A 50,730-nucleotide genomic window follows, 5' to 3' on the forward strand; every position below is an offset into this window, starting at 1 on the left:
GTCAGGCTGCCATTGAAGATATCATTGGCCAGCCGGATCCCGGTTTCGAAGGTTGTCGCCTTCTGCGGCCTAAGATCCCGAACATAGGCCGTGGAAGACCCCCCAAGGCCCCAGGTCGACGAAGGATCGATGGAGCGGCTGATGTTGCCTACCAGCTGCAGATCCCGCGACAGCTGATACCGCAGACCCACCCGGGGTGCGAGCAGTGTGTCTGTCCGGTCCACTGCGCGCCCGAACGGCGTCCTGTTGGGGTTTTCGGGTGCGGAATAGATGACCCGGACATTCCGGCGTGCCTGTACCACCGCCAGCCCGGTGGAGAGCCAGAGGTCATTGGGACCCTTTACCAGTTCCAGGTCGTTGCTGGCGCTCCACACCCGATCGAACGAATGATTGTAGGCCACATGGTTGAACAGATAATCCGTCCCTCGATTGTAGGTCCGCGCTTCCCCGCTGGTGTTGGTGGTGTTGCTGAAGCTGAAGGCCGTGTTGCTCTCGAGCCCGAACCATGTGTCGGATCGGTTGTAGCGCAACGACAGCGTGAGGTCCTTCCACGTCCAATAGGCCGGACGGGCCGAATATCGCCAAGCATTGATGTGCGGGAAGTAGCTGAAACCGAACCCGATTTCGAGGCGGGAATCGTCTTCGAAATTGAAGCCGTTGGTCAGCCCAATCAGGAAGGACCCCTTCTTCTTGCGCGCGGAGATCACCGTCAGCTGCCGCGGATCGGCTTCCAGTTGCGCCAGCGTCAACGTCGTGCCGTTGACATATTGCTCGTTGCGATAGCGGAAGTTGAGGCGGACATCATAAACCGGGCTGAAGCGATAACCGACATTGGCGATGATATTGTTGCCCCGTCCCCAGTTGGTGATCGGTTCTCCGCCGTAGGTGCCTTCACGATAGCCGTCGCGGCGCTCATGCTTCACGGCCAGAAAATAGTCGCCATTCTCGGTGGTCAGCCCGACGCTCGCCTGCGCCTGCACATTGCCGAAGCTGCCGCCTGACACGCTGACCCGGAAGCCCGGCGCGGTCGCACCGGTGTGGGTGGAGTAGTTGATGGCCCCACCCAGCGTCGCCGCCGAGTAGCGGAAGGCGTTCGCGCCATAAAGCACTTCGGTGTAGTTCACCGCCGCGCCGTCCAGCATTTCATCAGGCGTCCCCCCGGGGCCGGTCAGCGGCAGGCCATCGTAGAGGAACTTGATCCCTTCGCGGAAATAGCCCGGCGACGTCTGGATGCCGGAGCCTCGAATTGAGATTTTGACTGCGCCGGTGCCGTCGGCCGCCTGCGCGAAGACGCCGGGCTGGAAGGCGAGAAGGTCTTCCAGATTGCCGGAGCGGCCCTTCTCCACCTCGGAACTGTCGATGATCGAAACAGCCCCGGCGGTATCTCGGGCGGCCTTTTTCGCTTCCGCCAGCCGCTCGCGGTCGCCAATCACCAGAATGTCCTGATCGGAGGAAGCAGCATTGTCAGCCGCTTCGAGCGCACCGGCCGCATCGCCGCCGTCCGTATCGGGCGCCGCATCTCCACGCGCCAGCACAGGGCCGGCCCAGGCAAGAGAAAGTGCGGTGGTCACCAGCATCGGCGATAGGGATGTGGAAAAGCGGCTGCGGGCGGTCGGGTGGCGTCGAATGCTGGACATTTTGGCAATATTCCCCCTGAGGACGCGCACGCCCCCCATGGTTGGACCCAATGGTTGAACTGGTCGTTTTGAACGCAGCGCGGCCGTTGTCGGGATACGCATGGGGCGGCGGCTCGCCGCGCCGCAGAGAGGTCTTATAATCTATCAAAACAGTCGATAATAAATTCCTATTATGCGCTGATAGATTTTGTTTTCTGTCGCTTATGTTTTAAAATTATGATGTATATCAATATATTGAATAATATTTTCCGCAATTCGAACCTGCGCGTCCGGCTGAACAGTATCTCGGAATAATATATTAATTCGAAAACCTGGCATGATGCGACATCGTTTGTGCGTCTATCTGAGAAGGCTTCAGTCCCTGGATTTTGGCAAGCGCGGTACTGGCCGCCGCGGTCAAGCGGCCTGGGTGATCGGTCGATCCGATGGTTCCCGGTTCCGCGCCATAAGTTCACCCAATCGGGATGCGCGACACGCTCAGCACGGCCCGCCGGATCTGCGTCAGGTCCATGTCCGGCTTAAGCTCAATGACGTCCGCGTCGATAACCGGGAAATCCGCATCAGCGGCTCCCAAGCGGCGCTGGCCAGAAGTGCCGCAGGAAGAGTAGCCAAAACCACGCCTGCGGCTCTCTTCATTTCTTCGGGAATGGCCGCCTCGTCCAATGCATTGTCCGAAACTTGCCATTGGTTCAGGCGCCAAACCAATTGAAGATGACAGGAACAGATTAGTGGACTCGCCTGAGCCCGATGGCACTGCCGCGCCCGATCGTCAGCCGGCCAGGATGGTGGCGCCGGTATGGATTACCACGTCGTCCTCGATGATCGGATGCCAGGCCAGCCGCGAGCCGGGATGGGTACTGCGCCAGCGCTCACGCGCTTCGCCGAGATCCGCGACGGCGAGATCGATTGTGGACGCGGGCATCAGACAGCTTCCGACCTGCGCTGCCGAGTTGGCGCGCGCGTGACGGCGGGCCGGGCGAGCCCCAGATGATCACGCAGCGTCCGCCCTTCATAGTCGGTGCGAAACAGCCCTCGCCGCTGCAGCTCGGGGGTAACAAGATCGGCAAAATCCTCGAGCCCGCCCGGCAGCGTCGGCGGCAGCACGTTGAAGCCGTCTGCTGCACCGGCCCGGAACCAGTCCTCGATCTGGTCCGCCACTTGCGTCGCATTGCCGACAACCACCCAATGCCCGCGCGCCGCCGTGATCCGGCCGACCAGCTGGCGGACCGTCAGATTGTCGGCCCGGGCGATGTCGGCGAACAATTGCTGGCGGCTTTGCCACCCTTGTGTCTTTGGCGCTTCGGGCAAGGGCCCGTCGAGGTCCGCGCCCGACAGATCCCAGCCGATCATCGCCGAAAGCAGGCCGACGCCGACTCGTGGGTCGACCAGCGCCTGCAGTTCCTCATAGCGCTCACGCGCCTCTGCCTCGGTCGGCGCGACATAGGCGGTGATGCCGGGCATCACCAGCACATCGTCGCGCCGGCGCCCCAGGGCCTCGGCCTGGTCCTTCAGCCCTTGCGCGAAGGCGATCGCATCCGGCTTCAGCTGCTGCGCGGTGAACACCACATCGGCCGTTTCGGCTGCCAGCGCCTGCCCGTCCGCCGAGGAGCCCGCCTGCACCAGCACCGGGTGCCCCTGCACCGAACGCGCCCACTGCGCCGGGCCGGCAACGTCGAAATACGTGCCATGGTGGGCGACGGGCTGCACCTTGCGCGTGTCGAAGAAGCGCTGGTTCTGCTGGTCGAGCAGTATGGCGTCGTCGTCGAAACTGTCCCACAGCTTGCGCACCACTTCCACATACTCCGCCGCCCGTTCGTAGCGGTGGGCATGCCCCAGCTGTTCTTTCAGGCCGAAATTGCGCGCCTCCACGTCGGTGCCGGAGGTGACGAGGTTCCACCCGGCCCTTCCGCCGCTCAGATTGTCGAGCGAGGCAAATTTTCGCGCGGCGTGATAGGGGGCGAGGTAGGTCGCGGACACCGTCGCCACCAGCCCGATGTGCCGGGTGACGGGGATCAGCGCCCCCAGCAGCGTCAGCGGCTCGAAATGATAGACAAGGGCTGACTTCTCCGCGAGCGGGTGCAGGCCGGCCAGCAGCCCCACGTTGTCGGCGAAGAAAAGCGCGTCGAACTTCGCGCGCTCCGCCGTGCAGGCGACCTGCTGGTAATGCTCCAGCCGGAACAGTTGCGCCGGATCGACCGAAGGGTGCGCCCAGGAGGCGAGGTGGTGCCCCACCCCCTGGATGAACGCGCCGAGGCGGAGCTTGCCGTCTGCTGCGGGCATCAGAAGCTGACCTTTGCGGCGACGCGATTGCTGCGCGGATCGCCCGGCAAGTCGATAGAAGGGGAAACCGCGTTCACGGTGCCGACGCCCACGAAATAGCTCTTGTCGAACAGGTTCCGCCCCCAGAAGCTGGGGGGCCAGCAGCCATCTGCCGCGCGCACGCCTTTTTCCGACACCTTGAACTGCATTCCCTGGCCCTTTGTTTTTGACGGCTATCGCTATTTGTTCGGGTGAATTATCGGCCGCGCCTGCCCCGGCCGAGCGGGCTGTTTCAGCATCAGATGCTCTCGGTTCGCCTCCTGCTGCGGATCGCCAGCACGGGCTTGCCCTGGCTGACGCTGCTCTCGGGAGGCACGTCCTGCATCAGCCAGACATTGCCGCCGATCACCGAGCCCGCCCCGATGACGACCCGCCCCAGGACCGTGGCGCCGGCGTAGATGATCACATTGTCCTCCACGATCGGGTGCCGGGCCTGTCCCTTGCGCAGCGCCCCGTCCGGCCCGGCGGTGAAACTGCGCGCGCCCAGCGTGACGCCTTGGTAGATGCGCACCCGGTTGCCGATAACCGCGGTCTCGCCGATCACCACACCGGTGCCATGGTCTATGAAGAAGCTGGCGCCGATGGTAGCACCCGGATGAATGTCTATTCCCGTGCGGCTATGGGCGATTTCCGAAATGATGCGCGCCACAAGAGTCGCTCCCAGCCGGTAGATGAGGTGCGCCAGCCGGTGGTGGATGATGGCGATGAGGCTGGGATAGCAGAGCAGCACCTCGTCCACGCTGCGCGCGGCGGGGTCGCCATCGAACGCGGCCTCCACGTCGGTGTCGAGCAGGCCGCGAAGTGCTGGCAGTTCGGCAGCGAAGCTGGCCACCAGCTGAGCGGCGTCCGGCCCGGTCGTGCCTTCCGACCAGTAGGCGAACTCCAGCGCAGTCTGCTGCTCCAGTCTCCGCAATGCGAAGGCCAGCGTGTCCGCGACGAAGCGGTCCTCATTTTCCGCCAGAAGGTCCGGCGGGCCCAGGCGCAGCGGGAACAGCGCCGCCACGAGCGCGTCCATCGCTGGCTCGATCACGCGGCGCGACGGGAAGGCGATGGCGCCCACCTCGCGGTGCTGGAGCTGCGAGGCGCGCCAGCGCGCACGCGCAGCCTTCAGGCGATCGGCGATGCCGGTGATATCGAGCGGCGGGGCGACCCCGCCCTCGCCATCCGCCAGCGCGGAGCTTTCCATTTTCAGGCCGCCCACCCTCAGGCCGTCGCCACGTCGGGGTCGATCAGCCGCAGGTGGACATTGCCCGGCTCGCTACGTGCGGGGCTCGCCGGCGCCAGTTCCACGCCCAGTGCCTTCAGCAATTCCCAGCGAAGCTCCTGAAAGGCCTGCAAGTCCGTCCGGCGCGGGCGTTCGAGGCCGATCGGCAGGTCCAGCGTGATGCGGCCCGCCTCCAGCACCAGCGCGCGATCCGCCAGCAGCAACGCTTCATCGACATCGTGGGTGACGAGCAGCACGGCCGGGCGATGCTCCTTCCAAAGCGCCTCGACGAGCCCGTGCGCGCGCATGCGGGTGAGCGCGTCGAGGGCAGCGAAGGGCTCGTCCAGCAGCAGCAGATCCGGTTCGCGAACGAGGGCGCGGGCCAGTGCCACGCGCTGTCCCTCGCCCCCAGACAGGGTGGCCGGCCAGGCGTCCAGCCGGTGCGCCAGCCCCACTTCGCGGAGCGCGGCCTCCGCCCGATGTCTGGGCGCCGCGCCCTTCAGACCCAGCGCGACATTTTCCCAGACGCGCTTCCACGGCAGCAGGCGCGCCTCCTGAAAGGCGATGGCGCGGGCCGTCGGCGCGCTCAACTCCCCGCTGTAATCCTGGTCGAGGTCGCCGAGCGCCCGCAGCAGCGTGGTCTTGCCGCTGCCCGAACGCCCGAGCAGCGCGACGAACTCGCCCGGCCGGATATCGAGATCGAGGCCGTTCAGAACAGGCGAAGGGCCGAAGCTGCGCGTGAGGCCGCGCAGCCTGACGACGGGCGGTTCGGCAGCAGGGATTTGCTCGCGCATCGGATCAGCCTTTCACGAAACTGGGGCGCCAGCTGAGCAGGCGGGATTCCAGCAGACGGACGACGCCGTCGGCGGCAAGGCCGATCGCCGCATAGACCAGCAGGCAGACGACGATCACATCGGTCTGCAAGAAGTCCCGGGCGTTGTTGATGAGGTATCCGAGGCCGGCCGACGCGTTGATCTGCTCGGCGATGACGAGGCTGAGCCAGGAGATCGTCAGCGCCATGCGGAAGCCCAGCAACAGGCCGGGCATCGCACCGGGCAGGATGATGTGGCGGATGAGCCCCCATTGCGAGAGCCCGAAGCTGCGCCCCGCCTCGACGAGCTTCGCATCCACCCCGCGAATGCCGCTGTAGAGGTTGAGATAGACCGGGAAGGTGACGCCGAGCGCGATCAGCGCGATTTTAGCGACTTCTCCGATGCCGAACCAGACGATGAACAGCGGAACCAGCGCCAGAAACGGAAGGGTGCGCAGCATCTGCACGGGCGGGTCTATGGCGACTTCGCCGCGCTTCGAAAGCCCGGCGACGAGCGCCAGCGCGATGCCGACGGCGGTGCCGATCGCAAGGCCCGTCAGCGCACGGCCTAACGACACCATCAGGTTGTTGAGAAGCTCGCCGGACGCCAGCAGCTCCAGGAAGGTGGAGAGCACCGCGCTCGGCGCGGCGAGGATGCGGGGCGGGATCACGCCGGTCCGGCTGCCGAGTTCCCAGAGCAGCAGCAGCACGATCGGCGAAATCGCCCGCGGCGGGATTCGCCAGCTGCTGCCTAGCGGCTCGACGCCGACCGGAGTGACCGGTTGGGATGCCATGCCCGTCTCCTTCGCTACGGCCGAGCGACGGCGGCCCGCCGCTCGGCATCCGCCAGCACGCGCAGCAGGTTTTCGCTCCACAATTTCCGGATGTCTGCGGCCGAATAGCCGCGCTTCAGCAGCTCGGCGGTGACGGCCGGCGCCTGCGAGACATCCGCCCAGCCGATGACGCCGCCGCCGTGGTTGAAGTCCGACGACAGCGCGACATGGTCGATGCCGATGCGGCGGACGGCGTGATCGACGTGATCGATCAGTTGCGCCAGCGTCGCCTTCGGCTCCTCGCCGCGGATGGCGTAGTAGGCCCTCGTGTATTCCGCCTGCCGTTCCGCCGAAAGCACTGGCCCGCCGGCCGCGTTCAGGCCGAACGAGCGTTGCAGCTCGGCGATCTTCCGCGTGGTGCTCGCGCCGTCGGGCCGCAGATAGGCGCTGAAGGCATTGATCGCGACGACGCCGCCATTGGCTTTCAGCAAATCCAGCTCCGCGTCACCGAGGTTGCGGCCGACGTCGACCAGCGCGCGTGCCGAACTGTGGCTGGCGAGGACGGGCGCGCCTGAGGCCGCGACCGCCTGCGCGAAGGCCTTCGATGAAAGCTGGCTGACGTCGACGACGACGCCCAGCCGGTTCAGCTCCGCGATCGCTGCCTTGCCGGCCGGAGAAAGCCCGCCCCAGCGCTCCGGTGCCTCTCCGCGCGGAAGAGAAGGACGGCTGCTGTCGGCCAGCGCATTGTGGCCGGCGTGCACCAACCCGAAGATGCGGACGCCGCGCTGCTGCCAGGCGGCGATCTCGCCCGGCGTGGTGGCGAAGGCGCCGCCGTTCACGATCGTCTTCACCACCGCCAGTTCGCGGCCGGCGTTGATCGCGCGGACGTCTCCGGCGCTCCGCGCCAGCCGGGCGCCGCCGGAAGCGACCAGTCGATCGATCGCGGCCTCGCGCGCCAGCGCCTCGGCCTCGGCTTTCTGCCGTTCCTCGGCCGTGTCGGGCCCTTGCGCCGCGAATATGGCGAGGCCGGCAGTGCGCAGACCGCCGCGCCGGGCCAGGTCCAGTGAAAACTGGCTCTCGGCGGGCGGCAGTGCGGAGAGGCCGAGGGACGGTGGAATGTCGATGTGCGGATCGAAAGGCTGGGCCGCGGCATGAACTTCGGCAACTTTCGCCGGGCTGAGCGCAGGATCGGGCGCTCCATAGGCTTTGCCTGTCGCCAGCAGAAGCAGCGCGAAAGCCGCCGTCCACGAGAAGCGCGGCGGGCGGACGGGAGGGGGGCCGCCCTCGTCCCTCGCACGGGCCAGCGGTGCGATCGGAAGGGCTGCGTCTGAGGAGGAGACTTCCCGGAGGATGGTCGCCATGCACATCTCCATCGGCTCGAGGGCCTTGCGGGGTGCCTGACGATGTCGTCTCAGCGGGAGCGGCTTTTCCGGCCGTGGGTGGAAGCTAGATCGGGGCGCGAAGCAAGGTAAAGAAAACTAATCTATTCAGTAGACAATAACCGCTACGGGGACTGTCGTCGGTCGATTTGCGATGCAGGCATCTTCTTGTGGGAGGCAGGGCGCATGATGGAAAGCCGTCGACGGTTTCTGGGAATTCTAGGCGGCCTGTCCGCTCTGCCTGCGCTTGCCGCCTGCACGCGCCAGGCGGAAAAGCTGGCGATCGGCTTCCAGCGCAACGGCATCCTCTTTATTGCCCGGCTTCGCGGAGAGCTGGACAAGCGGTTGCAGGCCCGCATCGGCGTGACGCCCCAATGGGTGGAGTTTCCCTCCGGCCCACCGCTCATCGAGGCGATGAGTGCCGGGGCCGTCGATTTCGGCGCGGTCGGGGACACGCCGGTGGTCTATGCGCAGGCCGCAGGGCTCAGCCTGAATCTGGTGGCCGGAAAGGTCTATGAAGGCGGCATCGCCAACTCATTCCTGACCGGGCCGCAGAGCGGCATCCGCTCCGCCGCGGATCTGAAGGGCCGCCGCATAGGCTACACCCGCGGCTCCTCCGCCGAGGTGACCGCGCTGGTGGCTCTGGAGGACGCCGGACTGAGCGCGAACGACGTGGAGCGGGTGTTCCTGGCGCCAGGAGACGGGGTGAGCGCGCTGGAGCGCGGATCGATCGACGCCCTCTTCACCTGGGACCCGTTCTTCAGCATCGCCGAAAAGCGCTTCGGCGCGAGGGAAGTCCGCTTCGATCGGGCGGGCCTGCTCGCAACGATCCTCTATATCGCGCGCACGAAGCTGGTCGAGCAGCAGGCGCCGCTTCTCTTCGCCTTTCTGGACGAACTGGAAGGAGAGGCGGACTGGGCCAATGCCAACCAGCCAGAGGCGCGCAAACTGCTGGCTACGGCCTCCCGAATGCCGGACGCGGACATTGCCGCGATGCTCGCCCGCACCGGGGCGAATCCGTTCGGGCTGGAACCACCTTCCGAAAGGCTGGTGAAGAACCAACAGCGCGTCGCCGACACCCTGCTGAAAGGCAGCTCCATCCAGCAGCCAGTCGATGTGCGGCAGATCGTCTGGCACGGCTGGAAGCCCGCGCAGCCCTGATCCGAAGGCATGTCCGCGGGCGAGGATGGGTCAAAAATGGGGAAAGGCCGGCAGCGGCCCGGACATCAGGGCCAGCAGGCCGTGGACGCTGACGACCGAAAGCAGCACGCCGACTGCAGGCACAAGGGCTGGCAGCCACTTCCGCGTCGGCTCGGCGATGACGATCCCGGCCATGGGTTCGGCGCTCGGGGCCGCCGCCATCTGGCGCCAGCGCACCGGGCAGGCACAGGATCTGACGGTGGACCTGCGGGAATCCATCTACAATGTGAATCCGCTGATCGGCGCCATCAAGCTGCTGGCACAGCGCGACGGGCTGGTCGCGGCCGCGAGCGACATCCCGCGCGACTTCGTGATCCCGACGGTGAACGGCCTGATGCTGCAAGCGCCGCTCGGGCTTGGAAACCCGGTCTCCTTCGTCCCCTTCGAAACGAAGGACGGCCGCTTCTTCAACCTCACCGGCATTTACCCGCACCTGATGGATCGCGCCCTCAACACGCTGAAGTCGCAGCCGGGTCAGGAGAATATCCGCAAGGCCTTCAAGCAGGTGAACGCCTTCGAGTTCGAGGAGGAACTGGCGGCCAATGGCGGCGTCGACGTCGTCCACCGCACGCGCGCCGAATGGCTGGCGCATCCCGAAGGCAAGGTGCTGGCGGCCACGCCGCTCATCGAGATCGTCAAGATCGCCGACGGCGCCCCCGTGCCCTGGAGCGCCGACCCGACGCAGCCCCTCTCCGGCCTCAAGATGCTGTCGAACACCCATGTCATCGCCGGCACCTGTTCGTCGCGTACGCTCGCCGAATATGGCGCGGAGGTGCTGCACATCGCGCGCGACCAGGCGTCGAGCATGAAGCGCTGGTGATCGACGTCAACGTCGGCATGCGCTCCACCTTCGTCGACCTGCGCAACGCGGAGCAGAACAAGCGGCTGAAGTCGCTGGTGCCCGAAACCGATGTGTTCGTGGAGAACTATCGGCTCGGCACGCTCGACCGTCTCGGCTTAGGCGCGCAGGAACTGGCGAACGGCCACAAGGGCATCATCTACCTGTCCTGCAACGCCAACAGCATGACCAGCCCCTGGGCCAATCGCGGCGGCTTCGACATGGAGGGGCTTTCCACCTCCGGCTTCACCGTCGAGGAAGGCGCCGGCGGCCCGCCGCGCTTCCCGCCGACGCTGGTGATGAACGACTATATCGCCGGCTATCTGGGCGCCGCCGGCGTCATCGCCGCGCTCCGCCGCCGGGCGAGGGAGGGCGGCAGCTACCATGTCCGCGTCAGCCTCACCCGTGCCGCCATGTGGTATGCAAGCCTCGGCCGCTTCCCGAACACAGGCTTCGACCTTTCCGGCGCGGACAATCGGCTGATCTCGCCCGAAATCCTCGTGGCGCAGACACCCTATGGCGAAGTCCGGCGGCTGGGGCCGCAGGTGAAGCTTTTCCGCACGCCGGGGCGCTGGCGCACGCCGCTGGTGGCCGTGCGCGGCGGCGACAAGGTGGCCTGGGCCTAAGGGAACCGACATGACCCGTATATTGCTGCTCTCCGCCGCTCTGGCGGCCGCCCCGGCGCTCGCACAGCAGGCCCCCTCGCCCGCCGTCACCGCAGACGCGACTTCGGACGCCGCCGCCGAGGCTCTGCCGCCACTTCTGGATGGCTCGCTTTCCGTCGAAGGCGATCTGCAAGAGGATTCCACACCGCAGACCAGCCTCACCAACGCCCACCCGACGCTGCCACCGTGGTTCGCCTTCAAGAAACGGTTCGAGCAGCGCACCGGCATCAGCTTCGGCGGCTCCTACGGCGTATTGGTGCAGAACTATTCCGACAGTCTGGTCGACGAGAAAACGGCGGTCGGCCACAAATTCACCTTCAACGCCTCCGCCGCGCTGCTGAACCGGGGCAAGCCGAACCAGCTCAGCTTCGACATCGCCATAGAAGACAGGCCGCCGATCTTCGGGTCGGACAATGCGCCTCTCGCCGGGGGCGTCCTCGCCGGCTCGGGCGTGCCTCTGGCCGCCACCTGGGGTGACTTCTCGCTGGGGATCACCCAGGCCTATATCCGCCAGACGGTGGCGGGCGGGCGGCTGCAATATACCGTCGGCAAGATCTTCGCGCCGAACTTCGTCAACGCCTATCCCTTCTTTGACGACAACCGCCAGTTCCTCAGCATGGCCTTTTCCACCAGCCCCACCATCGCCAGCCCGCTTCGCGGCGCCGGCTTCGTGGTGGCCGCCTATCCGGGCAGCGGCAGTCTTGGAAACCTCTATGTGAAGACCGGGATGTTCACCGCCAATTCCAGCGACACGGGCTGGACGGTGGACGACTTCTTCAGCCGCAACGAGCATTTCTACTTCGTGGAACTGGGAAGCAGCAGCTTCGCCCGACGCCCGGCGCCGATCCACGCGCGCGGCCCGATGGACCGCAACAACCTCCACGTCACGCTCTGGTACCGCGACCCGCTGAAACCGCGCGGCCCCGGCGACATCACCCGCCCGCAGGACAAGGCCTATGGCCTAGCGTTCAATATCAACCAGATGGCGAACGACAATCTGATGTGATTCGTGCGCGGCGGCCTCGGCACCGGCGGCTTCGCGGAAATCAACCTGACGGGCGGCTTCGGCTGGCGCCCCGCCAGCCGCACGGCGGACCTGCTGGGCGTCGGCATCGGCTGGTCGAAGCCGAACGACGCGCAGATCCCCCTGCCGCTCCCCTTCGACCTGCGCGACCAGGGCACGGCGGAAGTCTTCTATCGTCTGGCCATCACCCCGAATTTCGCCGTCACCCCGGTCTATAAACTGGTCGTCAACCCCAGCCTCAATCCCACGACGGATACGCTGTGGTGCTCAGCTTCCGGGCTCGTGTCGCCTTCTAAAGGCGAACGAACCCCGCAGTGGAGCCACGGCGAGGGGGCATGGAAGCGGTTGGCGCGCCGCCCGGAGGGGCTGGTGGCGATCGCCATCGCCGGGCAGGCGCTGGGGCTCCTCGTCACGCTGGTCGCGGCGCGGGCGTTCGGCGTCGAGGCGTTCGACGCCTATGCCCTTGCCGCTTCGCTGTTCATCCTGCTTGCGACCATGGCGCCGCTCGGCGGCGAAAAGCACGCTCTGCGCCATCTCCCCGCGCTGTTCGGCGAAGGCCCGCTCGGCAGGGCGCGAGGGCTGCTGCGCTTCGGCGCCGCCCAGGCCGGAATCGCCGCGCTCCGAGGGGAGCTCCTGCGGTGGCTGCTGCCGCTGGTCTTCACCCTGCTGTTGCTTTTCATCGGCTTTGCCGGCCCGATCCTCGCCCTGTTCCGGCCGAGCTTCGCCAACGGCGGCCAATAGCCGCTGCGGTTGCTCGCGCTTGCGAACGCCGTGACGGTGCTGCTGGCTCTCACCCCCACCCTGCTGAAGTTCCAGTCGCAAAGCCGCGCCACCTACCGCATCCTCGTCACCGCCGCCTGCGCGGAACTGCTGTTGCTGCTGTTCATGATCCCGCGTCTCGGCGCGACGGGTGCCGCCCTCGCCTATCTCCTCGCCATGAGCGGCATGTATGCCGCCTTCTGGGTGAAAGCCCGGCCAGCCTGACCAACCCCACGCGCCCGAACCCATGGCAAGGGTGCAAGCCGCCGCTTTTCAACGCCAACCAGCCGCCGCTAGATGAGGACCATGATGCAGCCACCCCCCGTCCAGCTTTCCGAAGAGTCGGATTGCCATGCGATGACGCTCTCCCTCGCGGAGGCGCGTTATCTCTTCGAGGCCCCCGCCCTCGACCCGATGGCCGGCAGCCATCTCGGCCAGTCGGGCGTGGACATGGTCCTGCAACGGCTGAAGCGCCAGAAGCTGCCGCGCGAAACGCCGCTTGCTCTCAGTATCCGCCTGCCCACCGCGCAGGCCGGCGCGGACAGCGAAGCCCAGTTGCAGGCGGCGCTCAGCGCCTATACCGCCGCGCAGATCGCCAGCGAGGAGGACGGGCTGAAGCTGCTGCGCCGGGAAACCGGGCAGTCCCTGCGGGTGGGCGGCCTGTTTCTGGCCGTCTGCCTCACATTGTCGGCGCTGGTCGATCTCTTCACCTTCCTGCCGCCTTTCGCGCAGACGCTGCTGCGCGAAAGCCTGGTCATCGCCGGCTGGGTCGGGCTCTGGCATCCGCTGGACCTGCTTCTCTATTCCTGGTGGCCCGCCCGCTTCCGCATCGGGCTGCTGAACCGCCTGAAGACGGCCCGCGTGCAGCTCCAGCCGGATTGACCCCGCCAAGCCCCGCCGCAACGGAAGCGACACGGATTTTACTCCACCGAAATATTATTACTCCATGCTGTTGCGAATGAGTTGCACTTATTCCCGGCAGGCGATAGCAGGCCATCATGCACGGCACTGCTGCCCCTCCCCCGGACAAGACCGCCAAGGCCAAGCGCGCCTTCTGGCTGAAGCAGTTGCACACATGGCACTGGATCAGCTCGGCCGTCAGCCTGGTCGGCCTGCTGCTGTTCACCGTCACCGGGATCACGCTGAACCACGCCGGCCAGATCGAAGGCAAGCCCGTCACAGTCGAACGGGAAGCGCAACTCCCCGAAACCCTGCGCCCTCTCGTCGCCGCGCGCGAAAGCGAAGGCGCGGACAAGCAGGAACGGCCGCTGCCGCCCGAAATCGCCGCCTGGCTGCGCAGCGAACTGGATGTGAAGCCGCGCGCCACCGCCGAATGGTCGGCCGATGAAATCTACGTCCCCCTCCCCCGCCCCGGCGGCGACGGCTGGGTGGCGATCGACCGGGAAAGCGGCGAGGTGCTGGCCGAAACCAGCTCGCGCGGGGCGATCTCCTATCTGAACGACCTGCACAAGGGCCGCAACACCGGCACCGCCTGGTCCTGGTTCATCGACATCTTCGCGGTCGCCTCGCTGGTGTTCGCGATCACCGGCCTCGTGCTGCTGTGGCTCCACGCCCACCGCCGCCCGTCCACCTGGCCGCTGGTGGGCCTGGGCCTGCTGTTGCCGCTCCTCCTCGCCATGTTCTTCATCCACTAGGAACAGCCATGCGTTCAGACCTGCTTGCCGCCCCCATCCTGCTGTTCGCGACTTCGCCGGCGCTGGCCGCCGGGCTGGATGTCTCGCTCACCATCCCCACGCTGAAGGTGGCGGAATACCACCGCCCCTATATCGCCATTTGGATCGAGCCGGAGGGCGGCGAAGCGAAGACGCTCGCCGTCTGGTACGACACCAAGCTGGCGGACAAGGAGGGCGAGAAGTGGCTGCGCGACATCCGCACCTGGTGGCGCAAGTCCGGCCGCACGCTCAGCTTCCCGGTCGATGGCGTCACCGGCGCCACCCGCGCGCCCGGCACGCACAAGATCAGCTTCACCGCCGGAAAGGGGCCGCTCGGCAACCTCGCGCCCGGCAAATATGAACTGCTGATCGAAGCCTCGCGCGAAGTGGGCGGCCGCGAGATCCTCCGCCTGCCCTTCCAGTGGCCGCCCAAGGGCGTCGCCACCGCCAAGGCCGCCGGCACCACCGAACTCGGCGCCGCCACCCTCACCGTGAAACCCTAAGCAAAACAGGGAGAAACAGATGTTCCGCAAGAGCCTTCTCGTCGCCGCGCTGCTCGCCGGCCTTTCCGCCACCCCGGCGCTGGCGCACCGCCAGTGGCTGCTGCCGTCCGCCACCGTGCTGTCCGGCGACAAGGCCTGGGTGACGGTCGACGCCGCCATCTCCAACGACCTCTTCTATTTCGAGCATTTCCCGATGCAGCTCGCCAATATGAAGGTGTGGCAGCCCGACGGCAGCGAGGGCAAGCTGCAGAACCCGGCGACCGGCCGCTACCGCTCGGTCTTCGACGTGGAGCTGAACCGGCCCGGCACCTGGAAGATCGGCACGAGCATGACCGGGGTGATGGGCAGCTACAAGGAAAATGGCGAGGAGAAGCGCCTGCCGCGCGGCACCGCCGCCGCCGACCTGCCCAAGCTGATCCCCGCCGGCGCCACCGACGTGAAGATCAGCGAGAACAGCTTCCGCAACGAAATCTTCGTGACCGCCGGCGCCCCCACCACCACCGTGCTGAAGCCCAGCGGCAAGGGGCTGGAAGTGGAATGGCTGACGCACCCGAACGACCTCGTCGCCGGGGAGAGCGCGAAGGTCCGCTTCCTGGCCGACGGCAAGCCGGCCGCCGGAATCGAAGTGGAACTGGTGCCCGGCGGAATCCGCTACCGCGACAAGCTGAACGACAAGGCGCTGAAGACCGATGCCAACGGCGTGCTGACGCTCGATTTCGCCACCCCCGGCATGTACTGGATGGAAGCCCAGCTTCAGGACGACAAGCCGAGCGTCCCCGGCGCCAGCCAGCGCCGCCTCGTCTACATCAGCACCATGGAAGTGCTGGCCCCCTGACGCTGGCCTTCGAACCGCGCGTCGCCATTCCGGCCACGCTGGCGCCGGATCTGTTCGCGGGTCTGGCGCCGGACGCGCCCGTCCGCCGGCTGGCCGGCGAAACGATGGGCACGAGCTGGTCGCTGGCGCTGGCGGGCGACCGTCAGGCGGGTGGAAGCGACGACGCGCGCGAACGGGTGCGGGCAACCCTGCGCCAGGTCGTCGCCGAATCCAGCTTGTGGGAAGGCGGCTCCGAAATCAGCCGCTTCAACCGCGCCGCCGCCGGAACCCGCCAGCCGCTGTCCGAAGGCTTCCGCACGGTCGTAGAGGCGGCGCTGCACCTCGCCGAGGCAAGCGAGGGCGCCTTCGACCCGACGCTGGGCGCCCTCAGCGAGCATTGGGGTTTCGGCCCGGCGGGCGAGCGCCCCTTCCCCACCGAAACCGCCCCACACGCCGCCGGCCGCTGGCGCGAACTGCGACTGACGGACGGCGCCCTGCTGCAACCGGGCGGAGTCCGGCTCGACCTGAACGGCATCGCCAAGGGCCAGGCGGTCGATCGGGTGGCGGAATCCCTGCTCGAAGCCGGCCACCGGCATTTCCTGATCGGCATCGGCGGCGAGTATCGCGGCGAAGGCGTCCGCCCGGACGGGCAGCCCTGGTGGGTGGATGTGGAGCAGCCCCCCGGCAGCGCCTTCCCACCGCTCCGCCTCGCGCTTGCCGGCCTCGCCGTTGCCACTTCGGGCGACTATCGCCGCGCGCAATTCCACGGCGGCCGGCGCTTCTCCCACAGCCTCGACCCCGCCACCGGCCGCCCGATCGAAAACCGCGTCGCCTCGGTCGCGGTGCTGGGCGCAAGCGCCATGATCGCCGACGCGGAAGCGACCGCCATCACCGTCCTGGGGCCGGACAAGGGGCTGCGCTGGGCAAGCGGGCGGGGCCTCGCCGCGCACCTCATCCTGCGCGAGGAAAGCGGCTTCCGCGAAAGGCTCACCCCCGCGCTCACCGCCATGCTCGGCTGAGGCACGCCCTGCGCCATGGTGGCGCAGGCGCGAAGCCGGCGGTTTACACGCCCGTAAACCTGCCCCATGGTCTGGCACGATTCCGCAAACCGGGGACCAATTCGTGCCGCAAACGACCGCCCAACTCAGCGCCCGGCCGTCCGGAGACCGGCATTGCGAGCATTGCGTGGTGAAAGGCCGCGCCATCTGCGCCGCGCTGGAACCCGATGTGCGCGACGCGCTCGGCCGCGAAGGCCGCATCCAGACGGTGCCGCGCGGCCGCACGCTGGTGTGGGAAGGGGAGGACGCCCTCCTCGTCGCCAATGTCATCGAAGGCGTGCTGAAGCTCTCCACCTCCACCAGCGACGGGCGGGAGCAGATCGTCGGCGTCGTCTACCCGTCCGACTTCATCGGCCGCCCCTTCGGCGAGCGCAGCCAGCACAGCGTCACCGCCCTCATCGATTCGCGCGTCTGCCTGTTCCCGCGCGGCGCCTTCGACCGTTTCGCCCACAGCCATCCCGAGCTGGAGCACCGCCTGCTGGAACGCGCGCTGGACGAGCTCGACCGCGCGCGGCGCTGGATGCTGCTGCTCGGCCGCAAGTCGGCGACGGAGAAGGTGGCGAGCTTCCTCCTCGAAATGTCGTCGCGCCTCGCCGAAGCCGGCTGCCAGCCCAACCAGCCGCTCGACACCTTCGAGCTTCCGCTGGACCGGCAGCAGATCGCCGACGTGCTCGGCCTCACGATCGAAACCGTCAGCCGCCAGCTTTCCGCCATGCGCGCCTCGGGCGTCATCGAGCTTCCGGGCCGCCGCGCCCTGCACATCGTCGACCGCTCCCGGCTGGTGGCCCTGGCCGGCGACTAGCCTTGCACGCAGAGGGCGAGGCAGAGCCCAATCCCGCTTGAACCGAACCAATCGTCACCCCGGGCTTGACCCGGGGTCCAGCTTTTTCACCGCCCGGCGCTCCGGGAGGAAAGCCGGCCCCGAGCCAGGCCCGTGGAGACGAGGTTCCGGAATTCCGCACCGACCCGCTGAAGCGAAGGGGTGGGGAAAACACCCCACCCCCCAACCTCAGAACCGCACACCGATCCCGAAGCCGATCACCAGCGGATCGATATTGATCCGAACCCGCTGCTGGCCGATCGCGGTGGTGTTCAGCCGCGCGGTCGTGTCGATGTCGATATATTTGATATCGAAGTTCAGGAAGATCTTCTCGTTGATCGGCACGTCCGCGCCGGCCTGCAACGCCCAGCCGAAGCTGTTCGACAGGCTGACGTCCGTCTCGCCGACGGCATCCTCCAGGCTGCCCGACGCGCGCGAATTGTAGAAGATGGTGTAGTTCACCCCGGCGCCGACATAGGGGCGGAACTTCGCTTCGGGCATGAAGTGATATTGCAGCGTCAGCGTCGGCGGCAGCACCCAGGTGTCGACCAGCTTGCCGATGGAGCCGGTGGTGCCGGTCTTGCCGAAAGCCGAATGCTTGGTGGTGGCGGCGATCAGCTCCAGCCCCAGATTGTTGGTCACCATATAGGTGATGTCCACTTCCGGCGCATAGGCGGTCTTCACCGTCACGCCTTCGTTCGGAAAGGCCGGCTGGATCTTCCCCGAGCTGTCCTGCGGGGCGACGGCGATGGCGCGGGCGCGCAGGATCCAGTCCCCGGCGGCGGCGTTCGCGGGCACCGCGACGGCGGCGGCAACAACCCCCATGGCGAGAATGGCGTGTGGCTTCATGGCTTTTCTGTCTCCTTGGCGTTGGGCCATCTGCTTTTTCGACAAGCCCGCTGGTGCGCCCTCCAGCGGCGGCCGTCGTTGATTGGGGCCAAGAAACGGCTTGACTTCGATCAACGAGGAAAATGCGCCGATGCGCCAGTCTCACGCCCATGTGGCCCTATCACCCCGAACTGCTCGAACGTGCCGTGCCGCGCTACACCAGCTACCCGACGGCGGCGGAGTTCCGGGACGAGGTGGGCGCCCCGCAGCAGGTGCAGGCGCTGCACGCCCTCGCCTCCGGCACCCCCGTCTCGCTCTATGCGCACATCCCCTTCTGCAAGGAGATCTGCTGGTATTGCGGCTGCAACACCAACCGCTCCAACCGCGTCGAGCGGGTGCAATCCTATCTGGAAGCGCTGGAGGCGGAGATCGACTGGCTCGCCCGGCAGGTGGCGGGCAAGGTGCGGCTCGGTCGCCTCAGCCTCGGCGGCGGCAGCCCCAACGCGCTTGACCCGCTGGGCTTCGTGCGGCTGATCGGCCAGATCCTCACCCTCTTCGGCAGCGAAGGCCCGGAAATCTCCGTGGAGCTCGACCCGCGCACCCTCGACCGGGAATGGGCGGGCCTGCTGGGCAAGGTCCGCGCCAGCCGCGCCAGCCTCGGCGTGCAGACGCTGGAACCGCATGTGATGCAGCGCATCGGTCGGGTGCAGCCGCGGGCGATGATCGCGGACTCGGTGGCGATGCTGCGCGACAGCGGTGTCACCTCCCTCAACTTCGACCTGATGTACGGCCTCCCCGGCCAGTCGATGGACGACCTGCTGCGCACGCTCGACTCGGCGCTGGAGCTGGCGCCAGACCGCATCGCGCTATTCGGCTACGCCCATGTCCCCGCGCTCATTCCCCGGCAGAGGCGGATAGACGCCAGCGACCTGCCGGACGTGGAACTGCGCTTCTGGCAGGCGGCGCGCGGGCACCAGAGGCTGCTGGCCGCCGGCCTCGAACCCGTCGGCTTCGACCATTTCGCGCAAGCCGCGGACCCGCTCGCCGCCGCCGCCCGCGAGGGCCGGCTCCGCCGCAACTTCCAGGGCTTCACCGACGATCCGGCGGAGGCGCTGCTGGGCGTCGGCGCCACCGCCATCACCTCGCTCCCCGAACGCATCGTGCAGAACGAGAAGAACCCCGGCCGCTACCGCATGCGCGTGCTCGGCGGGCAGCCGGCCGGCACATTGGGGGTCGAACGCAGCGCCGACGACCGCGAGCGGGCGCTGGTGATCGAAGACCTCCTTTGCGGCCGCGCCGCCGACCTTTCCGGCCTTCCCGGAGACAGGCTCTCCGAACTCCGCCTCACCCCGTTCCTCGAAGCCGGCCTCTGCCGGCTGGAGGACGACCGGCTGCAGATCCTGCCCGACGGCCTGCCCTATTCCCGCGCCATCGCCGCCTGCTTCGACCGCCACCGCGCGGCCACCGCCGGCCGCTTCTCCTCCGCCGTCTGAGGGCACCGGCCGCGAACCCCACGTCGGGCGGGGTCAGGAACTCATACCCCCTACGTCACCCCGGGCTTGACCGGGGTCCAGCTTTCCCGCCGGCGGCTGAAAGAAGCGGGCCCCCGGGTCAGGCCCGAAATGGCGGAAAACATATCAATTGCTTGTATGATTTCTCAACCTAGACTGCTTCCGATGGAGACGGTGCCCCTCCTTCAGCCGCTGGGCCATGCGCTGGCGATCGGGCTTCTGGTCGGCCTGGAACGCGGGTGGCAGGCGCGCGACGCGCCTTCGGGCCACCGCGTCGCCGGCTTCCGCACCTTCGGCCTGCTGGGCCTTGCCGGCGGCCTCGCCGCTCTCCTCGCCCCGCTCTTCGGCGCCATCCTGTTCGCTGCGGCGATGGTCGCCCTCCTCATCGGCTATGTCCGCGAAAGCAACCCGGAGGATCTCAGCGTCACCGGCACCGTTGCCGGCCTGCTGACGCTCGGCCTCGGCGGGCTCGCCGCCTCCGGCCAGCATGTGGCGGCCTATGCCGCCACCGCCGTCGTCGTGCTGCTGCTGGCCATGCGCCGGCCGCTCCACCGCTTCCTGCGCGGCATAGCCCGGGCGGAAATCGACGCCGCCAGCCGCTTCGCCATCGTCGCGCTCGTCATCCTGCCGCTGATGCCGGACCGGATGATGGGGCCTTACGACGCCTGGAACCCCCGCAGCCTCTGGACGGTGGTGGTGCTGGTCTCGGGCTTCAGCTTCCTCGGCTATGTCACCGCCCGGCGCGTCGGCGCCGAAAAGGGGCTGCTGGCGACGGCCGCCGCCGGCGCCCTCGTCTCCTCCACCGCCGTCAGCGTCAGCTACGCCCGCCGCCTGCGGCAGGAAAGCCCGGCCGAGGGCGCGCTCGTCGCCGGAATCTCGCTGGCCTCGGCGGTGATGTTCGCGCGGGCGCTGGTGCTGACGGCCATTCTCATCCGCCCGGCCCTCCCCTCGCTCGCGCTGCTGCTGGCGCCGGCGCTCGCCGTGCAGCTGGCGCTCGCCTGGCGCGCCGTCCGCAAAAGCCCCTCCGACCTCAAGGACGGCGACGTGGAACTCGGCAACCCGCTCGACTTCGGTCCGGCCCTCCTCCTCGCCGGCTTCGTCGCCCTGCTCGCCGTCGCCTCGCGCTGGGCGCTCGACGAATTCGGAAACATGGGGATCGGCCTCGTCATGCTGATCACCGGCCTCGCCGATGTCGACGCCGCCATCATCACGCTCGCGCAATTCCCCGAAGACCTGCTCACGCCGCGGCGCGCAGGCGCCCTCCTGCTCCTGCCGGCGCTCGCCAACACCGCCGTCAAGGCGATCCTCATCCTCTCCATCGCCCCCAACGCCCGGGGCTGGCGCGCCGCCTGGCCGCTCCTCGCCAGCCTCGCCGCTTCGGCCGCCGCCCTTCCCTTCCTGCTCGGCCTCTGACGCCCCGAATCGGGGGGTGTTGCATTCTGCCGCCCACAGGCCCAATCCACCGCCCGATGACCGAGACGGAAACCCCCCCGGCGATCGCCGACGACCGGCTGCGGCCGGAGCTGGTGCGCGCCGTCGAAACCGCGCTCGATCTCAGCGACGAAGGCGAAGTCCGGGCGCTGGTGAAGCCGCTGCACCCGGCCGACATCGCCGACCTGTTCGAGCAGATCGACAGCGACCACCGCAGCCGGCTCGCCAACGCGCTCGGCACCGACCTCAACGCCGACGTCCTCGCCGAACTCAACGACTGGGTGCGCGACGAGGTGGTGGGCGAACTCCCCGCCGCGCAGGTCGCCGAAGCCGTTTCCGAGATGGACACGGACGACGCCGTCGCCCTCATCGAGGAGCTGGAGCCGGCGGAACAGGAAGCCGTCCTCGACGAGCTCTCCGCCGACGACCGCGAGGCGATCGAAACCGCGCTTTCCTACCCGGAGGATTCCGCCGGCCGGCTGATGCAGCGCGAGCTGATCGCCGTGCCGGAGCATTGGACGGTCGGCGAAGTGATCGACCATCTGCGCGCCGAACAGAATGAAATCACCGATTTCTGGGAGATTTTCGTCGTCTCCGCCGACGACAGGCCGGTCGGCACCCTGCGGCTGTCCTGGATATTGACGGCGCCGCGCTGGATATCGGTCACCGACGTGATGCAGCGCCAGCAGACGCTGATCCCGGTCGACATGGACCAGGAGGAAGTGGCCCTGCGCTTCCAGAAATACGCCCTGATCTCGGCCGCCGTCGTCGGCCGCGACGGCCGGCTGGAAGGTGTGATCACCGCCGACGACATCGTCCACATCGTGGCGGAAGAAGCCGGCGAGGACATATTGAAGCTGTCCGGCGCCGGCGACGGCGACATCTTCGAGCCGGTGATCGACAGCTACAAGGCCCGCATCCGCTGGCTGGTCGCCAATCTCTTGACCGCCATCGTCTCCGCCAGCGTCATCGCCAGCTTCGGCGCCACCATCGAGAAGATGGTGGTGCTGGCCGCCCTCTCCCCCATCGTCGCCTCGATCGGCGGCAACACCGGCAACCAGACGATGGCCGTCATCGTCCGCGCGCTGGCCACCGGGCAGATGACGGACGCCAACACCCGGCGCACCATCGGCCGCGAAGCGGCGATCGCGCTGATGAACGGAGTCACCATCGCCCTGCTGCTCGGCGCCGGCGTGGCGCTGATCTTCAGCCATCCGCAACTGGGCCTGGTGATCGCCGCCGCCACGCTCTTCAACCTGCTGATCGCCGGCTTCGCCGGCGTGCTGGTGCCGCTCGGCCTGAAGCGCCTCGGAGTCGATCCGGCCGTCGCCTCCTCAGTGTTCGTGACGATGATCACCGATTCGATGGGCTTCCTGCTGTTCCTCGGGCTGGCGACCGCATCCGGCCTCGTGAAGTGACATGATTTGAGCCGCCTCGGCCTCACCCGCGTCGCCTATGCCTGCCAGTCCTTCGAGGACCTGCTCGCCCGGCAGGCGCTGTTCACCCATGGGGCGGGCGCGGAAGCGCATGTGCGCCTCACCTCCGCCCGAATTCCGCGCCGCGACCTCACGGGCGGCTCGCTTTTCTGGATTCTGAAGCACAGCCTCATCGCCCGCCAGCCTATCCTCGGCGTCGAGGAAGCGGCGGGCGCGGAAGGCCCGATCGCCGTCATCCGCCTGAAACCCGGCCCGATTCCCGTGGTTCCGGTGCACCGCCGCGCGCACCAGGGCTGGCGCTACCTGCCCGAGGAGCTATGGCCCGCCGACCAGTCGGGCAGCGAACCCCTACCGCCGGACCTCGCCGCGGAACTGGCCGGGCTGTCGCTCCTCTAGGCTGCAAACCCAACTTCCCCGTCACCCCGGGTCAAGCCCGGGGTGACGAAAGGACAGCGAATCCCCAACCCAAATCTTCTGCCGTTCGAATGGACTCATTCGAATGGCAGAAGGTCGTGGAAAAACAGCGGAATGGCGCTGCCGCCTAGCTGCAGCGGGTCGTCCCCGAGCCGGTCGTCCGCGTGGTACAGCGCGCGCCGCCCGTCACCACGACATTGCCCGAGCCGGTCACGTTCAGCGCCGCCGTGCCGGTCGCCTGCGCGTCGATATTCCCCGAGCCGGTCACCGTGGCGCTCACCGTCTCGCAACGGACCCTGGCGGCGTCGATTTCCCCGCTTCCGGTGGTGGTGAAACTCCCCTGGCCGCAGCGCCCGCCGCCGACATCGATATCGCCGGACCCGGACACCGCCAGGCTCAACGCCGGGGAGTCGACCGAAGCGATGTCCATATCCCCCGAGCCGCTGATCCGGCCGCCGAACGGGCCGCTGACCCGGTTGATCCCGATATCGCCCGAGCCGCTGATCGTGGCCGCCGAAAGCTTCGGCACGCTCACCCGCACCTTAACCCCTTCCCGCGATGACCACTTGCCGCTTCCCTTCTTCGTGCCGATCAGCAGGCGTTTGCCGTCCACCCGGATATCCATCCGGTCGAGGTCGGCCGCCGCCCCTTCGGCCACGACCGAAACCCGGCCGCCCGTCGTCACCCGCACATCGGTGGAACCGGTCAGCACGATCTGTTCGAAGTCGCCGACGGGAAAGCTGCGCTCGGCGGCAAGAGCGGGCGCGGCGGCGAAGGCAAGAATGAGGGCAAGCGAAAGGCGCAAGGATTTTCTCCCCGAATGCGTGGTCCCTCTCTCGCCCCGATCTACGCCGCGCAAGACCTCGGCACAAGCCCGGCAAAAGCCCTCCCCTTGCAGGGAGGGGCTGGGGTGGGGATACGCCACAAGCTCCAGCCCAAAACCCCACCCAGACAAAGAAAGGCGATCATGCGGTTTACAAACCAACTGACAAACCGACGGCAATTGTCCAGTCGCCGACCGGACAATGGACATTTCCAACACCCGTCACCCCGGGCTTGACCCGGGGTCCAGCTTTTCCGCCAGCGCAGCGCTTGAGGAAGACAGCTGGCCCCCGGGTCAAGCCCGGGTTGGCGAGGGCGTTGCATAGCCGCCGCTTCCCACCGGAACCGAGGTTCGCCGCCTGGGCTTGCAAACCGCACAATCACCCAAGGAAAGGGCGCGGAAGGCCTTTCCCTTCCGCGCCCCTACCTCGTTCAGCGAGATCAGGCCGCCTTCAGCACATCCTCGATCTCGCGCTGCGCGGCCGGCTCGTCGATATTCTTCATCGCCGCCACTTCGCGCGCCAGCCGGCTGATGGCCGCCTCGAAGATCTGCCGTTCCGAATAGCTCTGCTCCGGCTGGTCTTCGGCGCGGTGCAGGTCGCGCACCACCTCGGCGATCGACACAAGGTCGCCCGAGTTGATCTTGGCTTCATATTCCTGCGCCCGGCGCGACCACATGATGCGCTTGATGCGCGGCTTGCCCTTCAGCGTCAGCAGCGCGTCCTTCAGCGTGGCCTCGCTCGAAAGCTTGCGCATGCCCACCGACTCGGCCTTGTTGGTGGGAACCTTCAGCGTCATCCGCTCCTTGTCGAAACGCAGCACATAAAGCTCGAGCTTCGCCCCGGCGATTTCGCTCGACTGGATTTCGATCACCCGACCCACGCCGTGCTTGGGGTACACGACATTGTCACCCACCTGGAAGCTGAGTGCCTTTGCTGCCATTGGATTCGCTATCCTTTCCTGTGGCCCGAGTCCGGATCCGCCGCTTTCTTCATCGCCGCCATCTGGCCCGTGCCGGCGATGCCCGAGCGGGGCATCCTGAGGCAGGGGCAGGGCTTTCAGACCAGCAACTCGGCAAACAGGAACACCTGCGAAAAGGGTTCCTCTGCGGATACGTCCATGATCGGGCGTGATCGGGCGCTGGCTGAGGGGCGCTGACGAGGGGGCATGGGCAGAACCGGTCTCGCGCGACGACTTCTTGATCCCGGCGGGAGTTCCAAGCGAGACGCGGAACCCAACCGCCCGTTGACGATACCCGGGACAGACAAGCTAAAGAGCAAGGATCAAGGTGCAACGCACCCATACCCGGCCCGAAGCTATCCCGAGAGCCAAGCTCATAGCAGAAATATGACAGGAATTCCACCCTAAAGGGCGGATACAGGCCTTCCAGACGCCCAATTCGCTCGAACTGGGCGAGAAAACCCGTGGAAGTCCTTCCCGCCAAATGGATTCATCGAATGGCTCTTCGGCCCGGCAAAACAGTCATCGCGCATTCCCGAGGCAGAAAGACTCGGCAGACAGGTCCCGGCTACCGCCGAAGGTAAAGCAAACCCGCCCCGATGGAATCGCGGCGGCCTTGCGTCCGGGGCGTTTCGCCGCAAGCCTGCCCGCCCTGCCTCCGTGGCAGCGCCTTGCTTCAAAGATCGTCGTCAGGCTCCGGCCCGGCCATCAGCGCGTCCGAAACCCCCGCCGCATTGTCGCGGATCGCCGCCTCGATGCGGCTGGCGATCTCGGGGTTCTCGGTCAGGAACTTCTTGGCGTTTTCCCGGCCCTGCCCGATCCGCGTGCTGTCGTAGGAGAACCAGGCCCCCGACTTGTCGACCAGCCCCGCCTTCACGCCCAGGTCCAGAATCTCGCCGGTCTTGGAAATGCCGCTGCCATACATGATGTCGAACTCGACCTGCCGGAACGGCGGCGCCACCTTGTTCTTCACCACCTTCACCCGGGTCGCGTTGCCGATGATGTCGTCCCGGTCCTTGATCTGCCCGGTGCGGCGGATGTCCAGCCGCACGGAGGCGTAGAATTTCAGCGCATTGCCGCCCGTCGTCGTCTCCGGGTTGCCGTACATCACGCCGATCTTCATCCGCACCTGGTTGATGAAGATCACCACGCATTTCGACCGCGCGATGGAGCCGGTCAGCTTGCGCAGCGCCTGGCTCATCAGCCGCGCCTGCAGGCCGACATGGCTGTCGCCCATCTCGCCTTCGATTTCCGCGCGCGGCACCAGCGCCGCCACCGAGTCCACCACCAGCACGTCGATGGCGTTGGAGCGCACCAGCGTGTCGGTGATCTCCAGCGCCTGCTCGCCGGTGTCCGGCTGCGAGACGATCAGATTGTCGGTGTCGACCCCCAGCTTCTTCGCATAGATCGGGTCCAGCGCATGCTCGGCGTCCACGAAGGCGGCGACGCCGCCGGCCTTCTGCGCCTCGGCGATTACATGCAGCGCCAGCGTCGTCTTGCCGCTGGATTCCGGCCCGTAGATCTCGACCACCCGTCCGCGCGGCAGGCCGCCGATGCCCAGCGCGATGTCCAGCCCCAGCGATCCGGTCGAGATGGACTCGATCTCCAGCGTCTCGCGCTGGCCGAGCTTCATCGCCGAGCCCTTGCCGAACGCCCGGTCGATCTGCGCCAGTGCCGCTTCGAGCGCCTTTTCCCTGTCCATCTGAACCCCTTGCATACCGGCCCGCGCGAGCCTTGAGACCCTGCCAATCGCCTAGCCGCCACGGCCGCCATGCGCAAGCCCGCGTACCCTTTTTGTTCCCGCCCTGCAAGCGCCGCGTCGCAATCGCCTCAAATCAGCTCGCGCACCCGCTCGCCCAGCGATTTCAGCGTGAACGGCTTGGCAAAAAAAGCGATGCCCAGCCCGGGCAGGGCGGCGCGCGCCGCCTCGTCCGCGAAGCCGGACACCAGCAGCACCGGCAAATCCGGGTGCGCCGCCCGGGCCGCGCGGGCCAGCGCGACTCCGTCCATCCCCGGCAGCCGAATGTCGGACAGCAGCAGCGACGGCCGCTCCCCCTCCAGCCGCTTCAGCGCCGCCTCGCCGTCCCCGGCCTGCCGCACCCGATAGCCATGCCGCTCCAGCCCGCGCGCCACCGACATGCGCAGCATCAGATCGTCCTCCGCCAGCAGGATCACCGGCACCGGCGCCGCTGCCGGCCGCTCTTCGCGCAAGGGCGTCTCGGCCGCTTCCGGCAGATAAAGGGTGAAGCGTGCGCCCCCCAGCGCCGATCGGTCGTGCAACAGGAACCCGCCCGACTGCTTCACCAGCCCGAAGGCGGTGGAAAGGCCCAGCCCCTGCCCATCTGGGCGGGTGGAGAAATAGGGTTCGAAAATGCGCGCCGCATGCCTCGGGTCCACGCCCGGCCCGTCATCCTCCACGCTCAGCGCGCCATAGGGCTGCGCGGGCATGAAGCCGCGCCCGGCCTCGGGCCGCTGCCCCGGCGCCAGCCGCGCGGTGGAAAGCCGGATCCGCCCGCCCGGCCCCACCGCCGCCCGCGCGTTCAGCAGCAGGTTCACGACGGCCCGCTCCAGCGCCGTCGGGTCGATCCGAACCGAAACCGGGGCGCCCTTCTCGCGCTCGAACCCCGCCTGTTTCCCCAAAAGGGCTTCCAGCATCGGCGCGAAGCGGTCCAGCAGGCCGTCCAGCGGCGCCGTCACCGGCAGCAATATGTCCTGCCGGGAAAAGGCGAGGATCTGCCGGATCAGCCCGCTCGCCCGCCCGGCCTGGTCGATGATGGCGGACAGGTCGCGCGCATCCTCCCCGCCCATCGCGCCGCGCAATTGCAGCAGTTCGGCGGTGGCGACGATGCCGCCCAGCATGTTGTTGAGATCATGGGCAAGGCCGGCGGCCAACAGCCCCACCGCCTCCGTCCGGACCTTCGCCGGGCGGAAATCCGAACCGCCCAAATCCCCAACCGCCGACATGCCGCCCGCCCGACCTTTCCTGCCCTGATGCAAGTCGGTCCACGGCCAGGCGGCCAAGCGTTTAACTTCAGGCTGAAGCCCCATATTCCCTTCGTCACCCCGGGCTTGACCCGGGGTCCAGCTTTCCCGCCACCAGGGCAAAAAGCCGGATCCCGGGTCAGGCCCGGGATGACGCAAATATATCAATTACTTGTATGGCTTCTCAACCTGGGGGCGTTCAGCTTTTCAGGCTCAGCGCGCCATGCCGAAGGCTCTTCGCGCGCTGCCGCCGCTGCCAGCGCTGCCCCACCCAGATCCGCCAACCCAGATGCACGCCGAAAAAGCCGATGACCGCCGACACCAGCGCGAACAGCAGCAGCCCTACATAGGTCGGGCCGGCCAGCGTCACCATCCACATCAGGCTGCGCTCGATGACCCCGGCGTCGGGGGAAAGGGCGAGGATCGTGTCGGTCTGCAGCCGCAGCACCGCTCGCCCCACCTTGTAGGCGAGGAAGTAGATGAAGGGCACGGTCAGCGGGTTGGTCACGAAGGTGGCCAGCGCCGCCACCGGCAGGTTCGCCCGCGCGCCCACGGCGAACAGGGCAGCAAAGGGCGTCTGCGCAACGGGAACGGCGAAGCCGGAAAACAGCCCCAGCGCCGTGCCGCGCGCCACGCCGCGGCGGTTGAACCGCCAGATGAGCGGGCTGGACAGGTGGACGGCGAAGGGCTGCAGCCAGCGACTGGCCATCAGCTCCTCTCTCGTCGGTATCCTGAACCAGTCCCGCAACGCTTCGTCCTCTTAAGACCCTGCCGGGCCTCTTTTCATCGCTTCAAGGCTCGGCTGGCCCGACTTTACGGCAAAGATGTGACTGCCACGGCCGCTCTGCAACCGATCCGGCGATTTTTCCGACGGAATGCGTCGGCGGGGCTCGCCACAAGCGCCGAGCTGGCGGATCATCAACCACCGCCTCCCCCGTCACCCCGGGCTTGACCCGGGGTCCAGCTTTCTTGCGCGCCGGAGTTGGCGGATCGTCTTCGAGTGTCGGGCAAAATAGCTGGACCCCGGGTCAAGCCCGGGGTGACGGGCAAAGTCGATGCAAAGCGCCGCAGGCAATCAACAAATCCGCGCGCACGACCCGCCCATTTCACCACCACCCGAAAAAAAGAGGGTGCAGGGAAATCATTTCCCTGCCGGGGTGAAGGGGCAGAGCCCCTTCAGACATCCCAGTGTCGCCATCCGAGTGCGCCGGAGGCACACACCCCGCCTACCCCCGCTCGCGCAGCAACCGCCCCTGTTCGCGCTTCCAGTCCTTTTCCTTCTCGTGCGCGCGTTTGTCGTGCAGCTTGCGGCCCTTGGCCAGCGCCAGTTCCATCTTCGCCTTGCCGCGCTCGTTGAAATAGACGGAGAGCGGCACCAGCGTCATCCCCTGCCGGGCGACGGCGCCGTGCAGCTTGGTGATTTCCCGCTGCGTCAACAACAGCTTGCGCACCCGGCGCGGCTCATGGTTGAAGCGGTTGCCGTGGCTCCATTCGGGGATATGGGCGTTCACCAGCCAGATTTCGCCATTCTTCACCTCGGCATAGGATTCGGCGATATTGCCTTCACCCGAACGCAGGGCCTTCACCTCGGTCCCGGTCAGCACGATCCCGGCGTCATAGACATCCTCGAAGGCATATTCGTAGCGCGCGCGCCGGTTCTCGGCGACGGTCTTCACCTTGGTGGGGGATGGTCTGGGGCGTGCCATGCCAGTGATTTAGGGCGCGATGCCCGCGTGCGCCAGCGCCGCGTCCACGGCGGCGCGCGAGGCGGCCGAAGGCTCGACGATCGGCAGCCGCGTGTCGGCCTGCATCCGCCCGATCCCGGCCAGCGCATATTTCGTCGGCCCCGGCGAGGCGTCGGTGAACAGCGCCCGGTGCAGCGGGTAGAGCTGGTCCTGCAAGGCCAGCGCCGAGGCGAAGTCGCCGGTAAGGCAGGCCTTCACCTGCTGCGCGTTCAGCGCCGGCGCCACATTCGCGGTCACCGAGATGGCGCCATGCCCGCCATGGGCGATGATCCCCAGCGTCATGTAATCATTGCCGGACAGGATCAGGAAATCCGGCCCGCATTCCTGGCGGATCTGGGAAATCCGCTCGATATCGCCGGTGGATTCCTTGCAGCCGATGATGTTCGGATGATCGGCGAGCTCGGCCATCGTCTCGGTCGCCATGTCGATTCCGGAGCGGCCGGGGATGTTGTAGATCAGGATGGGCAGCGGCCCATGGTCGGCCAGATGGCGGAAATGCGCGATCATCCCGCGCTGGCCGGGCTTGTTGTAATAGGGGCAGACGACGAGGGCCACATCCGCCCCGGCGCTGGCCGCCGATTCCATATGGTGCAGCGCCACCGCCGTGTCGTTGGAGCCGCAGCCGGCGATCACCGGCACCCGGCCGCGCGCGGCCTTCACCGTCAGCGCCACCACATGGTCATGCTCTTCGATGGAAAGCGTCGCCGATTCCCCGGTGGTGCCGCAAGGCACCAGCCCGGACGAGCCCTCCGACAGCTGCCAGTCGACGAAGGCCTCGAACGCTTTCTCGTCCACCCGGCCGTCGCGAAAGGGCGTGACAAGGGCTGGGATGGAACCGGAAATGCTGAGCATGATCTGACCTTTGGGACCACAGGTGCCGAAAGCGGCGCGAATGCCGCCCCGGCAAAGCTTGGCGCGGGCGGCGGCTCTGCCTAAAGACTAACCCATGCCTGTGCAATATCGCTATCGCGCCACCTGCGCCCTCCTCGCCCTGCTGCTGTCGCCGGCGCCCCTCCTCGCCCAGGCGCCGGCCCCGCCGGCCCCGCCAGCCCCTATGCCGCAGGAGGCCGCCTCGCGCGCCTGGCTGCAGCAGCAGTTCGCCGCCTACGACGCGCGAAGCGGTGCCGCCCCCCAGGGCGCCCCAAGCCAGATCGCCCAGTCGCTCGCCACATGGGACTGGTTGCGCCGCGTTCCCGCCGTCGGCGCCGAACCGCCGCTCGACGCGCAGGCGCGTTTCCTCACCGCCCATGCCGACTGGCCGGGCACCACCGCGATCCGCCGCCGCGCCGAAACGCAGGCGGCCGACGCCAACAAAACCTCCGACGGCAGCGCCCGCGCCTTCTTCCAGCAGGTGGCGCCGCAATCGTCGGCCGGGCAGGCCCGCTACGCGCTGGTCTCCTCCGGCCCCGAGGCGGAAACGCTCGCCCGCGCCGCCTGGGTCCGCCCGTCCATCCCGGCGGAACTGGAATCGGCCCTGCTGACGCGCTTCGGCCCGGTCTTCACCGCCGCCGATCACGCGCAGCGCGCCGATGCCCTCATCTGGGCCGGGCAGACCAGCGCCGCCCAGCGCATCGTCCCCCTGCTGGACGACGAGAACCGCGCGCTCGCCCAGGCCCGCATCGCCCTGCGCGCCAACGCCGCCGACGCCGAAGCCCGCGTCGCCTCGGTCCCCGCGCGCCTGCGCCGCAACGCCGGCCTCGCCCACGACCGCGCCATCTGGCTGGAGCGCCGCGGCCGGCTTTCCGAAGCCGAGGCCCTGCTCGCCGCCGGAGACACCGATGCCGGCGCCACCGCGCCCGAGACCTGGCTGGAAAAGCGCCTGGCCATGGGCCGCGCCGCCATGCGCCGGGGCGAGCATCAGACCGCCTATCGAATCCTCGCCAACCACAAAGCCTATCCGGCCGGCACCAATCTTTCCGCCCTGCCGCTCTCGCAGCGCGTCGACCTTTCGGACACGGAGTGGCTCGCCGGCTGGATCGCGCTCCGGAAGCTCGCCCGCTTCGACAATGCGCAGAAGCATTTCAACGAATTCAACCGCGTCGTCACCACGCCGATCAGCCAGACGCGGGGCGACTATTGGCTGGGCCGCGCCGAAAAGGCGCGCGGGCAGCCGGCCGCCGCCCAGGCCGCCTTCGAACGCGCCGCCACGCATTTCGACTATTATTACGGCCAGCTCGCCACCGAGGAGCTGGGGCGCACGCCCGAATTGCCGATGGTGCCGCGAATCCAGGTCTCGCCCGCCGACCGGGCGAAATTCGAATCGAAGTCCGTCGTCCAGGCGCTGAAGCTGCTGAACGACATGGGCGCGGCCGAGCGCGCCTCGCTGTTCGTGCGCGCCGCCGCCGATTCCGCCGGCAACCCCGTCGAGGCGCGCGCGGCCGCCGAACTCGGCCAGCGCATGAACCGCCCCGATCTCGGCGTCTGGACATGGAAGAACGCCCGCCCGGGAAGCGACCTCGCCACCTTCGACCTCGCCTTCCCCCGCCTGCCGGCCAGCGCCCCCATTCCGGCGCGCGAGTGGATCATCAGCCACGCCATCGCCCGGCAGGAATCGAGCTTCGACCGCACCGCCCTTTCGCATGCCGGGGCGCGCGGGCTGATGCAGCTGATGCCGGCCACCGCGCAGGATGTCGCCAACAAGCTGGGCCTGCCCTACAGCCGCGACATGCTGTTCAGCGACCCGGCCTACAACCTGCGCCTCGGCAGCTATTACATCGGCTTGCGGCGGGACAATTTCTCCAACGCGATGATGGCGATCGCCGCCTACAACGCCGGCGCCGGCAATGTCCGCAAATGGATCGGCATGAACGGCGATCCGCGCGGCGCCACCGCCGCCGACCTCATCGACTGGGTGGAGATGATCCCCATCACTGAAACCCGCAACTATGTGCAGCGCGTCTCGGAAAACGCCGTCGTCTACAGCCTGCTGGAGCCGAAGCGCCAGGGCGCGCGGCCGCGCGTGTCCGACTGGCTGAAGAACCCCTGATGGCCGACCCGATCACGCCGGCCGGAATGGCGGCGCTGAAGGCCCGCTACGACCATCTCTTCGCCACGGAACGGCCGCAGATGGTGGAAACCGTCAGCTGGGCGGCCGGCAACGGCGACCGTTCGGAGAATGGCGACTATATCTACGGCCGCAAGCGCCTGCGGGAAATCGACCGCGAGCTGGCGCATCTGTCGAAGCGGATGGCGAACCTGCAAGTGGTGGACCCGCGCCGGCAGCCGGACAAGGCCCGCATCTTCTTCGGCGCCACGGTGAAGGTGGTGGATGAGGACGACCGCGAGCAGACGCTGACGCTGGTGGGCCGCGACGAGGCCGACGCCGGCCGGGGCCGGATCGCCTGGAACAGCCCGGTCGCCATCGCGCTGAAGGGCGCCACCGCCGGCCAGACCAGAACCGTCCGCCTCCCCGCCGGCGAGCGCCATCTGGAAGTGCTGGAAATCGCCTATCCGTCTTGAAAAACCCCTCCCCCCGCCATCGTCACCCCGGGCTTGACCCGGGGTCCAGCTTTTCGGCTGGCGCGGCACTGAAGGAAGAAAGCTGGCCCCCGGGTCAAGCCCGGGGCGACGAATGGGGATGCCCATCCTACAGCTTTTCCAGCCAAGTCTTTGAAACCACAATGTAGGATAATGTTCCACGTGGAACAACCAATGTGGTTTGCAATCCCGGGCCGGCTATTTCGGCTTCAGCTTCACCCGCAGCTCTTTCTCGGCCAGCTTCTTCAGCTCGGCGTCCAGCGGCGGATCGGAAAGGTCCACGCCTTCCGCCAGCCGGTCGGCGATGACCGTCAGCCCGGCGATGCGGGCCTGCTTCTTGCTGTTGGCGCCGATGATGTGCCAGGGCGCAATCGCCGTGTCCGTGCGCTCGAACATGTCTTCATAGGCTTCGATATATTTCGCCCGCTGGGCCCGGTTGCGGAAATCCTCCCGGTTCACCTTCCAGCGCTTCCACGGCTGCTCCAGCCGGTCGATCAGCCTCTTGTCCTGCTCGTCCTGCGTCACGTGCAGAAACAGCTTCACCACCCGCGTGTGGTTGGTGCACTGGGCGGCTTCCATGGCGTTGATCTCGGTGTAGGCGCGGCCCCATTCCTCGGGCGTGGCGAAGCCCTCCACCCGCTCCACCAGCACCCGGCCGTACCAGCTGCGGTCGAAGATGGTCCAGTTGCCGACCGGCGGCAGCTTCGCCCAGAAACGGCTGAGATAATGCTGCCGCCGCTCCTCCTCATTGGGGGCGGAAATCGGCACCACCTCGAAGAATCGCGGGTCCAGCTCGGACGTCAGCCGCTTGATCAGCCCGCCCTTGCCGGCGGCGTCCCAGCCCTCCAGCAGCACCACGGCCGAGCGCTGCTGCCGGTGGTAGGCGATCAATATCTGCGAAAGCCGATATTGCAGCGCCTTTTCCAGCTTCTCGTAATCGTCCGGCGCGCGCGGATGCTCCAGCTTCGGAAGCCGCCCCCCGCCCACCGATCAGGCCGCGGCTTTGGAAGGCTTGCGCCGCGCCTTTTCGGCGCGAGCCTTTTCCAGCTTCTTCATCACCATGTCCCGCTTCAGCCGCGACAGATGGTCGATGAACAGCACGCCGTTCAGATGGTCCATCTCATGCTGCAGGCAGGTGGCGGTCAGCCCGTCCAGAAGCTCGTCATGGGCGACTCCATTCTCGTCCAGCCAGCGGGCGCGGACGCTGGCCGGCCGCTCCACATCGGCATATTGGTCGGGAACGGACAGGCAGCCTTCGTTATAGACGCTGAAATCCTCGGACGGGTCCAGCAGTTCCGGGTTGATGAACACGCGGGGGTTCTTCGTGCCCTTGCCTTCCTCGTCCTCAGGGCCATCGCCCAGGTCCATCACCAGCAGCCGGATGGGCCGGTCCACCTGCGCGGCGGCGAGGCCGATTCCGGGCGCGTCGTACATCGTCTCGAACATATCGGCGATCAGCGCGCGAATCTCGTCCGTCACTTGGCGGACCGGCTCGGAGATGCGCCTGAGGCGCGCATCGGGCACTTCGAGGATGGGAAGAATGGCCATTCGCTTTAGCTAGGAACAGCAGCCGCGCCGGTCAAGATTGCACCGGCCGCCGCAGCCGCAGCGCCTGCGCCAGCGTGCCCTCGTCCAGATAGTCGAGCTCGCCGCCCACCGGCACGCCATGCGCCAATTGGGTGATGCGGGCGCCGGTGCCTTCCAGCGCCTCGGCGACGAAATGCGCCGTCGTCTGCCCTTCCAGCGTGGCGTTCATCGCCAGCACCACCTCGGCGACCGGCGGATCGCCCAGAACCCGCGCCTTCAGCGCCCCGATCGAAAGATCGTCCGGCCCGACGCCGTCGAAGGCCGAAAGGGTGCCGCCCAGCACATGGTATCGGCCGGGGAACAGCCGCCCGCGCTCCAGCGCCCAGAGGTCGGCCACGTCGGCCACCACGCAAAGGCTGGAAGGGTCGCGCTTCGGATCGGTGCAGATGCGGCAGGGGTTGCGGGTGTCGAGATTGCCGCAGATGCCGCAATGCGAAAGCTCGGCCCCCACCCTTTCCAGCGCCGCGGCGAGCGGCTGCATCAGCGTCTCGCGGTTCTTCATCAGGTGCAGCACCACCCGCCGGGCCGAGCGGGGCCCGAGCCCCGGCAGCCGTGCCACCAGCGCCGTCAGTTGCTGAAGGGCGTCGTCCATTCTATCGGCTCTGCCATGCGACTGGCCTTCATGGGAACCCCGGATTTCGCCGCGACCGCGCTCGACGCCCTGCAGGCGGCCGGGCACGAGATCGCCGCCGTCTACACGCAACCGCCGCGGCCGGCGAACCGGGGGCGGCTGACGCCGTCCCCCGTGCATCTCCGCGCCGAGGCACTGGGCCTGCAAGTGCGCACGCCCGAGCGGCTGAAGGGCGAGGAGGAACAAGCCGCCTTCGCCGCGCTCGACCTCGATGCCGCCGTGGTCGCCGCCTATGGGCTGCTGCTGCCCAGGGCGGTGCTGGAAGCGCCGAGGCTCGGCTGCCTCAACATCCATGCCTCCTTGCTGCCGCGCTGGCGGGGCGCCGCGCCCATCCAGCGGGCGATCCTGGCGGGTGACGTGGAAACCGGAGTGACCATCATGCAGATGGAGCGCGGGCTGGACACCGGGCCGATGCTGGCGATGGAAAGCCTGAGCGTCGCTCACAAGACGACCGGCGAGCTGACCGCCGAACTCGCGGCACTGGGCGCGCGCCTGATGCTGGAGGTGCTGGCGAAACTGCCCGGCCTCCCCGCGATTGCGCAGCCGGAGGAAGGCGTGACCTACGCCCACAAGATCGACAAGGCGGAAGCGCGGATCGACTGGGCGCAGCCCGCCGGCCACATCGACCGGCTGGTGCGCGCCATGCAGCCGAGCCCGGGCGCCTGGTTCGAAAGCGGCGCGGCCCGCGTGAAGCTGATCGCCGCCGAGCCCGTGGCCGGCGAAGGCGCGCCCGGCACGCTGATCGCCGGCGAGACCATCGCAGCGGGCGAAGGCGCCTTGCGGCTTATCACGGTGCAGCCCGAAGGCAAGCCGCGCATGGCCGCCGCCGACTGGCTGCGCGGGCGGCGGCTTGCCCCCGGCGACCCGGCGTGACGCAGCGCTTCCGCCTGACCGTGGAATATGACGGCCGCCCCTATATGGGCTGGCAACGGCAGGCGCATGGCCCCTCGGTGCAGCAGGCGCTGGAAACGGCGGTGGCGGACATAACCGGCGAGGAGGCGGTGGTTCACGCCGCCGGCCGCACCGACGCCGGCGTGCACGCCGTCGCCATGGTGGCGCATGTGGATATCGAAAAGCCGCTGGACGCCTTCCGGCTGATGGAGGGGGTGAACGCCCGGCTGAAATTCCACGGCGAGGCGGTGGCGGTGCTGGCGGCGGAGCAGGCTTCCCCGGATTTCCACGCCCGCTTTTCCTGCCTTGGCCGCGCCTATGAATATCGCCTGCTCTGCCGGCGGGCGCCGCTGACCTGGAACGAAGGGCTGGTCTGGCGCCGGCCCAACCCGCTGGACGTGGAGGCGATGCGGGTGGCGGCGGCGCATCTGCTGGGCCGGCATGATTTTACCACTTTCCGCCATGTCCATTGCCAGGCCGCCTCGCCGCTGAAGACGCTGGACCGGCTGGAGGTGGAAGCGCGCGGAACCGAAGTGGTTATCCACGCCGCCGCACGGTCGTTCCTGCACCACCAGGTGCGCTCGATGACGGGCGCGCTGGTGCTGGTGGGCGAAGGCCGCTGGCGGCCCGAAGAGGTGAAAATGGCGCTGGAAGCGCGCGATCGGTCGGCGCTGCGGCTGAACGCCCCGCCGGACGGACTTTGGTTCGTTGCGGCCACTTACCCGGAAAATGTCGGTTAGTTTTACATTTTATTGCACCGCCTTTGCCATAAGCGCTTGAAAATGAGCGGTTGTGAACTTGGCACAATTCCTGCACACTCATGAGGCAGGGGTCGCAATGAAGACGCTGGGTTTGGCTCGCAGGAACAGGGCGGATCATGGCTGAAGGTCCAAAAGCGGGGATGCGCAACGTATTGTTAGTCTGGATCATCGGCTTGACGCTGGGGATCGCGGCCGGTGCGGCGACCGCGATGCTGCTGATGCCGAAAGCCGCCACCGGCGCGGAATCCGGCCCGAACGCGCTGATCTCCAAACCCCAGTCGCTGTAGTTCCCGACCCATTGCGGGGCGGTTTCAGACCAGTTTCTCGATCGCCGGCGGATGGCCGAGAAAATTCTCCGGACTGGCGGTGCGCCCATAGGCGCCTGCCATGAAGACAGCGATCAAATCCCCCACCTTCGAGATGGGAAGGCTGGCCTTTTCCGCCAGCCGGTCGAGCGGGGTGCAGAGGCAGCCGACGACCGTTGCGGTTTCCGCTTCGCCGCCATCGCGGCTGGCGTTCGCCAGCGGATAGTTGCGGCGGATCACCGTTCCGAAATTGCCGGTTGCCGCAAGCTGGTGGTGCAGGCCGCCATCGGTGACGAGGAAGGTCTCCCCGCCGGACTGTTTGCGGTCGACGATGCGGCAGAGATAGACGCCCGCTTCCGCCACCAGCCAGCGGCCGAGTTCCAGCGCGAAACGGCTTTCGCCGAGGATCGCCGGGCGTTCGGCCAATATCGCCGCGAGGCCCCGGCCCAGCGCTTGCAGATCCAGTTCCCGGTCTCCGGGGAAATAGGGCACGCCGAAGCCGCCGCCCAGATTGACGAGCGGCGGCGCGGCAAGCTCGGCTTCCGCCGTCAGCTTCCCCGCCAGTTCGACCGATTGCCGCTGGCTTTCGAGGATCGCTTCCACCGACAGATTCTGCGAGCCGGCGAACAGATGCAGGCCTTCGAAGCGGAATTGCTGCGCCTGCATCGCCCGCAGCAATTCCGGCGCAGCCGCCGCGTCGACCCCGAAGGGGCTGGCGACTCCGCCCATCTTCATCCCCGAGCCCTTCAGCGCGAAAGGCGGATTGACGCGCAGCGCCACCCGCGCCTTTTGCCCGAGGCGGAGCGCGATGGCGCCGGCGCGGTCCAGTTCGCCGGCCGATTCCACGTTCAGGGCAACGCCGGCGGCGATCGCCGCTTCCAGTTCGCGGTCGCGCTTGCCCGGCCCGGCGAAGCTGATGCGTGTCGCCGGCATTCCGGCCGCCAGCGCCCGTTCCAGTTCGCCGCCCGAGGCGATGTCGAAGCCGTCCACCAGCCCGGCCATGTGGCGCAGCAATTCCGGCAAGGGATTGGCCTTGATGGCGAAATGCAGGCCGAGCCCTTCCGGCATGGCGGCGCGGAAACTCCGCGCGCGCGCGGTCAGCAGGGCGCGGTCGTAAAGGAAGAGCGGCGTGTCGCCGGCTTCCGCCACCCAGTCGGCGGCGCTGCGGCCGGCGATGTGCAACCGGCCGTCTGCGCCGCGCGGGAAGCCTTCGGGGATATGCCCGCTCATTGCCCGAAGCGCTCGCGGATGGTGGCACGGTCCAGCTTGCCGTTGGCGGAAACGGGGAAGGCGTCCAGCCAGACGATGGCGGCAGGCTGCATGAAGGGCGCGGCCTCGCGGCGGAAATGCGCGATCAGCCTTGTTTCCGCTTCCGCTTCGCTGAAACCGTCGGCCGCCGTCGCCACCAGGCGGATCTTCTGCCCGGCCAGCGCATCGGCCACGCCCAGCGCCACCGCCGCCGATACCGCGCCGCTCTGGTGCGCCAGTTCCTCGATTTCGGTCGGGGAAACGCGGGTGCCCATGGTCTTGATCGTCTCGTCCGCGCGGCCGACGAAGGTGAGGAGGCCATCCGCGTCGCGCACCACCGTGTCGCCGGACCAGACCGCCATTCCGCCCAGCTTCGAGGCGGCGGGCGCCGGGCGGAAGCGTTGCGCGGTGCGCTCCGCATCCCGCCAATAGCCCTTGGCGACCAGCGGGCCGCTGTGCACCAGTTCGCCCGCTTCGCCATCGTCGGTCGGTGTGCCGTCGGCGCGGACCACGAGGATTTCCGCATCCGGTATGGCGCGGCCGATGCTGGCCGGGTGGCTGTCCGCCAGTTCGGGCGGCAGCGTCGTCGAGCGGAAGGCTTCCGTCAGCCCATACATCAGGTGCAGCCGGGCGTCGGGGAAAAGCCGGCGGAGCGCCTGCACCGTCGGCACCGGCAGGCGGCCGCCGCTGTTGGAAAGGGTGCGCATCGCCGCCACCGCCTCCGCCGGCCAGTCGAGCGCCGCGAGTTGCACCCAGAGCGGCGGCACGGCCGCCAGTTGCGTGATTTCGTGGCGAAGGCAGGCCTGAACCACGTCGCGCGGGGTGAGATAATCGAGCAGCACCGCGCGGGCGCCGGCGTGGAAGGCGGTCGTCAGTTGCGAGAAGCCGAAATCGAAGCTGAGCGGCAGGACCGACAGCACGCGATCGTCGGCCTGCGTGCCGAGGTAGGCGGCGACGCTGCGGGCGCCGACCAGCAGGTTGCGGTGGGTGACCATCACCCCCTTCGGCCGGCCGGTGGAGCCGGAGGTGTAGAGCAGCGCGGCGAGCGCCTCGCCGCCCGGCGCGCCGTCGTCGGCCGGCTGGCCGGCGGCGAGTTCCGCCCAGCTGTCCTCAAGAAGGCGGACGGGGCATGGGCTGTCGGCCAGCATTCCGCCGCGCGGCCGGTGGGAGATCAGCAGCGCCGCGCCGGAATCGGCGAGGATATGCTGCACCTGCTGGCCGCGCAGCACCGGGTTCAGCGGCACGGCGATGGCGCCGGCTCGGCCGATGGCGAACATCAGCACCACCGCTTCCAGCGACTTCGGCAGCCAGACCGCCACCCGGTCGCCCGGCGCTACCAAAGCGCGCAGCGAACCGGCGACAGCCGACACCTGTTTTTTCAGTTCGGCGTAACTGAGACTGCGATCCCGGTCGACGAGCGCGGTCGTTTCCAGCGTGCCGCGATCCAGCAGATGGTCGAGCCTTTGCATCAGTCGTCGAACGGGTTCCGCCGCGAGCGCATGTTGATGCGGATCGGAATGCCCTTCAGGTCGAGGTCGTCGCGCAGGCTGTTCACCAGATAGCGGTTGTAGCTGGCCGGCAGTTCGTCCAGCCGGTTGCCGAAGACCACGAAGGTCGGCGGGCGGCTGCGGGCCTGGGTGATGTAGCGCATCTTGATCCGCCGGCCCCCCGGCGCCGGCGGCGGATTGCGCTCCTGCGCCGATTCGAACCAGCGGTTGAGGGCGGAGGTCGGCACCCGACGGCTCCAGCGCTCGCGGGTTTCGAAGGCGACTTCGATCAGCGTGTCCAGCCCCTTGCCCGTCAGCGCCGAGACGGTGAGCAGCGGCACGCCCTTCACCTGCGCCAGCCCTTCCTCCAGCGCTTTCCTGATGCCGTTGAAAAGCCGGCTGGCGTCTTCGGCCGAATCCCATTTGTTGACGGCGACGATCAGCGCCCGCCCCTCTTCCAGCACCATATCGGCGATTCGGAGATCCTGCGCTTCGAGGCCGAGCGTCGCGTCCAGCAGCAGCACCACCACTTCCGCGAAATCGACGGCGTGGCGGGCGTCGGCCACGGCGAGCTTTTCCAGCTTATCCACCACCTTGGCGCGGCGGCGCATGCCGGCGGTGTCGATCAGATGCACCTCCCGGCCCTGCCAGGCCCAGGGGATGCTGATCGAATCGCGGGTGATTCCGGCTTCCGGCCCGGTCAGCAGGCGGTTTTCCCCCAGCAGCCGGTTGATGAGCGTGGACTTGCCGGCGTTCGGCCGGCCGACGATGGCGAGCTTCAGCGGCGCGTCGGGCGCCGGTTCCGCATCCTCCGGCTCATCCTCCGCTTCCGCCGGGTCGGGGAGGATGGCGGCGAGCGCCTCGAACAGGTCGGCCAGCCCCTCGCCATGCTCGGCGGAAAGCGGCACCGGGTCGCCCAGCCCCAGCTCGAAGGCCTCCAGCAGATTCTGCTCGCCGGCTCGGCCTTCGCATTTGTTGACCACCGCGACGATCGGCACCGGCGCTTCCTGCCGCAGCCAGCGGGCGAAGTGCCGGTCCGCCTCGGTGAGGCCGGTGCGGCCGTCGGTGACGAACAGCGCGGCCGTCGCCCCTTCGAGCGCGGCGCGGGACTGGTGGCGCATGCGGTCGGAGAGGCTGCCGGCCTCGGCCTCTTCAAGCCCGGCGGTGTCGATCACCGTGAAATCGAGGTCGAAGATCTTCGCCTTGCCCTCGCGCCGGTCGCGGGTGACTCCGGGCTGGTCGTCCACCAGCGCCAGCTTCTTGCCGACCAGGCGGTTGAACAGCGTCGACTTGCCGACATTGGGCCGGCCCAGGATGACGACTCGTGGCAGCCCCCGGGCCTTGCCCATGGTTCAGCGCCAGGCCTGGAGCTTGCCGTCGTCCGTCAGCACATAGAGCGTTCCATTGGCGACGACCGGCGCGAGATAGGTAGGCGAGCCGAGCTTCACTTCGCCCTTCAGCTTGCCGTCGGCGGGCGTGTAGCAGGCCATGGCGCCTTCGGACGAGGTGACGATGAGGCAATTGCCGGCGAGCACCGGGCCGAACCACTGGATCGCCCCTTTGCGCTTCTTCTCGTTCTTCCAGGCGCCGAGGCTGGAAACCCAGCGGATCTTGCCGTCGGCGCGGGACATGGCGACCAGCTCGCCTTCCACCGTGACGGCGAACACCCAGTCGCCCGCGGGCCAGGGGGCGTTCACTCCGGCGAAATCCCGTTCCCAGATGCGCTGCCCAGTGGAAAGCTCCAGCGCCGCCATCCGGCCGCCGTGGCTGACCGCGAACACCCGGCCGCGGTCGATGACCGGAGAGGCGGTGATCCCGGACAGCGCGCCGAGCGCCGTGGTGCGGCCGCTGCGCGAAAGCTGATCCTGCCACATGGTGCGGCCGTTTTCGACGCGCAGCGCGAACAGCTCGCCCGAGGGGAAGCCGGCGACCACCGTGCCAAGGGCGATGGCAGGCGCGCCGGCGCCGAGGATGGAGGCGGGTTCGACCGTGGCGTTCGCATCCCAGAGCTGCGCGCCGGTGTCGGCGGCGAGCGCCGTCAACTGCCCATCCTGGCTGACGACATAGGCCCGATTCTCGTCGACGCCCGGGGCGGCGCGCAGCGGTGTGGGCAGGCGGGTGCGCCAGAGTTCCGCGCCGGTGCCGGCGTCGAAGGCGACCACCAGCCCGAAGCCGGTGGTGGCGATCACCCGGCCGTCGAGGACGCTGACTCCGCCGCCGAAGGCGGGGCGGCTGCCCTCGCCCTGCATCTGGATCGCCTTGCGCCAGAGGAGCGCTCCACCCTGCGCGTCGTAGGCGGAGACCTGCGCTTCGGTGTCCATCACGAACAGGCGGTTCTCGGCGACGACGGGCGGCGCGTTCAGCTTGCGCGTGGAGTCCGAGCCCTTGCCGATGGTGACCGTCCAGGCGCGGGCGGGCTGGGCGGCGAGCGCCAGATGCCCCATGCTGCCGGACGCGTTGCCGGCGGGCTGCGTCCAGTCCGCATTCACCTGCTGCGCGGGGAGGAGCACTTCCACGCCCTGAAGCTCCGCCTCGGGCTGCACCTGCTTTTCATAGTCCAGCACGGAAATCCGCTCGCCCATGGTGGCGGGCTTCTTGCCGGTCTTCTTGAAGGCGCCGCAGCCCGGAAGGGCGGCGAGCGCGGCCGCCGCGCCCAGCAGGAGAAAGGCGTTCCGCTTCCGGCCCATGCGCCTCATTGCGCCGCCGCTTCCGGCTGGGGTTCGGTTCGCGTGGCGTCCGCCGCGGCCTTTTCGCGGTCGGCGGCGATCTTCGTCACGTCCTGGCCGAGCGCGGAGGCCATCTGCTCGGCGCGGGCGCGCAGCGAGGCCGGCGCGCGCTCGTCGGCGGCGATGCGGTAGAAGAGAGGGCCGGCCTTGTCGGGCGCGCCGGCCTTCACATGCGCCAGCGCCGCCAGCTCGCCGGCGATCGGGAACCAGGGGCTGTCGCCGGCGATGAAGGGCTCGGTGCGCTTCAGCACTTCGGCCGGCGGAAGCTGGTCGAATTCGGCGCGGAGATATTTCATCGTCGCGGAATCGCGCAGCGGCTGCGCCGCCTTCGGATCGTCGGCCACGGCCTTGAACAGTTGCGCGGCCTTCGGCGCGTCTCCGCTGTTCAGGGCGATTCCGGCTTCCGCGAAGGCCGAAAGCGAGCGGTAGCTGGGGTTGCCGGACTTCGACAGCTCGGCGAGGCCTTGCGCGGCCTCGGTGGTGGAGCCGGTCTCGATCTTGTCGAGCGCGGCGGTGAACTGCTCGGACTTGGCTTCGACGCGGCGCACCTGTTCGGCCTGCCACCAGAGCCAGGCGCCGAGCCCGGCCAGACCCGTGCCCACGGCCAGCAGCAGCCAGCGGCCATAGCGCTGGAAGAATTGCTTCATCTCGTCCTGGCGATAGGCCTCGTCCACCTCGCGGATGAAGGCGTCGTCGCGCGGGTCCCTGCTCGCGGGGGGGGAAGGAGGTGTGGTTGCCAAGATCGGTTCCTATTGCATCAGCGCGGCGGGGCGACGGGCGCCACGGCCGAGCCACCCTTTAGAGATGGATTCACGGAAGCGCAAAGCCCGCTTCGCCCCCAGCCCGGCACTTGCCGGCCCGGCGATTGCCGGCGGATGAACGGCGGACTTCTCTCAACCCTTGGCCTTCGGCTGGTAGAGTTCGGCCGGGCCGGGAAAGCTGCGGTCGCGCACGGCCGCCGCATAGCCTGCGGCCGCCGCCGTCACCCGCGCGGCGACATCGTCGAAGCGGCGGACGAAGCGCGGCACGCGCTCGAACATGCCCAGCATGTCGTCCACCACCAGCACCTGCCCGTCGCAGGCCGGCGAGGCGCCGATGCCGATGGTCGGGCAGGCGATTTCGGTGGTGATGGCGCGGGCGAGCGGCTCCATCACCCCTTCGATCACCAGCGAGAAGGCGCCGGCGTCGGCGATCGCCCGGGCGTCGGCGGCGATCTTCAGCGCCTCCGCCTCGCTGCGGCCGCGCGCGCCATAGCCGCCGAGCGCGTTCACCGCCTGCGGCGTCAGGCCGACATGGCCGACGACGGGGATGCCGCGCTTCACCAGAAATTCCACGGTGGGGGCCAGCACTTCGCCGCCTTCCATCTTCACCGCCGCCGCGCCGGTTTCGCGCAGCACATGGGACGCGGTGGCGAACGCCTGTTCGGCGGACGCCTCGTAGGTGCCGAACGGCAGGTCGACGACGACGACCGAGCGGTAGCTGCCGCGCACCACGGCGGCGCCATGGGCGACCATCATGTCGAGCGTGACTCGCACGGTGGTGTCCAGCCCGTAGATCACCTGCCCCAAGCTGTCCCCCACCAGCAGCATGTCGCAATGCGGATCGAGAAGCTGCGCCATGCGGGCGGTGTAGGCCGTCAGCATGACGATGGGCTCGGCGGTGGCGCCGTCCTTCTTGCGGCCCTGGATGGCGGGCACCGTCAGGCGCCGCACGGGCTCCGGCAGCGGGTGGGCGCGGGAAGTGGAGGTGTCGAGGGTGAAGGTGGTGGACATGCGCCCTTCCCTAACCGGCGAAAGCGCCGCTGTCAGGCCCGGATTGCGGATCGGGCTGGATGGGCGCCCGAGTTTCCGCTGCCTGCGGTTCCACTGGTTGGGGTTCGGGCGGTTGCGCGACGGGCTGCGGATTTTCCCGGGCTTGCCGTTCGGCTTCCTTCCTCTGCCTTTCGGCCTCCTTGCGCTGGCGTTCCTCTTCCTTGCGGATCGCCTTGCCGCGATCCTCATCGGCCTCCTGCTGCGTCGTGGTGGCGGCGTCGACGGCGGTTTCCACCGCCGTTCCCGTCACCTTGACGGCGGTGCCGACGGCCGCGCCGGCGACCGTCGCCACGACACAGCCCGGGAGCAGGGCCAGAAGCGCGAGCAGCGCCGGAATTCGAATCATTCGCCACCCTTTTCGATCAGCGGCTTGCCATCTTCCCTGGTGAAGCCCTCCGGCAGCGGCCCTTCCAGCAGGTCCACGACCCGCTCGGGCGGGCGGCACAGCCGCACCCCTTTTGGCGAGGCGACAATGGGGCGTTCGACCAGCACCGGATGGCGGACCATGGCGGCGAGCAGCGCCTCGTCGTCCGCTTCCTCCAGCCCGGCCGCTTCCGGCGCCTTCGCCCTCAGCGCCTGGCGCGGGGTGAGGCCGGCGGCCGCGAACAGCGCCAGCAGTTGCGGGCGGGTCCAGCCCTCGGCCAGATAGTCGATCACCACCGGCTCGGTGCCGCTGGCGCGGATGGCGGCCAGCGTGTTGCGCGAGGTGCCGCACTTCGGATTGTGGTGGATGACGATCATCGGGGCCTTTCGCATTTTCCGGACATCCTCAGCCGCCTCTGGCTTTGCTGCCCCTGGCGCCTACTGCCCAATTGCCGGCGCCGCGGCAATTGGGCAGTGCCTCAGTTTGAATTTCCGCTTCCGCGCCTGATGCGGTCGTTGAGATTGCTGCCATCGTCTTCCGGAAGCAGTCGTTCGGCGGATCACGGATCGCCAACGCGCAGAGCTATCTCCCGCGCGCGACGCAGATGGTCTTCTGGCGTGTCCGTGTCCCCCGGCACCAGCAGTTCCGACGTTTTCACCGGCGCGCCGCAATAGTCGAAGATGCCCTGATCGATCTGGAGCTTCATCGCGCCGAAATAACCGCGCCGGGCGTATGTTCTCAGACCCGCTCCACCGAGCGCAACCAGATGGACCTGCAATCGCCCGAGCTTCTTCTCCAGCCTGCCGTCCCGACCATCTGCATAGGCCCAGCCGGTGATGAACACCCGGTCGATCCAGCCCTTGAGCAGCGCTGGCATCGACCACCAGTAGATCGGATAGACGAGCACCAGTGCATCGGCACGGTCGAGCCGCCCCTGCTCGGCCAGCACGTCGGGTGGCGGCGCGGCTCCGTCCGTATGGACGGCGATGTCGGTCGCGCCGAAGCGCGGGTCGAAGCCTTCCGTGGCAAGATCGGCCAGTTCGATTGTATGCCCCTCTGCCTCAATGTCTGCGGCAATCCTCCGCGCCACGGCTTGGGTGAGCGATCCCGCCACAGGGTGCGAAACGACGACGAGCACGTGCATGGGAGGCCTTTCGGAAGTTTCGTGGCAGACGGAAGCAAGCTATACTGGAAGTAAGTTACTATTAGTAGGTTTGCAATGCCTGATGTTCCGCCCCGCGCCCGCCTCTCCCGCGATCAACGACGGCGCCAATTGCTCGACGTGGCATGGCGGATCGTCGGGCAGGACGGTGCCGACGCCTTGACGCTTGGCACCGTCGCCAAACAAGCGGGTGTCACGAAGCCGGTCGTCTACGACCATTTCGATGATCGCGAGGGATTGTTGGTGGCGCTATACCGCGATTTCGACGCGCGCCAGACCGAAGTCCTGGATGCCGCCCTCGCGGCCGGGGATTCAAAATCGGAGGCACGGGCCGGAATCATCGCCGATGCCTATGTGGATTGCGTTCTCGCTCAAGGGCGCGAGATGCCTTCCGTTCTAGGCGCACTTGCTGGCTCGCCGGCGTTGGAACAGGTCAAGCGCAATTATCAGCGTGCCTTCATTGCCAAATGCCATGCCTTGCTGACTCCGGACGCAGCGGACGGACCAGCGACGGAAGCACGTTTCTGGGGGATGGTAGGCGCGGCGGATGCGCTGGCCAATGCCGCGGCGAACGGGCAGATTGAGGCGTCGGTCGCCAAGGCCGAGCTTCGCGAAACCATTCTGGTGGTGATCGCGCGGAGTTGAGAATGTCCTTTTCCTTGCTATTCCGGGCGGCCCATCGACACGCCCTTCCACCGCGATTTCCAGCCGTCGCAAAGGGCCTGTCGCTCGTCGCAAAGATCGCCGGTTGGAGGAACCGGGCCGGAGGCGTCTGGTTCATCTGAAACATTTTCCGGCGAGGCTGCGCGGACACCGATGGAGGGAGAGAAGGCATGACCGAGCAAATGGGCAACGACCTGCAACCGCCGCCGCTGGCCCCGCACCTGTGCGTGGACGGCGCCGCCGACGCCATCGACTTCTACACCCGCGCCTTCGGCGCCACCGAGATGATGCGCATGCCCGGGCCGGATGGGCGGCTGATCCACGCCGCCATCCTGGTGAACGGGGCGCTGGTGATGCTGCACGACGAATACCCCGACATGGGGGCGCTCGGCCCGAAGAAGCGGGGCGGCACCGCGGTGACTCTGCACCTGAACGTGCCCGACGCGGACGCCGCCGCCGAACGCGCCGTCGCCGCCGGCGCGACGGTGGTGATGCCGGTCGGCGACCAGTTCTGGGGCGACCGCTATGGCGTGCTGGAAGACCCGTTCGGCCACCATTGGTCCGTCGCCCACAAGCTGCGCGATGTGTCGGTGGAGGAAATGCAGGCCGGCACCGGCCTCTGAGGGAGAAGGGGCATGGCCCGCGACCTGATGCCCTGCCTCTGGTTCCAGTCCGAAGCGCTGGAGGCGGCGGAACATTATTGCGCGATCGTGCCGGGAAGCCATGTCGACGCGGTGACGCGCGGGCCGGACGGGCAGGTGATCCTGGCGAACTTCACGCTGGCTGGAAAGCCGGTGATGGCGCTGAACGGCAACCCGAATCCGGGATTCGTCGACGCCAGTTCCATGGTGCTGTCCTGCGAGGGGCAGGCGGAGCTGGACCATGTGTGGGACGGGCTGCTGCAAGGCGGCGCGGCCAAGGCCTGCGGCTGGCTGGCCGATCGTTACGGGGTCGCCTGGCAGATCGTCCCGGACAATCTGCCGCAATTGCTGGACCCGTCGGACCCCGAGGCCGCCGCCCGGGTGATGCAGGCGGTGTGGCAGATGATCAGGATCGATATCGCGACGCTGGAAGAGGCGCGCCAAGGAGGAGGAACGCAATGACCTATGTGGATGGATTCGTGGCTGCGGTGCCGACGGCGAACAAGGAAGCCTATCGCAAGCATGCGGCGGATTCGGTGCCCGTCTTCAAGGGCTATGGCGCGCTGGCCATGGTGGAGAATTGGGGCGTGGACGTGCCGGACGGGGAAGTGACCAGCCTGCCGATGGCGGTGAAGCGCAAAGAGGATGAAACCGTGGTCTTTTCCTGGGTGATCTGGCCCGACAAGGAAACGCGGGACAAGGCGTGGGAGAAGCTGATGTCCGACCCAGCCATGACCAATATGGAAATGCCGTTCGACGGGAAGCGGATGATCTTTGGCGGCTTCGAAACCATATTGGAGGCGTGAATTCCGGAAGCCCGGGGTGACGAAGGGGAATTATGAGTCCCCAACCTAGTCGAGCAGCGGATCCTGGTTGGCGGCGGCGGCGCGGTCCACGCCCGGAAGGGCGGCGAATCGCTCGCCTGCCGCCCATAGCCGGGGCGCGTGCGCCTGAAACCAGCCTATGCCGGGGCGCCAGCGGGTCATGACCGCGAGATAGGCGTCGATCGCCGACAGGCGGCCGCCGAGGAACCAGGGCTCCCCGGACGCCACCTCCACATGTTGCCACAGGCGTTGCTCATGGGCGTCGACGGCGGCCCGGAAGAGCTTGCGCGCCGCTTCCGGTTCCACGAAGCGGGCCGGGTCGTCCGCGAAGGTGAAGCAGGGGTAGATGTTGGCGACCAGGAATATGAGCCAGCGCAGGAAATCCGCGCGCTCGGGCGATCCGGCGGCCGGCACCAGCGCGTCCGAACCGGTGCGATCCGCCAGCCAGAGGGTGATGGCGGCGCTTTCGGTGAGGACAGTGTCATCGTCCATCAGCAGAGTCGGGATCTGCGCCAGCGGGTTCAGCGGGCGGACGGTTTCGCGGCCCTTTTCGGACTGGAACAGGTCTTCCACTTCGATCCGCTGATAGGCGAGGCCGTAGAAGGCGAACTGATACTCGACGATGGCGGACCCCCATCCGGGCCGGGCATAGAGTTTCAGCGCCATCCTTTTCCTCCCCTCGGGTTCAGGCGTTCAGCGCCCCTGCATAGACCTCCGGCTTGAAGCCGGCGAGCAATATACCCTGCCCTTCCAGGATCGGCCGCCTGATCATCGACGGCTGCGCCTGCATCAGCGCGATGGCGCGCGCTTCGTCGAGATCGGCGCGGTCGGCTTCGGGGAGCTTGCGGAAGGTGGTGCCGGCGCGGTTCAGGACCTTCTCCCAGCCGAGCGCCGCGCACCAGCGCTGCAGATCCTCCGGGCTTGCCCCTGCGAGCTTGTAGTCGTGAAAATCATAGGCGATTCCAGCCGAGTCCAGCCAGGCGCGGGCCTTCTTCATGGTGTCGCAGTTGCGGATGCCATAGAGCTTCAAGGCCATTGGGTTCACTCCCACTCGACTGTTCATTATTTTACAAGCACTTGAAAATAAAGAGAAGAAATTTTCTTCGCGCAATCATACCGTAGCCCAAGCCGTCAAAAAATTCTGCTTTTGATTTTAAAGGGAAATTTCGGCTTTTCTCAAAAAACTCGAATTCAGCCACAATCGACCACAATCCCTTGTGAATCCAGCGTAGCTTCACCGATTCTTTTATGCCTGAGGCTCCTGAACAGGGACCGATTCTCGCCCCTTCGCGGCCTTGGCGAGCTTACGGTCGAAGCTCAGAAACACCTCACAGCCCTCTGCCCTGGCGAGATGCAGCGCATCCGCGAAATCCATTCCCTCGCCCATCCAGTCAAGCGCCTGCGCCAGCAATGCCGGCTCTTCGACCGTGACGCCGGACAACCCTGCCAACCCCCTCAAGCTGGAGGCAATCCCAGCTGGGTCGAATTCATAGGCACTGCGCAGCACCCACTCGCTTTCGAGCAAGACCGTCGTCGATATGAATATGTCTCCGCCTTCGATCGCCGCGCGTGCCGCCCGGGCCTGGCGCTTGTCGTCGTTGGTCAGGAACCGGACGACGATGTTGGTATCAATCGCGCGCACGCCGCTTGGCCTCCGCTACGACGGCGGCGTCCATCTCCTCGATCGTCTTCGCTTTTCCCGCATAGGCGAGCGAACCAAACACTGCATCGATCGTGGCAGGCGCGAATATGGGCACGGGCTTGAGCAGAACACCATCAGGCGTATCTTCGACGCTCAGCCTTGTGCCAGCCGACCAATGCCGCTGATCGCGGATCGCCTTAGGCAGAATGACCTGTCCCTTGGTCGATACGATGGTCGTCAGCCTGTCCTGTACCGCTGCCACGACGAATCTCCTTTAGGTAAGACACGGGTAAGATAGGCCGTGCAAGCCGTGACGACAAGGTGATTGGACACAGGGCCGAGGCAAGCAAGGAAGGGCGTCACCTGAGGAGCCAAGCCTCAGGATTGCGAAGTAGCCTTCAACTCCCGGAACACGCGGTCGGCTTCGGCGAGATCGGCGCCGTCATGAATGGAGTCGCTGTCATCATCGGGATACCAGCCTGGCATCTCGATCGTGCGCGACAGCAAGCCAAACGCCACCTCCTGCGGACGAACGCCCCGCTTCAGCACCTTGCCGGTTTCTGGATGGATGTGGATCGCGGTCATCTCTGACCCTTTAACACCCATAGGCCTGTTCCGTCTCACGGTTTCATCTGCTGTGGGCAGGGATAGCGGACGTTCCTAGCGGCGAACTCGCAATTCAGCCTATGCCGAGTTTACGCCCGATATGACCGATTAACGCGTGTGGCTGCGGGTTAGTTTCGACAATGAAGTGAATGCGGCCTTCAGTGGGTGCGAGATCACAATGTTCCGAGAAAATGCGCTGATAGCCTTCGGCGTCCCTGAACTCTGCCAGTTTGCGTCGTGACCTGCTCCCCATTTTCAGGCCGCTGATAAGTTAGCTTTGGTGTCCTTATGCCCTTGG

The 50,730-nt window shown here is 67.6% G+C and carries 60 protein-coding genes (1 of these 60 running past the window's edge); 25 read left to right on the forward strand and 35 right to left on the reverse strand.

Features of this window, described 5'->3' with window-relative positions; translation table 11 throughout:
• From L6Q21_RS15810 to L6Q21_RS15850, 9 genes are all read right to left on the reverse strand, one after another.
• On the reverse strand, positions 1–1,637 hold the 5' portion of the coding sequence (locus L6Q21_RS15810) for a TonB-dependent receptor family protein (RefSeq protein WP_237831711.1). The gene continues 571 nt to the left of window position 1, outside the view; 1,637 of the gene's 2,208 nt are visible here — the first part of the coding sequence; its start codon is at positions 1,635–1,637; its stop codon lies beyond the left edge, outside the window.
• A 451-nt stretch (positions 1,638–2,088) separates the two neighbouring features.
• The gene (locus L6Q21_RS15815) at positions 2,089–2,322 is read right to left on the reverse strand and encodes a hypothetical protein (protein ID WP_237831712.1); all 234 of its coding nucleotides are present in this window, start codon (positions 2,320–2,322) and stop codon (positions 2,089–2,091) included.
• 84 nt (positions 2,323–2,406) lie between these two features.
• Positions 2,407–2,559: a hypothetical protein gene (locus L6Q21_RS15820; RefSeq protein WP_237831713.1), complete on the reverse strand. Its 153-nt coding sequence runs from the start codon at positions 2,557–2,559 to the stop codon at positions 2,407–2,409.
• The gene (locus L6Q21_RS15825; RefSeq protein WP_237831714.1) at positions 2,559–3,917 is read right to left on the reverse strand and encodes an LLM class flavin-dependent oxidoreductase; all 1,359 of its coding nucleotides are present in this window, start codon (positions 3,915–3,917) and stop codon (positions 2,559–2,561) included. Before L6Q21_RS15825 ends, L6Q21_RS15820 begins: the two co-directional genes overlap by 1 nt.
• Positions 3,917–4,105, reverse strand: coding sequence for a hypothetical protein (locus L6Q21_RS15830; RefSeq protein ID WP_237831715.1), 189 nt, complete (start codon positions 4,103–4,105; stop codon positions 3,917–3,919). Before L6Q21_RS15830 ends, L6Q21_RS15825 begins: the two co-directional genes overlap by 1 nt.
• 89 nt (positions 4,106–4,194) lie before the next feature.
• Complete coding sequence (gene epsC / locus L6Q21_RS15835; protein ID WP_237831716.1) at positions 4,195–5,142, reverse strand: serine O-acetyltransferase EpsC; 948 nt, start codon at positions 5,140–5,142, stop codon at positions 4,195–4,197.
• Between the two features lie 17 nt (positions 5,143–5,159).
• On the reverse strand, positions 5,160–5,954 hold the full coding sequence (locus tag L6Q21_RS15840) for an ABC transporter ATP-binding protein (protein ID WP_237831717.1): 795 nt from the start codon (positions 5,952–5,954) through the stop codon (positions 5,160–5,162).
• Positions 5,955–5,958: 4 nt separating this feature from the next.
• Positions 5,959–6,765, reverse strand: coding sequence for an ABC transporter permease (locus tag L6Q21_RS15845; RefSeq protein ID WP_237831718.1), 807 nt, complete (start codon positions 6,763–6,765; stop codon positions 5,959–5,961).
• Between the two features lie 14 nt (positions 6,766–6,779).
• Positions 6,780–8,105: a dipeptidase gene (locus tag L6Q21_RS15850; protein ID WP_237831719.1), complete on the reverse strand. Its 1,326-nt coding sequence runs from the start codon at positions 8,103–8,105 to the stop codon at positions 6,780–6,782.
• A 204-nt stretch (positions 8,106–8,309) separates the two neighbouring features.
• Here L6Q21_RS15850 and L6Q21_RS15855 point away from each other — a divergent pair, with 204 nt between their 5' ends.
• On the forward strand, positions 8,310–9,284 hold the full coding sequence (locus L6Q21_RS15855; protein ID WP_237831720.1) for an aliphatic sulfonate ABC transporter substrate-binding protein: 975 nt from the start codon (positions 8,310–8,312) through the stop codon (positions 9,282–9,284).
• 30 nt (positions 9,285–9,314) lie between these two features.
• On the opposite strand, the gene L6Q21_RS15860 is transcribed toward L6Q21_RS15855, so the two are convergent.
• Entirely contained in the window at positions 9,315–9,458 is a 144-nt protein-coding gene (locus L6Q21_RS15860; RefSeq protein WP_237831721.1) for a hypothetical protein, read from the reverse strand.
• Here L6Q21_RS15860 and L6Q21_RS15865 point away from each other — a divergent pair.
• From L6Q21_RS15865 to L6Q21_RS15915, 11 genes are all read left to right on the forward strand, one after another.
• Positions 9,457–10,143, forward strand: coding sequence for a CoA transferase (locus L6Q21_RS15865; protein ID WP_237831722.1), 687 nt, complete (start codon positions 9,457–9,459; stop codon positions 10,141–10,143). The two genes, L6Q21_RS15860 and L6Q21_RS15865, sit on opposite strands and share 2 nt — an antisense overlap.
• Positions 10,140–10,787, forward strand: coding sequence for a CoA transferase (locus tag L6Q21_RS15870; protein ID WP_237831723.1), 648 nt, complete (start codon positions 10,140–10,142; stop codon positions 10,785–10,787). The genes L6Q21_RS15865 and L6Q21_RS15870 overlap by 4 nt, the downstream gene beginning before the upstream one ends.
• Before the next feature lie 10 nt (positions 10,788–10,797).
• Complete coding sequence (locus L6Q21_RS15875; protein ID WP_237831724.1) at positions 10,798–11,832, forward strand: hypothetical protein; 1,035 nt, start codon at positions 10,798–10,800, stop codon at positions 11,830–11,832.
• A 3-nt stretch (positions 11,833–11,835) separates the two neighbouring features.
• A complete protein-coding gene (locus L6Q21_RS15880; protein WP_237831725.1) occupies positions 11,836–12,591 on the forward strand; it encodes a carbohydrate porin in 756 nt (251 codons plus the stop codon).
• Positions 12,592–12,600: 9 nt separating this feature from the next.
• Positions 12,601–12,834 (forward strand): polysaccharide biosynthesis C-terminal domain-containing protein, encoded by a 234-nt coding sequence (locus L6Q21_RS15885; RefSeq protein WP_237831726.1) that lies wholly within the window; start codon positions 12,601–12,603, stop codon positions 12,832–12,834.
• 81 nt (positions 12,835–12,915) lie between these two features.
• Positions 12,916–13,491 carry a hypothetical protein gene (locus L6Q21_RS15890; protein ID WP_237831727.1) on the forward strand — a complete coding sequence of 192 codons (576 nt, stop codon included), beginning with the start codon at positions 12,916–12,918 and terminating at the stop codon, positions 13,489–13,491.
• A 116-nt stretch (positions 13,492–13,607) separates the two neighbouring features.
• The gene (locus tag L6Q21_RS15895; RefSeq protein ID WP_237831728.1) at positions 13,608–14,264 is read left to right on the forward strand and encodes a PepSY-associated TM helix domain-containing protein; all 657 of its coding nucleotides are present in this window, start codon (positions 13,608–13,610) and stop codon (positions 14,262–14,264) included.
• 8 nt (positions 14,265–14,272) lie between these two features.
• A complete protein-coding gene (locus L6Q21_RS15900; protein ID WP_237831729.1) occupies positions 14,273–14,785 on the forward strand; it encodes a DUF2271 domain-containing protein in 513 nt (170 codons plus the stop codon).
• Positions 14,786–14,804: 19 nt separating this feature from the next.
• The gene (locus L6Q21_RS15905) at positions 14,805–15,620 is read left to right on the forward strand and encodes a DUF4198 domain-containing protein (RefSeq protein WP_237831730.1); all 816 of its coding nucleotides are present in this window, start codon (positions 14,805–14,807) and stop codon (positions 15,618–15,620) included.
• Between the two features lie 104 nt (positions 15,621–15,724).
• Positions 15,725–16,618, forward strand: coding sequence for an FAD:protein FMN transferase (locus L6Q21_RS15910; RefSeq protein WP_237831731.1), 894 nt, complete (start codon positions 15,725–15,727; stop codon positions 16,616–16,618).
• A gap of 103 nt (positions 16,619–16,721) precedes the next feature.
• A complete protein-coding gene (locus L6Q21_RS15915; protein WP_237831732.1) occupies positions 16,722–17,459 on the forward strand; it encodes a Crp/Fnr family transcriptional regulator in 738 nt (245 codons plus the stop codon).
• Between the two features lie 207 nt (positions 17,460–17,666).
• On the opposite strand, the gene L6Q21_RS15920 is transcribed toward L6Q21_RS15915, so the two are convergent.
• The gene (locus L6Q21_RS15920; RefSeq protein WP_237831733.1) at positions 17,667–18,326 is read right to left on the reverse strand and encodes an OmpW/AlkL family protein; all 660 of its coding nucleotides are present in this window, start codon (positions 18,324–18,326) and stop codon (positions 17,667–17,669) included.
• Between the two features lie 149 nt (positions 18,327–18,475).
• Here L6Q21_RS15920 and L6Q21_RS15925 point away from each other — a divergent pair, with 149 nt between their 5' ends.
• The 4 genes from L6Q21_RS15925 (at position 18,476) to L6Q21_RS15940 (ending at position 23,079) form a co-directional block, all read left to right on the forward strand.
• Positions 18,476–19,798 (forward strand): radical SAM protein, encoded by a 1,323-nt coding sequence (locus tag L6Q21_RS15925; RefSeq protein ID WP_237831734.1) that lies wholly within the window; start codon positions 18,476–18,478, stop codon positions 19,796–19,798.
• A 183-nt stretch (positions 19,799–19,981) separates the two neighbouring features.
• Positions 19,982–21,229: an MgtC/SapB family protein gene (locus tag L6Q21_RS15930; protein ID WP_237831735.1), complete on the forward strand. Its 1,248-nt coding sequence runs from the start codon at positions 19,982–19,984 to the stop codon at positions 21,227–21,229.
• 56 nt (positions 21,230–21,285) lie between these two features.
• A complete protein-coding gene (gene mgtE, locus L6Q21_RS15935; RefSeq protein WP_237831736.1) occupies positions 21,286–22,665 on the forward strand; it encodes a magnesium transporter in 1,380 nt (459 codons plus the stop codon).
• A gap of 6 nt (positions 22,666–22,671) precedes the next feature.
• Positions 22,672–23,079 carry a DUF1489 family protein gene (locus tag L6Q21_RS15940; RefSeq protein WP_237831737.1) on the forward strand — a complete coding sequence of 136 codons (408 nt, stop codon included), beginning with the start codon at positions 22,672–22,674 and terminating at the stop codon, positions 23,077–23,079.
• Positions 23,080–23,224: 145 nt separating this feature from the next.
• On the opposite strand, the gene L6Q21_RS15945 is transcribed toward L6Q21_RS15940, so the two are convergent.
• The 7 genes from L6Q21_RS15945 to dapA all read right to left on the reverse strand — a co-directional run bounded on the left by L6Q21_RS15945 (position 23,225) and on the right by dapA (position 30,458).
• Positions 23,225–23,902, reverse strand: a complete 678-nt coding sequence (locus L6Q21_RS15945) for a head GIN domain-containing protein (protein ID WP_237831738.1) — start codon at positions 23,900–23,902, stop codon at positions 23,225–23,227.
• Positions 23,903–24,360: 458 nt separating this feature from the next.
• Entirely contained in the window at positions 24,361–24,861 is a 501-nt protein-coding gene (locus tag L6Q21_RS15950; protein ID WP_237831739.1) for a CarD family transcriptional regulator, read from the reverse strand.
• Positions 24,862–25,555: 694 nt separating this feature from the next.
• Positions 25,556–26,581 (reverse strand): recombinase RecA, encoded by a 1,026-nt coding sequence (gene recA, locus L6Q21_RS15955; protein ID WP_237831740.1) that lies wholly within the window; start codon positions 26,579–26,581, stop codon positions 25,556–25,558.
• Between the two features lie 128 nt (positions 26,582–26,709).
• A complete protein-coding gene (locus tag L6Q21_RS15960; protein ID WP_237831741.1) occupies positions 26,710–27,843 on the reverse strand; it encodes a response regulator in 1,134 nt (377 codons plus the stop codon).
• A 217-nt stretch (positions 27,844–28,060) separates the two neighbouring features.
• Entirely contained in the window at positions 28,061–28,570 is a 510-nt protein-coding gene (locus L6Q21_RS15965) for a DUF2062 domain-containing protein (RefSeq protein WP_237831742.1), read from the reverse strand.
• A 517-nt stretch (positions 28,571–29,087) separates the two neighbouring features.
• Complete coding sequence (smpB, locus tag L6Q21_RS15970) at positions 29,088–29,567, reverse strand: SsrA-binding protein SmpB (protein ID WP_237831743.1); 480 nt, start codon at positions 29,565–29,567, stop codon at positions 29,088–29,090.
• A gap of 9 nt (positions 29,568–29,576) precedes the next feature.
• A complete protein-coding gene (gene dapA, locus L6Q21_RS15975) occupies positions 29,577–30,458 on the reverse strand; it encodes a 4-hydroxy-tetrahydrodipicolinate synthase (RefSeq protein WP_237831744.1) in 882 nt (293 codons plus the stop codon).
• Positions 30,459–30,552: 94 nt separating this feature from the next.
• Between dapA and L6Q21_RS15980 the strand changes: the two genes are divergently transcribed.
• Positions 30,553–32,592 carry a lytic transglycosylase domain-containing protein gene (locus L6Q21_RS15980; RefSeq protein ID WP_237831745.1) on the forward strand — a complete coding sequence of 680 codons (2,040 nt, stop codon included), beginning with the start codon at positions 30,553–30,555 and terminating at the stop codon, positions 32,590–32,592.
• Positions 32,592–33,065 (forward strand): GreA/GreB family elongation factor, encoded by a 474-nt coding sequence (locus L6Q21_RS15985; RefSeq protein WP_237831746.1) that lies wholly within the window; start codon positions 32,592–32,594, stop codon positions 33,063–33,065. Before L6Q21_RS15980 ends, L6Q21_RS15985 begins: the two co-directional genes overlap by 1 nt.
• A 216-nt stretch (positions 33,066–33,281) precedes the next feature.
• On the opposite strand, the gene L6Q21_RS15990 is transcribed toward L6Q21_RS15985, so the two are convergent.
• Genes L6Q21_RS15990 through recR form a run of 3 tightly spaced genes read right to left on the reverse strand, consistent with a single transcriptional unit; the run spans position 33,282 to position 35,262 of the window.
• Positions 33,282–34,070 (reverse strand): polyphosphate kinase 2 family protein, encoded by a 789-nt coding sequence (locus tag L6Q21_RS15990; protein ID WP_237831747.1) that lies wholly within the window; start codon positions 34,068–34,070, stop codon positions 33,282–33,284.
• Positions 34,071–34,073: 3 nt separating this feature from the next.
• On the reverse strand, positions 34,074–34,631 hold the full coding sequence (gene def / locus L6Q21_RS15995) for a peptide deformylase (protein ID WP_237831748.1): 558 nt from the start codon (positions 34,629–34,631) through the stop codon (positions 34,074–34,076).
• Between the two features lie 31 nt (positions 34,632–34,662).
• On the reverse strand, positions 34,663–35,262 hold the full coding sequence (recR, locus tag L6Q21_RS16000; protein ID WP_237831749.1) for a recombination mediator RecR: 600 nt from the start codon (positions 35,260–35,262) through the stop codon (positions 34,663–34,665).
• A 15-nt stretch (positions 35,263–35,277) separates the two neighbouring features.
• Here recR and fmt point away from each other — a divergent pair, with 15 nt between their 5' ends.
• From fmt to L6Q21_RS16015, 3 genes are all read left to right on the forward strand, one after another.
• Positions 35,278–36,174: a methionyl-tRNA formyltransferase gene (gene fmt / locus L6Q21_RS16005; protein ID WP_237831750.1), complete on the forward strand. Its 897-nt coding sequence runs from the start codon at positions 35,278–35,280 to the stop codon at positions 36,172–36,174.
• Positions 36,171–36,932 carry a tRNA pseudouridine(38-40) synthase TruA gene (truA, locus tag L6Q21_RS16010; protein ID WP_336246249.1) on the forward strand — a complete coding sequence of 254 codons (762 nt, stop codon included), beginning with the start codon at positions 36,171–36,173 and terminating at the stop codon, positions 36,930–36,932. The genes fmt and truA overlap by 4 nt, the downstream gene beginning before the upstream one ends.
• A 137-nt stretch (positions 36,933–37,069) precedes the next feature.
• Positions 37,070–37,240, forward strand: coding sequence for a hypothetical protein (locus tag L6Q21_RS16015; protein WP_237831751.1), 171 nt, complete (start codon positions 37,070–37,072; stop codon positions 37,238–37,240).
• A 24-nt stretch (positions 37,241–37,264) separates the two neighbouring features.
• Here the strand turns inward: L6Q21_RS16015 and L6Q21_RS16020 are convergent, their stop codons facing one another.
• From L6Q21_RS16020 to L6Q21_RS16060, 9 genes are all read right to left on the reverse strand, one after another.
• Positions 37,265–38,488 carry a pyridoxal-dependent decarboxylase, exosortase A system-associated gene (locus L6Q21_RS16020; protein ID WP_237831752.1) on the reverse strand — a complete coding sequence of 408 codons (1,224 nt, stop codon included), beginning with the start codon at positions 38,486–38,488 and terminating at the stop codon, positions 37,265–37,267.
• Positions 38,485–39,975 carry an acyl-CoA ligase (AMP-forming), exosortase A system-associated gene (locus L6Q21_RS16025; RefSeq protein ID WP_237831753.1) on the reverse strand — a complete coding sequence of 497 codons (1,491 nt, stop codon included), beginning with the start codon at positions 39,973–39,975 and terminating at the stop codon, positions 38,485–38,487. The genes L6Q21_RS16020 and L6Q21_RS16025 overlap by 4 nt, the downstream gene beginning before the upstream one ends.
• Entirely contained in the window at positions 39,975–41,342 is a 1,368-nt protein-coding gene (der, locus tag L6Q21_RS16030; RefSeq protein ID WP_237831754.1) for a ribosome biogenesis GTPase Der, read from the reverse strand. The genes L6Q21_RS16025 and der overlap by 1 nt, the downstream gene beginning before the upstream one ends.
• Before the next feature lie 3 nt (positions 41,343–41,345).
• Positions 41,346–42,680, reverse strand: coding sequence for an outer membrane protein assembly factor BamB family protein (locus L6Q21_RS16035; RefSeq protein ID WP_237831755.1), 1,335 nt, complete (start codon positions 42,678–42,680; stop codon positions 41,346–41,348).
• Positions 42,681–42,685: 5 nt separating this feature from the next.
• A complete protein-coding gene (locus L6Q21_RS16040) occupies positions 42,686–43,459 on the reverse strand; it encodes a tetratricopeptide repeat protein (protein ID WP_237831756.1) in 774 nt (257 codons plus the stop codon).
• 153 nt (positions 43,460–43,612) lie between these two features.
• On the reverse strand, positions 43,613–44,491 hold the full coding sequence (gene panB / locus L6Q21_RS16045) for a 3-methyl-2-oxobutanoate hydroxymethyltransferase (protein ID WP_237831757.1): 879 nt from the start codon (positions 44,489–44,491) through the stop codon (positions 43,613–43,615).
• A 10-nt stretch (positions 44,492–44,501) separates the two neighbouring features.
• The gene (locus tag L6Q21_RS16050; protein ID WP_237831758.1) at positions 44,502–44,876 is read right to left on the reverse strand and encodes a hypothetical protein; all 375 of its coding nucleotides are present in this window, start codon (positions 44,874–44,876) and stop codon (positions 44,502–44,504) included.
• Positions 44,873–45,286: an arsenate reductase family protein gene (locus L6Q21_RS16055; RefSeq protein WP_237831759.1), complete on the reverse strand. Its 414-nt coding sequence runs from the start codon at positions 45,284–45,286 to the stop codon at positions 44,873–44,875. The genes L6Q21_RS16050 and L6Q21_RS16055 overlap by 4 nt, the downstream gene beginning before the upstream one ends.
• Positions 45,287–45,453: 167 nt before the next feature.
• Positions 45,454–46,038 (reverse strand): NAD(P)H-dependent oxidoreductase, encoded by a 585-nt coding sequence (locus tag L6Q21_RS16060; protein WP_237831760.1) that lies wholly within the window; start codon positions 46,036–46,038, stop codon positions 45,454–45,456.
• A 75-nt stretch (positions 46,039–46,113) separates the two neighbouring features.
• Between L6Q21_RS16060 and L6Q21_RS16065 the strand changes: the two genes are divergently transcribed.
• The 4 genes from L6Q21_RS16065 (at position 46,114) to L6Q21_RS16080 (ending at position 48,166) form a co-directional block, all read left to right on the forward strand.
• Positions 46,114–46,701: a TetR/AcrR family transcriptional regulator gene (locus tag L6Q21_RS16065; RefSeq protein ID WP_237831761.1), complete on the forward strand. Its 588-nt coding sequence runs from the start codon at positions 46,114–46,116 to the stop codon at positions 46,699–46,701.
• 188 nt (positions 46,702–46,889) lie between these two features.
• Positions 46,890–47,342, forward strand: coding sequence for a VOC family protein (locus L6Q21_RS16070; protein ID WP_237831762.1), 453 nt, complete (start codon positions 46,890–46,892; stop codon positions 47,340–47,342).
• A gap of 12 nt (positions 47,343–47,354) precedes the next feature.
• Entirely contained in the window at positions 47,355–47,822 is a 468-nt protein-coding gene (locus L6Q21_RS16075; protein WP_237831763.1) for a VOC family protein, read from the forward strand.
• Positions 47,819–48,166 (forward strand): DUF1428 domain-containing protein, encoded by a 348-nt coding sequence (locus L6Q21_RS16080; RefSeq protein WP_237831764.1) that lies wholly within the window; start codon positions 47,819–47,821, stop codon positions 48,164–48,166. Before L6Q21_RS16075 ends, L6Q21_RS16080 begins: the two co-directional genes overlap by 4 nt.
• A 45-nt stretch (positions 48,167–48,211) precedes the next feature.
• Here the strand turns inward: L6Q21_RS16080 and L6Q21_RS16085 are convergent, their stop codons facing one another.
• From L6Q21_RS16085 to L6Q21_RS16105, 5 genes are all read right to left on the reverse strand, one after another.
• Complete coding sequence (locus tag L6Q21_RS16085; RefSeq protein WP_237831765.1) at positions 48,212–48,850, reverse strand: glutathione S-transferase family protein; 639 nt, start codon at positions 48,848–48,850, stop codon at positions 48,212–48,214.
• A gap of 19 nt (positions 48,851–48,869) precedes the next feature.
• A complete protein-coding gene (locus tag L6Q21_RS16090; protein WP_237831766.1) occupies positions 48,870–49,220 on the reverse strand; it encodes an ArsC family reductase in 351 nt (116 codons plus the stop codon).
• A 210-nt stretch (positions 49,221–49,430) separates the two neighbouring features.
• Positions 49,431–49,826, reverse strand: a complete 396-nt coding sequence (locus L6Q21_RS16095) for a type II toxin-antitoxin system VapC family toxin (RefSeq protein WP_237831767.1) — start codon at positions 49,824–49,826, stop codon at positions 49,431–49,433.
• Positions 49,813–50,088, reverse strand: a complete 276-nt coding sequence (locus L6Q21_RS16100; protein WP_237831768.1) for an AbrB/MazE/SpoVT family DNA-binding domain-containing protein — start codon at positions 50,086–50,088, stop codon at positions 49,813–49,815. Before L6Q21_RS16100 ends, L6Q21_RS16095 begins: the two co-directional genes overlap by 14 nt.
• A gap of 116 nt (positions 50,089–50,204) precedes the next feature.
• Positions 50,205–50,411: a hypothetical protein gene (locus L6Q21_RS16105; RefSeq protein WP_237831769.1), complete on the reverse strand. Its 207-nt coding sequence runs from the start codon at positions 50,409–50,411 to the stop codon at positions 50,205–50,207.
• Positions 50,412–50,730: the final 319 nt, after the last annotated feature.

Origin of the sequence: Sandaracinobacteroides sayramensis (genome assembly GCF_022014495.1) — a bacterium.
GTDB lineage: Bacteria > Pseudomonadota > Alphaproteobacteria > Sphingomonadales > Sphingomonadaceae > Sandaracinobacteroides > Sandaracinobacteroides sayramense.

Coding starts and splice junctions, on each gene's coding strand:
- L6Q21_RS15815 (WP_237831712.1), bottom strand. CDS start 2,322: ATGGCAAGTTTCGGACAATGCATTGGACGAGGCGGCCATTCCCGAAGA.
- L6Q21_RS15820 (WP_237831713.1), bottom strand. CDS start 2,559: ATGCCCGCGTCCACAATCGATCTCGCCGTCGCGGATCTCGGCGAAGCG.
- L6Q21_RS15825 (WP_237831714.1), bottom strand. CDS start 3,917: ATGCCCGCAGCAGACGGCAAGCTCCGCCTCGGCGCGTTCATCCAGGGG.
- L6Q21_RS15830 (WP_237831715.1), bottom strand. CDS start 4,105: ATGCAGTTCAAGGTGTCGGAAAAAGGCGTGCGCGCGGCAGATGGCTGC.
- epsC (WP_237831716.1), bottom strand. CDS start 5,142: ATGGAAAGCTCCGCGCTGGCGGATGGCGAGGGCGGGGTCGCCCCGCCG.
- L6Q21_RS15840 (WP_237831717.1), bottom strand. CDS start 5,954: ATGCGCGAGCAAATCCCTGCTGCCGAACCGCCCGTCGTCAGGCTGCGC.
- L6Q21_RS15845 (WP_237831718.1), bottom strand. CDS start 6,765: ATGGCATCCCAACCGGTCACTCCGGTCGGCGTCGAGCCGCTAGGCAGC.
- L6Q21_RS15850 (WP_237831719.1), bottom strand. CDS start 8,105: ATGGCGACCATCCTCCGGGAAGTCTCCTCCTCAGACGCAGCCCTTCCG.
- L6Q21_RS15855 (WP_237831720.1), top strand. CDS start 8,310: ATGATGGAAAGCCGTCGACGGTTTCTGGGAATTCTAGGCGGCCTGTCC.
- L6Q21_RS15865 (WP_237831722.1), top strand. CDS start 9,457: ATGGGTTCGGCGCTCGGGGCCGCCGCCATCTGGCGCCAGCGCACCGGG.
- L6Q21_RS15860 (WP_237831721.1), bottom strand. CDS start 9,458: ATGGCCGGGATCGTCATCGCCGAGCCGACGCGGAAGTGGCTGCCAGCC.
- L6Q21_RS15875 (WP_237831724.1), top strand. CDS start 10,798: ATGACCCGTATATTGCTGCTCTCCGCCGCTCTGGCGGCCGCCCCGGCG.
- L6Q21_RS15890 (WP_237831727.1), top strand. CDS start 12,916: ATGATGCAGCCACCCCCCGTCCAGCTTTCCGAAGAGTCGGATTGCCAT.
- L6Q21_RS15895 (WP_237831728.1), top strand. CDS start 13,608: ATGCACGGCACTGCTGCCCCTCCCCCGGACAAGACCGCCAAGGCCAAG.
- L6Q21_RS15900 (WP_237831729.1), top strand. CDS start 14,273: ATGCGTTCAGACCTGCTTGCCGCCCCCATCCTGCTGTTCGCGACTTCG.
- L6Q21_RS15905 (WP_237831730.1), top strand. CDS start 14,805: ATGTTCCGCAAGAGCCTTCTCGTCGCCGCGCTGCTCGCCGGCCTTTCC.
- L6Q21_RS15910 (WP_237831731.1), top strand. CDS start 15,725: ATGGGCACGAGCTGGTCGCTGGCGCTGGCGGGCGACCGTCAGGCGGGT.
- L6Q21_RS15920 (WP_237831733.1), bottom strand. CDS start 18,326: ATGAAGCCACACGCCATTCTCGCCATGGGGGTTGTTGCCGCCGCCGTC.
- L6Q21_RS15925 (WP_237831734.1), top strand. CDS start 18,476: ATGTGGCCCTATCACCCCGAACTGCTCGAACGTGCCGTGCCGCGCTAC.
- L6Q21_RS15930 (WP_237831735.1), top strand. CDS start 19,982: ATGGAGACGGTGCCCCTCCTTCAGCCGCTGGGCCATGCGCTGGCGATC.
- mgtE (WP_237831736.1), top strand. CDS start 21,286: ATGACCGAGACGGAAACCCCCCCGGCGATCGCCGACGACCGGCTGCGG.
- L6Q21_RS15950 (WP_237831739.1), bottom strand. CDS start 24,861: ATGGCAGCAAAGGCACTCAGCTTCCAGGTGGGTGACAATGTCGTGTAC.
- recA (WP_237831740.1), bottom strand. CDS start 26,581: ATGGACAGGGAAAAGGCGCTCGAAGCGGCACTGGCGCAGATCGACCGG.
- L6Q21_RS15960 (WP_237831741.1), bottom strand. CDS start 27,843: ATGTCGGCGGTTGGGGATTTGGGCGGTTCGGATTTCCGCCCGGCGAAG.
- L6Q21_RS15965 (WP_237831742.1), bottom strand. CDS start 28,570: ATGGCCAGTCGCTGGCTGCAGCCCTTCGCCGTCCACCTGTCCAGCCCG.
- smpB (WP_237831743.1), bottom strand. CDS start 29,567: ATGGCACGCCCCAGACCATCCCCCACCAAGGTGAAGACCGTCGCCGAG.
- dapA (WP_237831744.1), bottom strand. CDS start 30,458: ATGCTCAGCATTTCCGGTTCCATCCCAGCCCTTGTCACGCCCTTTCGC.
- L6Q21_RS15980 (WP_237831745.1), top strand. CDS start 30,553: ATGCCTGTGCAATATCGCTATCGCGCCACCTGCGCCCTCCTCGCCCTG.
- L6Q21_RS15985 (WP_237831746.1), top strand. CDS start 32,592: ATGGCCGACCCGATCACGCCGGCCGGAATGGCGGCGCTGAAGGCCCGC.
- def (WP_237831748.1), bottom strand. CDS start 34,631: ATGGCCATTCTTCCCATCCTCGAAGTGCCCGATGCGCGCCTCAGGCGC.
- recR (WP_237831749.1), bottom strand. CDS start 35,262: ATGGACGACGCCCTTCAGCAACTGACGGCGCTGGTGGCACGGCTGCCG.
- fmt (WP_237831750.1), top strand. CDS start 35,278: ATGCGACTGGCCTTCATGGGAACCCCGGATTTCGCCGCGACCGCGCTC.
- L6Q21_RS16015 (WP_237831751.1), top strand. CDS start 37,070: ATGGCTGAAGGTCCAAAAGCGGGGATGCGCAACGTATTGTTAGTCTGG.
- L6Q21_RS16020 (WP_237831752.1), bottom strand. CDS start 38,488: ATGAGCGGGCATATCCCCGAAGGCTTCCCGCGCGGCGCAGACGGCCGG.
- L6Q21_RS16025 (WP_237831753.1), bottom strand. CDS start 39,975: ATGCAAAGGCTCGACCATCTGCTGGATCGCGGCACGCTGGAAACGACC.
- der (WP_237831754.1), bottom strand. CDS start 41,342: ATGGGCAAGGCCCGGGGGCTGCCACGAGTCGTCATCCTGGGCCGGCCC.
- L6Q21_RS16035 (WP_237831755.1), bottom strand. CDS start 42,680: ATGGGCCGGAAGCGGAACGCCTTTCTCCTGCTGGGCGCGGCGGCCGCG.
- panB (WP_237831757.1), bottom strand. CDS start 44,491: ATGTCCACCACCTTCACCCTCGACACCTCCACTTCCCGCGCCCACCCG.
- L6Q21_RS16050 (WP_237831758.1), bottom strand. CDS start 44,876: ATGATTCGAATTCCGGCGCTGCTCGCGCTTCTGGCCCTGCTCCCGGGC.
- L6Q21_RS16055 (WP_237831759.1), bottom strand. CDS start 45,286: ATGCGAAAGGCCCCGATGATCGTCATCCACCACAATCCGAAGTGCGGC.
- L6Q21_RS16060 (WP_237831760.1), bottom strand. CDS start 46,038: ATGCACGTGCTCGTCGTCGTTTCGCACCCTGTGGCGGGATCGCTCACC.
- L6Q21_RS16065 (WP_237831761.1), top strand. CDS start 46,114: ATGCCTGATGTTCCGCCCCGCGCCCGCCTCTCCCGCGATCAACGACGG.
- L6Q21_RS16070 (WP_237831762.1), top strand. CDS start 46,890: ATGACCGAGCAAATGGGCAACGACCTGCAACCGCCGCCGCTGGCCCCG.
- L6Q21_RS16075 (WP_237831763.1), top strand. CDS start 47,355: ATGGCCCGCGACCTGATGCCCTGCCTCTGGTTCCAGTCCGAAGCGCTG.
- L6Q21_RS16080 (WP_237831764.1), top strand. CDS start 47,819: ATGACCTATGTGGATGGATTCGTGGCTGCGGTGCCGACGGCGAACAAG.
- L6Q21_RS16085 (WP_237831765.1), bottom strand. CDS start 48,850: ATGGCGCTGAAACTCTATGCCCGGCCCGGATGGGGGTCCGCCATCGTC.
- L6Q21_RS16090 (WP_237831766.1), bottom strand. CDS start 49,220: ATGGCCTTGAAGCTCTATGGCATCCGCAACTGCGACACCATGAAGAAG.
- L6Q21_RS16105 (WP_237831769.1), bottom strand. CDS start 50,411: ATGACCGCGATCCACATCCATCCAGAAACCGGCAAGGTGCTGAAGCGG.